This window comes from Pseudomonas sp. LG1E9 (assembly GCF_003290225.1).
GTDB lineage: Bacteria > Pseudomonadota > Gammaproteobacteria > Pseudomonadales > Pseudomonadaceae > Aquipseudomonas > Aquipseudomonas cyclaminis.
In genome coordinates this window covers 4,228,893-4,283,874 of record NZ_CP029983.1, presented here as the reverse complement: position 1 = coordinate 4,283,874, position 54,982 = coordinate 4,228,893, and the positions used below count along the sequence as shown (strand labels likewise).

At 61.7% G+C, this 54,982-nt stretch carries 60 protein-coding genes and 1 tRNA gene (2 of these 61 only partly in view); 34 read left to right on the top strand and 27 right to left on the bottom strand.

What is annotated here, in order from left to right:
* The 6 genes from DNK50_RS19490 to tusD form a co-directional block, all read right to left on the bottom strand.
* On the bottom strand, positions 1-73 hold the 5' portion of the coding sequence (locus tag DNK50_RS19490) for a glutathione S-transferase family protein (protein ID WP_112195884.1). Its footprint begins 923 nt before the window's first position; the window shows 73 of its 996 coding nt (coding positions 1-73); it begins with the start codon at positions 71-73; its stop codon lies off the left edge, out of view.
* 88 nt (positions 74-161) lie between these two features.
* The gene (locus DNK50_RS19485) at positions 162-1,163 is read right to left on the bottom strand and encodes a glycosyl transferase family protein (RefSeq protein ID WP_112195882.1); all 1,002 of its coding nucleotides are present in this window, start codon (positions 1,161-1,163) and stop codon (positions 162-164) included.
* Positions 1,160-1,495, bottom strand: a complete 336-nt coding sequence (locus tag DNK50_RS19480) for a TusE/DsrC/DsvC family sulfur relay protein (RefSeq protein WP_099586995.1) — start codon at positions 1,493-1,495, stop codon at positions 1,160-1,162. The genes DNK50_RS19485 and DNK50_RS19480 overlap by 4 nt, the downstream gene beginning before the upstream one ends.
* Entirely contained in the window at positions 1,492-1,770 is a 279-nt protein-coding gene (gene tusB / locus DNK50_RS19475) for a sulfurtransferase complex subunit TusB (protein ID WP_112195880.1), read from the bottom strand. The genes DNK50_RS19480 and tusB overlap by 4 nt, the downstream gene beginning before the upstream one ends.
* The gene (gene tusC / locus DNK50_RS19470) at positions 1,770-2,120 is read right to left on the bottom strand and encodes a sulfurtransferase complex subunit TusC (RefSeq protein ID WP_112195878.1); all 351 of its coding nucleotides are present in this window, start codon (positions 2,118-2,120) and stop codon (positions 1,770-1,772) included. Before tusC ends, tusB begins: the two co-directional genes overlap by 1 nt.
* A 1-nt stretch (position 2,121) precedes the next feature.
* Entirely contained in the window at positions 2,122-2,514 is a 393-nt protein-coding gene (gene tusD, locus DNK50_RS19465) for a sulfurtransferase complex subunit TusD (RefSeq protein WP_112195876.1), read from the bottom strand.
* A 159-nt stretch (positions 2,515-2,673) separates the two neighbouring features.
* On the opposite strand from tusD, the gene DNK50_RS19460 reads away from it, so the two are divergent.
* Positions 2,674-3,837, top strand: a complete 1,164-nt coding sequence (locus DNK50_RS19460) for a CaiB/BaiF CoA-transferase family protein (protein ID WP_112195874.1) — start codon at positions 2,674-2,676, stop codon at positions 3,835-3,837.
* A gap of 40 nt (positions 3,838-3,877) precedes the next feature.
* Here the strand turns inward: DNK50_RS19460 and DNK50_RS19455 are convergent, their stop codons facing one another.
* Together DNK50_RS19455 and DNK50_RS19450 are read right to left on the bottom strand one after the other, a co-directional pair.
* Entirely contained in the window at positions 3,878-4,372 is a 495-nt protein-coding gene (locus tag DNK50_RS19455; protein WP_032890037.1) for a SprT family zinc-dependent metalloprotease, read from the bottom strand.
* A gap of 128 nt (positions 4,373-4,500) precedes the next feature.
* A complete protein-coding gene (locus tag DNK50_RS19450; RefSeq protein ID WP_032889661.1) occupies positions 4,501-5,103 on the bottom strand; it encodes a Yip1 family protein in 603 nt (200 codons plus the stop codon).
* A gap of 266 nt (positions 5,104-5,369) precedes the next feature.
* On the opposite strand from DNK50_RS19450, the gene ttcA reads away from it, so the two are divergent.
* A complete protein-coding gene (gene ttcA, locus DNK50_RS19445) occupies positions 5,370-6,194 on the top strand; it encodes a tRNA 2-thiocytidine(32) synthetase TtcA (protein WP_112195872.1) in 825 nt (274 codons plus the stop codon).
* A 68-nt stretch (positions 6,195-6,262) separates the two neighbouring features.
* Positions 6,263-6,934: a DNA-3-methyladenine glycosylase I gene (locus tag DNK50_RS19440; protein WP_099586990.1), complete on the top strand. Its 672-nt coding sequence runs from the start codon at positions 6,263-6,265 to the stop codon at positions 6,932-6,934.
* A gap of 39 nt (positions 6,935-6,973) precedes the next feature.
* Here DNK50_RS19440 and DNK50_RS19435 read toward each other — a convergent pair whose 3' ends face one another.
* The 3 genes from DNK50_RS19435 to arsC are packed head-to-tail and all read right to left on the bottom strand — an operon-like array spanning position 6,974 to position 8,335.
* Entirely contained in the window at positions 6,974-7,387 is a 414-nt protein-coding gene (locus DNK50_RS19435) for a DUF2069 domain-containing protein (protein ID WP_112196968.1), read from the bottom strand.
* The gene (wrbA, locus tag DNK50_RS19430; protein WP_112195870.1) at positions 7,371-7,985 is read right to left on the bottom strand and encodes an NAD(P)H:quinone oxidoreductase; all 615 of its coding nucleotides are present in this window, start codon (positions 7,983-7,985) and stop codon (positions 7,371-7,373) included. Before wrbA ends, DNK50_RS19435 begins: the two co-directional genes overlap by 17 nt.
* A complete protein-coding gene (gene arsC / locus DNK50_RS19425) occupies positions 7,982-8,335 on the bottom strand; it encodes an arsenate reductase (glutaredoxin) (protein WP_112195869.1) in 354 nt (117 codons plus the stop codon). The genes wrbA and arsC overlap by 4 nt, the downstream gene beginning before the upstream one ends.
* 115 nt (positions 8,336-8,450) lie before the next feature.
* Here arsC and DNK50_RS19420 point away from each other — a divergent pair, with 115 nt between their 5' ends.
* On the top strand, positions 8,451-8,912 hold the full coding sequence (locus tag DNK50_RS19420) for a TlpA disulfide reductase family protein (protein ID WP_112195867.1): 462 nt from the start codon (positions 8,451-8,453) through the stop codon (positions 8,910-8,912).
* A 65-nt stretch (positions 8,913-8,977) separates the two neighbouring features.
* On the opposite strand, the gene DNK50_RS19415 is transcribed toward DNK50_RS19420, so the two are convergent.
* The 4 genes from DNK50_RS19415 to DNK50_RS19400 all read right to left on the bottom strand — a co-directional run bounded on the left by DNK50_RS19415 (position 8,978) and on the right by DNK50_RS19400 (position 13,683).
* A complete protein-coding gene (locus DNK50_RS19415; RefSeq protein WP_112195865.1) occupies positions 8,978-9,382 on the bottom strand; it encodes an META domain-containing protein in 405 nt (134 codons plus the stop codon).
* A complete protein-coding gene (locus DNK50_RS19410) occupies positions 9,379-9,819 on the bottom strand; it encodes a hypothetical protein (protein ID WP_099586985.1) in 441 nt (146 codons plus the stop codon). The genes DNK50_RS19415 and DNK50_RS19410 overlap by 4 nt, the downstream gene beginning before the upstream one ends.
* Before the next feature lie 71 nt (positions 9,820-9,890).
* Positions 9,891-10,880: a 2-hydroxyacid dehydrogenase gene (locus DNK50_RS19405; protein WP_112195863.1), complete on the bottom strand. Its 990-nt coding sequence runs from the start codon at positions 10,878-10,880 to the stop codon at positions 9,891-9,893.
* 49 nt (positions 10,881-10,929) lie between these two features.
* Positions 10,930-13,683, bottom strand: a complete 2,754-nt coding sequence (locus tag DNK50_RS19400; protein WP_112195861.1) for a response regulator — start codon at positions 13,681-13,683, stop codon at positions 10,930-10,932.
* Between the two features lie 205 nt (positions 13,684-13,888).
* Between DNK50_RS19400 and DNK50_RS19395 the strand changes: the two genes are divergently transcribed.
* Positions 13,889-14,617, top strand: a complete 729-nt coding sequence (locus DNK50_RS19395) for a response regulator transcription factor (RefSeq protein ID WP_099586982.1) — start codon at positions 13,889-13,891, stop codon at positions 14,615-14,617.
* Positions 14,601-15,974, top strand: coding sequence for a sensor histidine kinase (locus DNK50_RS19390; protein ID WP_112195859.1), 1,374 nt, complete (start codon positions 14,601-14,603; stop codon positions 15,972-15,974). The genes DNK50_RS19395 and DNK50_RS19390 overlap by 17 nt, the downstream gene beginning before the upstream one ends.
* Here DNK50_RS19390 and DNK50_RS19385 read toward each other — a convergent pair.
* Positions 15,971-16,492: a DUF2062 domain-containing protein gene (locus DNK50_RS19385; RefSeq protein ID WP_112195857.1), complete on the bottom strand. Its 522-nt coding sequence runs from the start codon at positions 16,490-16,492 to the stop codon at positions 15,971-15,973. The genes DNK50_RS19390 and DNK50_RS19385 overlap by 4 nt on opposite strands.
* A 135-nt stretch (positions 16,493-16,627) precedes the next feature.
* Here DNK50_RS19385 and DNK50_RS19380 point away from each other — a divergent pair, with 135 nt between their 5' ends.
* Genes DNK50_RS19380 through murB form a run of 8 tightly spaced genes read left to right on the top strand, consistent with a single transcriptional unit; the run spans position 16,628 to position 23,458 of the window.
* Positions 16,628-18,892 (top strand): DNA internalization-related competence protein ComEC/Rec2, encoded by a 2,265-nt coding sequence (locus tag DNK50_RS19380; protein ID WP_256595306.1) that lies wholly within the window; start codon positions 16,628-16,630, stop codon positions 18,890-18,892.
* A gap of 44 nt (positions 18,893-18,936) precedes the next feature.
* Complete coding sequence (locus DNK50_RS19375) at positions 18,937-19,572, top strand: MotA/TolQ/ExbB proton channel family protein (RefSeq protein ID WP_099586978.1); 636 nt, start codon at positions 18,937-18,939, stop codon at positions 19,570-19,572.
* Entirely contained in the window at positions 19,569-19,997 is a 429-nt protein-coding gene (locus DNK50_RS19370) for a biopolymer transporter ExbD (protein ID WP_099586977.1), read from the top strand. Before DNK50_RS19375 ends, DNK50_RS19370 begins: the two co-directional genes overlap by 4 nt.
* Positions 19,997-21,007, top strand: a complete 1,011-nt coding sequence (lpxK, locus tag DNK50_RS19365; protein WP_099586976.1) for a tetraacyldisaccharide 4'-kinase — start codon at positions 19,997-19,999, stop codon at positions 21,005-21,007. Before DNK50_RS19370 ends, lpxK begins: the two co-directional genes overlap by 1 nt.
* 24 nt (positions 21,008-21,031) lie before the next feature.
* The gene (locus DNK50_RS19360; protein ID WP_003174668.1) at positions 21,032-21,217 is read left to right on the top strand and encodes a Trm112 family protein; all 186 of its coding nucleotides are present in this window, start codon (positions 21,032-21,034) and stop codon (positions 21,215-21,217) included.
* Positions 21,214-21,978 (top strand): 3-deoxy-manno-octulosonate cytidylyltransferase, encoded by a 765-nt coding sequence (kdsB, locus tag DNK50_RS19355; RefSeq protein WP_099586975.1) that lies wholly within the window; start codon positions 21,214-21,216, stop codon positions 21,976-21,978. The genes DNK50_RS19360 and kdsB overlap by 4 nt, the downstream gene beginning before the upstream one ends.
* Positions 21,978-22,442, top strand: coding sequence for a low molecular weight protein-tyrosine-phosphatase (locus DNK50_RS19350; RefSeq protein ID WP_099586974.1), 465 nt, complete (start codon positions 21,978-21,980; stop codon positions 22,440-22,442). Before kdsB ends, DNK50_RS19350 begins: the two co-directional genes overlap by 1 nt.
* The gene (gene murB / locus DNK50_RS19345) at positions 22,439-23,458 is read left to right on the top strand and encodes a UDP-N-acetylmuramate dehydrogenase (RefSeq protein WP_112195853.1); all 1,020 of its coding nucleotides are present in this window, start codon (positions 22,439-22,441) and stop codon (positions 23,456-23,458) included. Before DNK50_RS19350 ends, murB begins: the two co-directional genes overlap by 4 nt.
* A 62-nt stretch (positions 23,459-23,520) precedes the next feature.
* On the opposite strand, the gene DNK50_RS19340 is transcribed toward murB, so the two are convergent.
* A complete protein-coding gene (locus DNK50_RS19340) occupies positions 23,521-24,192 on the bottom strand; it encodes a Bax inhibitor-1/YccA family protein (RefSeq protein ID WP_078048997.1) in 672 nt (223 codons plus the stop codon).
* A gap of 152 nt (positions 24,193-24,344) precedes the next feature.
* Between DNK50_RS19340 and DNK50_RS19335 the strand changes: the two genes are divergently transcribed.
* From DNK50_RS19335 to DNK50_RS19300, 8 genes are all read left to right on the top strand, one after another.
* Positions 24,345-24,435 (top strand) — tRNA-Ser (locus DNK50_RS19335).
* 477 nt (positions 24,436-24,912) lie between these two features.
* Positions 24,913-25,662, top strand: coding sequence for a hypothetical protein (locus DNK50_RS19330; protein ID WP_099586972.1), 750 nt, complete (start codon positions 24,913-24,915; stop codon positions 25,660-25,662).
* 123 nt (positions 25,663-25,785) lie between these two features.
* Complete coding sequence (locus DNK50_RS19325; RefSeq protein ID WP_112195851.1) at positions 25,786-26,055, top strand: hypothetical protein; 270 nt, start codon at positions 25,786-25,788, stop codon at positions 26,053-26,055.
* A gap of 112 nt (positions 26,056-26,167) precedes the next feature.
* The gene (locus DNK50_RS19320; RefSeq protein ID WP_099586970.1) at positions 26,168-27,481 is read left to right on the top strand and encodes a methyl-accepting chemotaxis protein; all 1,314 of its coding nucleotides are present in this window, start codon (positions 26,168-26,170) and stop codon (positions 27,479-27,481) included.
* 129 nt (positions 27,482-27,610) lie between these two features.
* On the top strand, positions 27,611-28,006 hold the full coding sequence (locus tag DNK50_RS19315; protein WP_244643483.1) for a GAF domain-containing protein: 396 nt from the start codon (positions 27,611-27,613) through the stop codon (positions 28,004-28,006).
* A 181-nt stretch (positions 28,007-28,187) separates the two neighbouring features.
* Positions 28,188-30,299: a TonB-dependent receptor domain-containing protein gene (locus DNK50_RS19310; protein WP_112195849.1), complete on the top strand. Its 2,112-nt coding sequence runs from the start codon at positions 28,188-28,190 to the stop codon at positions 30,297-30,299.
* Positions 30,300-30,414: 115 nt separating this feature from the next.
* Positions 30,415-30,957 carry a sigma-70 family RNA polymerase sigma factor gene (locus DNK50_RS19305; RefSeq protein ID WP_112195847.1) on the top strand — a complete coding sequence of 181 codons (543 nt, stop codon included), beginning with the start codon at positions 30,415-30,417 and terminating at the stop codon, positions 30,955-30,957.
* Positions 30,954-31,886: a FecR family protein gene (locus tag DNK50_RS19300; protein ID WP_112195845.1), complete on the top strand. Its 933-nt coding sequence runs from the start codon at positions 30,954-30,956 to the stop codon at positions 31,884-31,886. The genes DNK50_RS19305 and DNK50_RS19300 overlap by 4 nt, the downstream gene beginning before the upstream one ends.
* Before the next feature lie 44 nt (positions 31,887-31,930).
* Here the strand turns inward: DNK50_RS19300 and DNK50_RS19295 are convergent, their stop codons facing one another.
* The gene (locus DNK50_RS19295) at positions 31,931-33,757 is read right to left on the bottom strand and encodes a sigma-54-dependent Fis family transcriptional regulator (RefSeq protein ID WP_112195843.1); all 1,827 of its coding nucleotides are present in this window, start codon (positions 33,755-33,757) and stop codon (positions 31,931-31,933) included.
* 237 nt (positions 33,758-33,994) lie between these two features.
* Here DNK50_RS19295 and DNK50_RS19290 point away from each other — a divergent pair, with 237 nt between their 5' ends.
* The 10 genes from DNK50_RS19290 (at position 33,995) to DNK50_RS19245 (ending at position 44,974) form a co-directional block, all read left to right on the top strand.
* Positions 33,995-35,089: an ABC transporter ATP-binding protein gene (locus DNK50_RS19290; RefSeq protein ID WP_099587036.1), complete on the top strand. Its 1,095-nt coding sequence runs from the start codon at positions 33,995-33,997 to the stop codon at positions 35,087-35,089.
* Positions 35,089-36,186, top strand: a complete 1,098-nt coding sequence (locus DNK50_RS19285; RefSeq protein ID WP_112195841.1) for an ABC transporter ATP-binding protein — start codon at positions 35,089-35,091, stop codon at positions 36,184-36,186. The genes DNK50_RS19290 and DNK50_RS19285 overlap by 1 nt, the downstream gene beginning before the upstream one ends.
* Positions 36,183-37,049 (top strand): carbohydrate ABC transporter permease, encoded by an 867-nt coding sequence (locus DNK50_RS19280; RefSeq protein WP_099586963.1) that lies wholly within the window; start codon positions 36,183-36,185, stop codon positions 37,047-37,049. Before DNK50_RS19285 ends, DNK50_RS19280 begins: the two co-directional genes overlap by 4 nt.
* Positions 37,050-37,059: 10 nt before the next feature.
* A complete protein-coding gene (locus DNK50_RS19275; RefSeq protein ID WP_003232361.1) occupies positions 37,060-37,860 on the top strand; it encodes a carbohydrate ABC transporter permease in 801 nt (266 codons plus the stop codon).
* 10 nt (positions 37,861-37,870) lie between these two features.
* Positions 37,871-38,143 carry a DUF2160 domain-containing protein gene (locus DNK50_RS19270; RefSeq protein ID WP_014718862.1) on the top strand — a complete coding sequence of 91 codons (273 nt, stop codon included), beginning with the start codon at positions 37,871-37,873 and terminating at the stop codon, positions 38,141-38,143.
* Positions 38,144-38,175: 32 nt separating this feature from the next.
* Positions 38,176-39,918 (top strand): ABC transporter substrate-binding protein, encoded by a 1,743-nt coding sequence (locus DNK50_RS19265; RefSeq protein ID WP_112195839.1) that lies wholly within the window; start codon positions 38,176-38,178, stop codon positions 39,916-39,918.
* A 265-nt stretch (positions 39,919-40,183) separates the two neighbouring features.
* Positions 40,184-41,563: an iron-containing redox enzyme family protein gene (locus DNK50_RS19260; protein ID WP_112195837.1), complete on the top strand. Its 1,380-nt coding sequence runs from the start codon at positions 40,184-40,186 to the stop codon at positions 41,561-41,563.
* Positions 41,564-41,574: 11 nt separating this feature from the next.
* Positions 41,575-42,522 carry a class I SAM-dependent methyltransferase gene (locus DNK50_RS19255; RefSeq protein ID WP_112195835.1) on the top strand — a complete coding sequence of 316 codons (948 nt, stop codon included), beginning with the start codon at positions 41,575-41,577 and terminating at the stop codon, positions 42,520-42,522.
* A 5-nt stretch (positions 42,523-42,527) separates the two neighbouring features.
* Positions 42,528-43,646 carry a carboxylate-amine ligase gene (locus DNK50_RS19250; protein ID WP_099586959.1) on the top strand — a complete coding sequence of 373 codons (1,119 nt, stop codon included), beginning with the start codon at positions 42,528-42,530 and terminating at the stop codon, positions 43,644-43,646.
* A gap of 83 nt (positions 43,647-43,729) precedes the next feature.
* Positions 43,730-44,974 carry a zinc-dependent alcohol dehydrogenase gene (locus DNK50_RS19245; protein WP_112195833.1) on the top strand — a complete coding sequence of 415 codons (1,245 nt, stop codon included), beginning with the start codon at positions 43,730-43,732 and terminating at the stop codon, positions 44,972-44,974.
* 8 nt (positions 44,975-44,982) lie between these two features.
* On the opposite strand, the gene DNK50_RS19240 is transcribed toward DNK50_RS19245, so the two are convergent.
* A complete protein-coding gene (locus DNK50_RS19240) occupies positions 44,983-45,414 on the bottom strand; it encodes a hypothetical protein (protein ID WP_112195831.1) in 432 nt (143 codons plus the stop codon).
* Between the two features lie 124 nt (positions 45,415-45,538).
* Positions 45,539-46,327, bottom strand: a complete 789-nt coding sequence (locus DNK50_RS19235; RefSeq protein WP_112195829.1) for a helix-turn-helix domain-containing protein — start codon at positions 46,325-46,327, stop codon at positions 45,539-45,541.
* 85 nt (positions 46,328-46,412) lie between these two features.
* Here DNK50_RS19235 and DNK50_RS19230 point away from each other — a divergent pair, with 85 nt between their 5' ends.
* Together DNK50_RS19230 and DNK50_RS19220 are read left to right on the top strand one after the other, a co-directional pair.
* The gene (locus DNK50_RS19230; protein ID WP_112195827.1) at positions 46,413-47,411 is read left to right on the top strand and encodes a bile acid:sodium symporter family protein; all 999 of its coding nucleotides are present in this window, start codon (positions 46,413-46,415) and stop codon (positions 47,409-47,411) included.
* A 333-nt stretch (positions 47,412-47,744) separates the two neighbouring features.
* On the top strand, positions 47,745-48,929 hold the full coding sequence (locus DNK50_RS19220) for a sugar transporter (RefSeq protein WP_112195825.1): 1,185 nt from the start codon (positions 47,745-47,747) through the stop codon (positions 48,927-48,929).
* A 28-nt stretch (positions 48,930-48,957) separates the two neighbouring features.
* Here DNK50_RS19220 and DNK50_RS19215 read toward each other — a convergent pair whose 3' ends face one another.
* From DNK50_RS19215 to DNK50_RS19185, 7 genes are all read right to left on the bottom strand, one after another.
* Entirely contained in the window at positions 48,958-49,245 is a 288-nt protein-coding gene (locus tag DNK50_RS19215) for a DNA-binding transcriptional regulator (protein WP_112195823.1), read from the bottom strand.
* Positions 49,246-49,380: 135 nt separating this feature from the next.
* A complete protein-coding gene (gene tal, locus DNK50_RS19210; protein WP_112195821.1) occupies positions 49,381-50,304 on the bottom strand; it encodes a transaldolase in 924 nt (307 codons plus the stop codon).
* Positions 50,305-50,327: 23 nt separating this feature from the next.
* A complete protein-coding gene (locus DNK50_RS19205) occupies positions 50,328-51,281 on the bottom strand; it encodes a sugar-binding transcriptional regulator (protein ID WP_032889554.1) in 954 nt (317 codons plus the stop codon).
* 45 nt (positions 51,282-51,326) lie between these two features.
* Entirely contained in the window at positions 51,327-52,127 is an 801-nt protein-coding gene (locus tag DNK50_RS19200; RefSeq protein ID WP_099586946.1) for an SDR family oxidoreductase, read from the bottom strand.
* Positions 52,128-52,136: 9 nt separating this feature from the next.
* Positions 52,137-52,901 carry an SDR family oxidoreductase gene (locus DNK50_RS19195; protein WP_099586945.1) on the bottom strand — a complete coding sequence of 255 codons (765 nt, stop codon included), beginning with the start codon at positions 52,899-52,901 and terminating at the stop codon, positions 52,137-52,139.
* 146 nt (positions 52,902-53,047) lie between these two features.
* Positions 53,048-54,556 carry a sugar ABC transporter ATP-binding protein gene (locus DNK50_RS19190; RefSeq protein ID WP_112195819.1) on the bottom strand — a complete coding sequence of 503 codons (1,509 nt, stop codon included), beginning with the start codon at positions 54,554-54,556 and terminating at the stop codon, positions 53,048-53,050.
* Positions 54,557-54,571: 15 nt separating this feature from the next.
* Positions 54,572-54,982 carry the final stretch of a sugar ABC transporter substrate-binding protein gene (locus tag DNK50_RS19185; RefSeq protein WP_112195817.1) on the bottom strand. It continues 522 nt past the right edge of the window, so only the last 411 of its 933 coding nucleotides appear in the window; the start codon falls outside the window, past its right edge — the gene reads right to left on this strand; the stop codon is at positions 54,572-54,574.

Here is a 54,982-nt window from a genome sequence, read left to right as displayed (position 1 = left end):
CGCGTTGGAAAGCGCCGTCTGCGCTACTTTCGTACCACTGGTCTTTCCAGTGTCCTTCGATCAGCAAACCCATGACTGGCTCCTTGGCTAATAAGCGTTGGAGCCCAGTCTAAAGGGATGAGTTCGAACTAAAAGCGCAAAGACTGCGGGTGAATGATCGATTAAATCGATTTATCCCGCGCAGCCCAATACTGCCGGGCCAATTCGAACGCCTGCTCCCGTGGGTGGCCCAGGCCGCGCAAGGCCAGGGCCATGGTGGCGATCAGCGCCAGTTGTGGGTAGCTGTCCTCCACATCACCGCGCCACAGCGCTTTCAAATGCTCTGTCTCCAGCGTTGCCGGTTTGACATGGCGCTGGGCGGAGAGGGCGGGCCATTCTTCATCCCAGCTCTCGCCGCCGGTAGTGCCGTACAGGTGGCTGATCGTGTCGGGGTTGATCTCGATCTCGCCGCCGTCGCCTTTCACCACAATCACGTTATCGCCAAGCAGGCCGCTGGCGTCGCGGTGTACGCCCTGATAGCCCGGATGGAAAATGCTTTGCAGGCCGCAACGGGCGTTCAACGGGTTGAGCAGCCGCGCCAGGGAGTGGATCGGCGAGCGCAGGCCCAGGGTGTTGCGCAAATCGATCATGCGTTGCAGCTGCGGTGCCCAGTCGCCCAGCGGGATGAACGCCAGGTTGCCCTGGTCAAACGCCGTGCCGACCTGCTGCCAGTTGCGGCACAGGGGAATTTGCAGGGTTTGCAGCAATTGTTCGGTGTACAACCGGCCCGCCGTATGGGCGCCGCCACCGTGCATCAGGATGCGCACGCCGTTCTGTGCCAGGCATTTGGCCGCCAGCAGAAACCACGGCAGGTGGCGCTTTTTACCGGCGTAGGTCGGCCAGTCGATATCCACGTTCAGTGCCGGGGCATCCAGGCGTTCGCGCACGGCTTCGGTGAAGCCAGCAAGTTCTTCCGCGCTTTCTTCCTTGTGCCGCAGCAGCATCAGGAAGGCGCCCAGTTGGGTGTCTTCGACTTTTTCGTCGAGCAGCATGCCCATGGCTTCACGGGCTTCTTCGCGGGTGAGGTTACGCGCGCCGCGCTTGCCTTTGCCCAGGATGCGCACGAATGGCGCAAACGGGTGCTCGGCAGGGGTTTGCAGGGTCAGTGGGGCAAAGTCGGTCATAAGCAATTCGTCGGCCTGGGCAGGCCCGCCAGCTTGGCGGCGAGTTTGGCGGGAGTGCCGTTGAACAGTTGGTTGAGGTGCAGGCTATTGCCCTTCTCCGGGCCAAGTTTCAGGGCGGTGTATTTGATCAGCGGGCGCGTGGCCGGGGACAGCTGGAATTCGGCATAAAACCCGCGCAACAGTTCGAGGATTTCCCAGTGGGCCGGCGTCAGCTCCAGGTTGTCGGCGGCGGCCAGGGCATTGGCGACTTCGGTGGACCAGTCGTCCAGATCGACCAGGTAGCCGTCCTTGTCCAGTTCGAGGCGGCGCTCGCCTACGGTCAGGGTGTTCATAGCCAGGTGTTGACCTTGTCGTAGTCGATCGACAGTTGCACGAAACCGGGATAGTCCATGCTGTCAGCCCAGTCCGGTAGTGGCAGATTGCGCGCCTGCATGTCTTCGGCCAGCACAAACACCTTCACGCCTTTGGTTTGCAGGGCGGGCGTGTGCAGGCCGTAGGCGCCGTCACCACACAGCAGGATTGCGTCCCCGGCGCCACAGATGCGCAGGCAGCTGTCGAGGCGGCTGTCGGTAAACGGGGAATGAGACACCACATGTAGAGTCGACATCAGAGGGTAATCACCTGGTCGTAACGGTCAATCAGTTGGGAAATGGCTTGGCTGTCCAGCGACTGCGCGTTGGCGGGTGGCGGCAGCCCGCGTGCGGACAGGCTGTGGTCGCAGGCGAACACGTCATCAATGCCGAACAGGCCCAGGGCCTGCAGATTGGCACTCAGGTCTTTCTGTTGCACGGCTTTGGCGGCTTGGCACGGCGCCAGTTGGAACACACCGTCATCCATGAACAGCAAGCCGATGGGCAGATCAAACGCGCCGCCGGCCAGCACGATATCCAGCGCTTCCCGCGCGCTCGGCCCGGACCACGGCGCCTGGCGGCTGATCACCAATAGGGATCTGGACATCTCACGGCCCTCCAAAACAGATCAGGCGGTCGGCATCCTGGATCGCATCATGCAATTGCCCAAGGCCTGACAGCGCCCACGGCGCATCCAGGTTGACCGCGCTGCGTTGATAGCGCGTGGCTTCTTCGCTGTTGAGCACGCCACGGCGCAGGGCAGCGGCGATGCACACCACGCCGTCCAGCTGATGAGTGCTGACAAACTCACGCCATTGGCGGGCGATGTCTTGCTCATCCTGGGGCGCGACAACGTTATTGGACGCGCTGTACACGCCATCCTGATAAAAAAACAACCGCACAATCTCATGCCCGCCGGCCAGCGCGGCCTGTGCGAACAGCAGGGCGCGGCGCGAGGAGGGCGCATGGGCGGCGGAATACAGGGCAATCGCGAACTTCATGGAACACTCGGCAAGCAAACGTGGGCCAATGATAAAGCCGCCGCCGCGAAAAAGCCCGCCGTGATCAAAACGGTCACTGTCGGTGATTGTTCTGACGATTGCCGGTAGGCGTAAGGCTGCCTAGTCTGTGAGCATTCGAAGCGAAAGTGGAGCCCCCAAATGTCAGGTCCCTTGGCGTCCCTCAAAGTGCTGGATTTTTCCACCTTGCTGCCTGGCCCGTTTGCTTCGTTGATGCTGGCGGACATGGGGGCCGAGGTGCTGCGTATCGAATCGCCCACGCGCATGGACCTGCTGCGCGTGCTGCCACCCCATGACCAAGGCACCTCGGCGAGCCACGCCTACCTCAATCGCAATAAACGCAGCCTGGCGCTGGACCTCAAGCAGGCTGAGGCCCCGGACATCGTAAGGGCGCTGGTCAAGAACTACGACATCGTGCTCGAACAGTTTCGCCCCGGCGTGATGGAGCGCCTGGGCCTGGGGTATGAGGCCTTGAAAGCGCTCAACCCCCGCCTGATTTATGTGTCGATCACCGGGTATGGCCAGACCGGCCCGTATAAGGATCGCGCCGGCCACGATATCAACTACCTGGCACTGGCGGGCGTGGCCAGCTACACCGGGCGCCAGGACAGCGGGCCGCTGCCGTTGGGCGTGCAGTTGGCGGATGTGGGCGGCGGCTCGTTGCATGCCGTGGTGGGTTTGCTCGCAGCGGTCATTGCTCGCCAGCAGACGGGTGTCGGTCAATACCTGGATGTGAGCATGACCGACTGCTCATTCAGCCTGAACGCGATGGCTGGCGCGAGTTACCTGGCCTGCGGCGTGCAGCCGGAAAGGGAAACCCATGTGCTCAATGGCGGCAGTTTCTATGACTATTACCGCTCGCGTGATGGGCGCTGGATGTCGGTGGGCAGCCTGGAGCCGGCGTTTATGCAGCGACTGTGCGCGGCGTTCGGGCGGCCGGAGCTGGCGGCACTGGGCCTCGATCCTGCGCTCAAGCGGGCGCTGCAAGTCGAATTCGAAAAGCGCAGCTTTGATGAGCTGTGCGAGTTATTTGCCGGTGTGGATGCGTGTGTAGAGCCAGTGTTGAGCCTGAGCGAGGCCGTTGAACACCCGCAGTTGAAGGCGCGGGCGTTGGTCAGCCAGGTGCCGAGGGGCGATGGTTCGACCCAGGCGCAGCTGGCTTGCCCGCTGAAGTTTTCCGAGGGGTTGCCGGCGCCGAGACATATTGGTGTGGCGGTGGGGGTGCACAGTGATGAGGTGTTGGCGGAGTTGGGCCTCAGCGCTCAGCGAATAGCGGAACTGCGGCGGGCCAAGGTGGTTGGGTGACTGACCCGGCGCTATCGGGGGCGGCCCCCCGATTTGGCCCTCACTCCACCCGGGTTTCCCCGGTAAACACCAGGGTCTGCCGACACCGCCGACACAAATACCGCCGTCCCTGAGCCACCATGCCATGACGCTGCGACGAAAACGGGAAGTCGCTATCGGCACACGGGCAGCGGTAGATATAGCGGGTCACCTGGCGACGCTGCACGGCATAGGTGTGGCAGCGGTCTGGCGGCAGTTCGTAGACCCCGCGCATGATTAACTGCCATTCCTCGCCATGGGGCTGGATGCGCTCACCGAACAATTGATGGGCGATCAGGTGCGCCACTTCATGGGCCACGGTCTGCTTGAGGAAATGTTGACTGTTTTCTCGGTACAACTGTGGGTTGAAGCGCAGCAGGTTCTCGTGCAGATGCGCGACACCGGCTTTCTGGCCCCGCAGCTTGAGGCTGACCTGGGGGCGCTTGAAGCTTCGTTTGAAAAAGGATTCGGCTTGCAGGAAACAATCTTCGACGCGGGTATTGAGTTGCTCGGGCATGCTGTACCTATCTCCAGAGAGGCCCAGTATGCCGCAAAGCCGGTTGTTTCCGAATCTGTCAGGTGCCGAATGGTCATGCATAACGCACAAAGCCACCTTGCGGTGGCCTTGCCTGAGGGGTTGTGAGGTCAGTTGGTGTAGATCGGGCCAACACCCAGGCCCCAGACGATAACGGTAAACGCCATGATCGCCACCAGGACCACCAGGCCTACAGCCAGTACCGAGCTGGAAAACAGGAAGCCCTCGTCCGGGTCGATGTTCATGAACGTCGGCAGGCCTACATACAGCAAGTACACCGTGTAGCAGATTGCCGCCGTGCCCACGACCATGCCCAGCCACATATGTGGGTAAAGCGCCGCCAGCCCGCCGATAAACAGAGGTGTGGCGGTGTAGGTCGCAAAAGCCACGCAGCGCGCCATGCTGGGGTTGGCGTCGTAGGTACGGGCCATCCAGTGAATGAACGCGCCCATCACCGCCACGCCGCCGAGCATGGCGGCATAGGACATGATGGTCATCCACAACGCACTTTCCTGGGTCAGCATCACCGGCGCCCGGTTACCGATGACCCAGCCCACCTGGGTGGTGCCGATAAACGCTGATATCGCAGGGATCGCCGCGAGAATCAGCGTGTGAGTGAGGTACATGTGGCCGATGCTTTCTTCTTTATCGCCACGGATTTCCCGCCATTCCTGGTCGGGATGGGTAAAAAGCCCCACGACGTGATGGATCATGCCAGTCACTCCTGTCGTTATTGCCATCGCCCCCCATCGGAGCGCCCACGGGCCAATTGGCCTGAAAGGTCTGGATATAGATGTGCGACCTCACGTCGCAGTATAGGAAGGGATGACCTGAATAACTGTAGGGGCTTTAGAGCAAATCGCACTGTAAACAGTGGGCCTAATCGCAGATTGGAATGCTGGCCTACATTGAATGTGGGGACTCGAAATCGGTAAGATACCCGGCTTTTCGTCACACACCAGCAGCGGATCCAAGCGCCATGGGCACTCTTACGGTCAACCAGAACAAACTACAAAAACGCCTGCGTCGCCTGGCCGGTGAAGCGGTCGCCGATTTCAACATGATCGAGGACGGCGACAAGGTCATGGTCTGTCTCTCCGGCGGCAAAGACAGTTACACCCTGCTTGACGTGCTGCTGCACCTGCAAAAGGTCGCGCCAATCAAGTTCGAGATCGTCGCCGTCAACATGGACCAGAAACAACCAGGCTTCCCGGAGCACGTGCTGCCGGCCTACCTGAAAGCCCTGGGCGTCGAGTACCACATCGTCGAGAAAGACACCTACTCGGTGGTCAAGGAGTTGATCCCGGAAGGCAAGACCACCTGCTCGCTGTGCTCGCGCCTGCGCCGTGGCACGCTCTACACCTTTGCCGATGAAATCGGTGCGACCAAGATGGCCCTGGGGCACCACCGCGACGACATCGTCGAAACCTTCTTTCTCAACATGTTTTTCAATGGCTCCCTCAAGGCCATGCCGCCCAAGCTGCGCGCCGATGACGGGCGCAACGTAGTCATCCGCCCGCTGGCGTATTGCAACGAGAAGGACATCCAGGCCTACTCCGACTTCAAGCAATTCCCGATCATCCCGTGCAACCTGTGCGGCTCCCAGGAAAACCTGCAGCGCCAGGTGGTCAAGGAGATGCTGGTGGAGTGGGATCGCAAGACGCCGGGGCGCACCGAAAGTATTTTCCGCAGCTTGCAGAACGTACAGCCATCACAATTGGCCGACCGCAACCTGTTTGACTTCACCAGCCTGAAAATCGACGAGACGGCCGCCTCGCGCTTCGTCAACGTAGTGAACCTCTGACGCAACTCAACGCTCTGAAAGACGGCGCTTACGGGCGCCGTTTTCATTTTCAATCCCCAGGAGAGGGCATGCGCGATTACAAGTGGCTGCACGAATATTGTCTGAACCGCTTTGGTTCAGCGGCTCAACTGGAAGCCCACCTGCCGGTGCCCAAAACACCGGCGCAATTGCGCAAGATCAGTGATGACCGTTATCTGTCGACCCTGGCGCTGCGAGTGTTTCGCGCCGGTTTAAAGCACAGCGTGGTGGACGCCAAATGGCCGGCGTTCGAACAAGTGTTCTTCGGCTTCGACCCGGAAAAAGTCGTGCTGATGGGCGCCGAGCACCTGGAACGCCTGATGCAGGACACGCGGATCATCCGTCACCTGGGCAAGCTCAAGAGCGTGCCGCGCAACGCGCAGATGATGCTGGACATCGAGCTAGAAAAAGGCAGCTTCGGCGCGTTTATCGCCGACTGGCCGGTCACCGACATCGTCGGGCTGTGGAAGTACCTGAGCAAGCACGGCCACCAGTTGGGCGGGCTGTCGGCGCCGCGCTTCTTGCGGATGGTGGGTAAGGATACGTTTGTGCCGAGTGATGACGTGGTGGCAGCATTGAATGCGCAGAAAATCGTCGACAAGGCGCCGACCAGCCTGCGGGATCTGGCGACGGTGCAGGGCGCGTTCAACCAGTGGCATGCCGAGAGCGGGCGACCTATGTGCCAGTTGTCGATGATGCTGGCCTACACCGTCAACCACTGAGCCGACGCGATAAGTAACACCCCCCGTAGCGCTCGACAGCTACGGGTGATTGGCTGCCAACCGCCGATCCAACTGATGCCGCCACCGCACATACAACAGCGCCGTGCAAAACACCGCCAGACTCGTCAGCATCTCCAGCACCCCGAACCACTGGCGGTTCGGGTCGTACGCCGCCAGCGCGCCCTTGATGAAATACAGGTTCACCGCAAAGCACATCCACGAATGCCCCCGCGCACTGCCGCTGATCATGCCCGGCGCCAGCAACAGCAGCGGCGCCAGCTCGATCAGCAGGATCACCCACGGGCGTGCGCCGTGCAGGTCGGCGACGAACAGGTAATACCCGCACAGCAAGCCCACCAGGGCAAAAAATGCCAGCAGGCTCAATGCGCGTGCCGCCTTTACACGCGGCTCCAGCCACGCCTGGGGCGGCAGGACTTTAGGCTTTTTGGCCACGGCCATTCTCCAGCAGCGTGGCGGTGGTAGCCAGGCGCAAGCCCAATGCCCGGCACAGGGCGATTTCGTGTTGATCGAGCATGCGCTTGCCGTCCGGCCCGGCATGGTGGCTGGCGCCATAAGGCGTGCCGCCGCCCTGGGTGTCGAGCAATGCCTGTTCGCTGTAGGGCAGGCCGGTGATCAACATGCCGTGGTGCAACAGCGGCAGCAGCATCGACATCAGCGTGGTTTCCTGGCCGCCGTGCAGGCTGGCGGTGGAGGTGAACACGCCAGCAGGCTTGCCGACCAGAGCGCCGGTGAGCCACAGGTTGCTCGTGCCATCAATAAAGTACTTGAGCGGCGCGGCCATGTTGCCGAAGCGCGTCGGGCTGCCCAGGGCCAGGCCTGAGCAGTTTTTCAAATCATCGAGGCTGGCGTACAACGCGCCTTCGTCCGGAATGCTCGGCGCCACGGCTTCGCATTCGGTGGAGATCGCCGGCACGGTGCGCAAACGCGCTTCCATACCGCCTTGCTCGATCCCCCGGGCAATATGCCGGGCCATTTCGCTGACCGAGCCGTTGCGGCTGTAATACAGCACCAGCACATACGGTGTGGTCACGGCAGAATCTCCAGTACGCTTTCTGGTGGGCGGCCAATGATGGCTTTGTCGGCGGTTTCCAGGATCGGGCGTTCCATCAGCTTGGGGTGTTCGGCGATGGCTGCGATCAGTTGGGTTTCGCTGAGGGTGGCGTCGGCCAGGTTGAGACTTTTGTATTCGTCTTCGCCAGTGCGCAGCAACTGACGGGCGCTGAGGCCCAGTTTGGCCAGCAAGGCCTTGATTTGCGCCGCGTCCAGCGGGGTTTCCAGGTAGCGCACCACGGTTGGGGCAAGGCCGCGGGCTTCAAGCAGTTCGAGCGCACCGCGGGATTTCGAGCAGCGCGGGTTGTGATAAAGCGTCAGATCGGTCATGTGCGGGTCGCATCTTGCGTAAGGTGGCGGGTATTCTACCCGCGCTGCGCCCCGTCCTTAAACCGTAAGAGGCGATAGGTCGCAGCCAACGTTCATTTTTGCGAAGGATTACCCCATGACACGTCGACTGATCGGTGCATTGGCGATCATTTCAACTTTGCTGCTCAGCGGCTGCGGCAATGACTATGGCGTTGACCAGTATGGCCAGAAAGTCGCGGCCGAGCGCCTCGACAAGCAATGGCTGGTGGTCAACTACTGGGCAGAATGGTGTGGCCCATGCCGCACGGAAATCCCTGAGCTCAATGCCTTGGCCGAGCAGCTCAAAGCACAGAACGTCGGGGTATTCGGGGTCAATTTCGATAACGTGCAGGGGGAGGAACTGAAAGCCGCCAGCGACAAGCTGGGCATCAAGTTCACCGTGCTGGCACAGAATCCGGACGGGATCTTCGACATTCCGCGCAGCGAGGCCCTGCCGGTGACTTACATCATCGATGACAAGGGCAAGGTGCGTGAGCAGTTGATGGGCGAGCAGACCGCGGAAGGCGTACTGGCCAAACTCAAGGCCTTGCGCGGTTAAAGCAGCAACTCCAAACAAATGTGGGATCGGGCTTGCCCCGCCCACATTTAGTCACAGAGTCGGGATCAGCCCTCTTCGGGCCACAGGCGAATCGGCTTGCCCTCGGCCGGCCAGAAGCGCGTCTGCTCGATCGGCGAGATATCCCAGCGCTGTACGGCTTGCAGAGCCTGGAAGAAGCGGTGTTCCTGCTCCATCAGGGCCTCGGCGCAGAGCTTGCGGGTGCTGCCGAGCTTGCCGAAGCTGAGCTTGTCGCCCTCGACGGTGTATGGCGCAAACCAGTGGTTGCAACCGCCATTGCCGTAGGCGCGACCATCGGCGCCGAGGGTGACGGTCAGGTGGGCGTAGTCCATCAACGGCCGCTCACCAATCCACTCCACCACGTAACTGTGATCCTGCTTGAGCTTGACCGCATCACCGGCACAGCCGCTCAGTGCCGCGCCGACGGCGGCGAGCAGAAGCAGGCCTTTCATTGCGCAGCCTTCTGGCATTTCGGGCAGCGGTGCTTGTCGCCTTCGCTGGCCCAGCCCAGTTCCTTGATGCGCGCGTTGGCGGCAGGCTGCAGCGGCTCCTTGCTCAGCTTGGTTTCCACCGCGAATTCAAACTCCAGCACGGTGTCGCAGCTGTCGCAGTTGACCTTCCAGGTGTGAATCTCCAGCTCGCCGAATTTAGGCCCTTGGGCCATGGCGACCCATTGGCCCGCCGGGCGGATGGAGTAGCGCGCATCGCCTTCGACGGTCAGGCGCATCGACAGGGTTTTACTGCCGCGCAGGGTGACGATCAACACGTCGCCGTGCTTGATCGAACCACCGTTGCCGGTGACCTGGTAACGGCCCGGCACCAGGGCGCGGCATTCGATCAGGGTGTGTTGCGGGCTCAGCAAGCTGAAGCGGAAATCGTGTTCGGCCATGGATCCTCCAAATAGGCGCGGCATCCTATCACGGGTGCCTGCTCATCATGAGCCTGGTATGTGACCGCTGATCAACCTTCGACAAGGTTCTGCGCCCGGCCATCAGCCCATGCAGCAATGTTGGCCAGGGTGGTGCCGGCAATGGCCGCCAGGGCTTCGCGGGTGAGGAACGCCTGGTGCGCGGTGATGATCACGTTGGGGAAGGTCAGCAGGCGCGCAAGCACGTCGTCTTGCAGAGGCATATCCGAACGGTCCTCGAAAAACAGCTGGGCTTCTTCTTCGTAGACATCCAGCCCCAGATAACCGAGTTGGCCGTCCTTGAGCGCTTCGATCAATGCCGGCGTATCCACCAGACCGCCGCGACCGGTATTGATCAGCATCGCGCCGGGCTGCATCTGTGCCAGGGCACGGGCATTGATCAAGTGTTTACTGTCGGTGGTCAGCGGGCAGTGCAGGCTGATGATCTGCGCTTGCGCGAGCAACTCGGGCAGGCTCACGTACTGCGCGCCCAAGGCCTGGACCTGCGGATTGGGGAAGGGGTCGTAGGCGAGCAGCGTACATCCGAACCCGGCCATGATTCTGGCAAATGTCGCGCCGATCTGCCCGGTACCGACCACACCGACCGTCTTGCCCGCCAGGTCGAAACCGGTGAGGCCGTGCAAGCTGAAGTCACCATCGCGGGTGCGGTTGTAGGCCCGATGCAAGCGGCGGTTGAGGGCGAGGATCAGCGCGACAGCGTGCTCCGCGACCGCATGGGGCGAGTAGGCTGGCACGCGCACGATGCTCAGGCCCAGGCGCCTGGCGACGGCGAGGTCGACATGGTTGTAACCCGCCGAACGCAGGGCAATCAGCCGGGTACCGCCTTTGGCCAAGTGTTCCAGCACCGGGGCGCTGAGGTCGTCGTTGATAAAGGCGCAGACCACCTCGTGATGTTCGGCCAGGGCCACGGTGTCGAGAGTGAGCCGGGCAGGCTGGAATTGCAGCGACAGGCCCGGTGGCAGCGGCTCGCCGAGGAAGCTGTCGCGGTCGTAGGTCTGGCTGCTGAAAAGAATCACGCGCATTGAAAATGCTCCCTGCTATTTATCAATTGATCAGCGCCTTGAAATAGGGTCAGACGCTGACCCGCGCTTCACTGGCCAGCCGGGCGATGGCCATGTCCAGTTCGTCCAGGGCCGTCATGGCCTTGGCGTCGTCCTGCTTGAGCAGGGTTTCGGCACGTTGACAGGCAGCGCGCAGTTGCGGCACGCCACAGTAGCGGGTGGCGCCGTGCAGGCGGTGGACGCGCTCGATCAGCGCCAGATTGTCCTTGGCATCGCGGGCAACGTGAATGGCCTGACGGTCTGCCTCCAGCGAGGCCAGCAGCATGGCGAGCATGTCGGCGGCCAGATCGGTTTTACCCGCAGCCAGGCGCAGGCCTTCCTCATGGTCGAGCACCGGCAGCTGCACGCCTGGGCCCAGCCCTTCGGTGACGCGCTCCGGCACTTGATTACGCAAGGCGAGGCCGGTCCATTTCAACACCACCTGGGCCAATTGCCGTTCGCTGATGGGTTTGGTCAGGTAATCGTCCATGCCGCTTTGCAGCAAGGCGCGTTTTTCGTTGGCCATGGCGTGGGCGGTGAGGGCGACCACCGGCAAGGGCGTCCCATGGCCCTCGCTTTCCCATTGGCGTATCGCCTCGGTACTCTGGCGTCCATCCATGCCGGGCATTTGCACGTCCATCAGCACAAGATCGAAGGTGTCCTGTTTTACGGCGTCGACTGCGGCGTAACCGCTTTCTACCGCACGCACCTGGGCGCCCATGTCTTCCAGCAAGGTTTGCACCAACAGCAGGTTCGCCGGGTTGTCGTCGACACACAGCACACGGGGCGCACGGCTGGACAGCGGCTCGCCCGGCTCGCTGCGCGACGGGCGCGGGCTGATCAGGTCGGACAGGGCGCGGCGCAGTTTGCGGGTGCACGCCGGCTTGGCCTGCAACTGGCTGTTGGGGTTGGGCACGGACTGGTTGAACAGCATCTGTTCGGTGGTAGGGCACAGCACCAGCACTTTGCAGCCCAGGCGTTCGAGATCCCAAAGGTGCTGGTTGAGACGCTCGGGCGGAATGTCGTTGGCGGTTACGCCGAGCACCGCCAAGTCAATGGCCTGCTCGGTCTGATGGGCGCTGGTGATGCCGTTGGTCAGGCTTTCCAGGCTATTGAACGGCGTGACTTCCAGGCCGCAGTCTTCCAGTTGATGTTGCAGGGCCTGGCGCGCCAGTTCGTGGTTTTCCAGTACCGCCACGCGGTGGCCCAGCAGTGGCGCGCAGGGCAGGTCTTCAATGTCGCCGCGGGTTTTGGGAAGGTTCAGGCTGATCCAGAACTCCGAGCCTTCACCCGGCGTGCTGTCTACACCGATTTCACCGCCCATCTGCTCGATCAGGCGCTTGGAAATCACCAGGCCCAGCCCGGTGCCGCCCGGCTGGCGTGACAGCGAGTTATCGGCCTGGCTGAACGCTTGGAACAGCGCGCGCACGTCCTGGCTGGACAGGCCAATGCCGGTGTCCTGCACGCTGATGCGCAGTTGCACGCTGTCTTCCAGTTCTTCTTCAATCATCGCTCGGGCCACGATAGTGCCCTCGCGGGTGAACTTGATCGCGTTGCTGATCAGGTTGGTGAGGATCTGCTTGAGCCGCAGCGGGTCGCCCACCAGCGCCAGCGGCGTGTCGCGGTAGACCAGGCTGACCAGTTCCAACTGCTTGGCATGGGCGGCGGGAGCGAGGATGGTCAGGGTGTCTTGCAGCAAGTCCCGCAGATTGAACGGGATGCTGTCGAGTACCAGTTTGCCGGCCTCGATCTTCGAGAAGTCGAGGATCTCATTGATGATGCCCAGCAGGTTGTCGGCGGATTTTTCGATAGTGCCCAGGTAGTCCAACTGGCGCGGCGTGAGCTCGCTTTTTTGCAGCAGGTGGGTAAAGCCGAGGATGCCGTTGAGCGGCGTGCGGATTTCATGGCTCATATTGGCCAGGAACTCGGACTTGATACGGCTGGCCTCCAGCGCCTCTTTGCGCGCCAGGTCCAGCTCGATGTTTTGGATTTCGATGGTTTCCAGGTTCTGGCGCACGTCTTCGGTGGCTTGGTCGATGCTGTGCTGCAATTCTTCCTGGGCGTTTTGCAGGGTTTCGGCCATGCGGTTGACGCCTGAGGCGAGCTGGTCGAGTTCCTGGCTGCCCAAAGGCGGCAAGCGGGTTTCCAGGTTGCCGTCCTTGAGTTGGGCCACGGCTTGCTTGATCAGACCAATCGGCCCGTTGATCGTACGGCTGATGCGCAGCGCCAGGGCTGCGGTGCAGATCAGGCCGATGGCAATCAACAGCAGGCTGGCGAACAGGCTGCGATAGCCGCGCAGCAACATACCGTTGTGGGACAGTTCTACCTCGACCCACCCCAGCAGGCGGTCGGCTTCATCGGGGATCAGGTCGCCCGCCAGGTTGCGATGGCGGCCAAACACCGGCAGCAGGTAGCGCGTGGCGTCGTTCTCGGTGCGTTGCAGCAGGTGCGAACTGTTGCCGACCGGCGGCTGGTTGAGCATGGTCGGGCCGGCGTGGGCGAGGGGCGTGCGGTCCGGTGCGAGGAACGCCACGGTGCGCACGTCCAGTTGCTCCAGGGACTGAGTGGCAATGCGTTCCAGCAGGTCGGTGTTCTTGCTGCTTAACGCAGGAGCCACCAGCGGGGCCAGTTGCTCGGTGATCATTTCGCCGCGTTGCAGCAATTGGGCCTGCAATTCCGAGAGCTGCATCCAGGTAAAGTAGCCGCCCAACAACAAGGCCATCAGGCTGGTCGGTAATAAGCTCAGCAACAGTACGCGGCCTTTTATCCCCATTCTTCTAAGCACGCCACTCTCCTGCTACCACACTGATATCAATCTTCCGCGCCGGCGTCCGGCCCGCGCCACCTGCGCAGTGTAGCCATTTGCGCGGCCCGGAATCTTGCAAATTAATGACAGGGCGCAATCTTCGGCCTGTTTGGCGTCGTGTGGCGATTGCCTGCGCCGGGGTTATCTTGAATAATCAGTGATTGAGAATGACTTGCAGACGCTAATGAATCCCGCAGCAGTTGGCCTACCCAGTATCCTGACCATTGAAGATGACCCCGTGCTGGGCGCCTATGTCCACGAGCATCTGGGGCGCTGTGGCTTCCAGGTCACGTGGTGCCAGAACGGCCAGCAAGGGTTGGAGATGGCCCGCGAACAGGCGTTCGACGTGGTGTTGATGGATATCCTGCTGCCGGGGCTGGACGGCTTGTCGATTCTGACCCATCTGCGCCAGAGCCATTCGATCCCGGTGATCCTGATGTCGGCATTGGGCGCCGAGGCCGATCGCGTCAGCGGTTTTCGCCTGGGGGCCGATGACTATTTGCCTAAACCCTTCAGCATGGTGGAGTTGCGCGTGCGGATCGAAGCCATCCTGCGCAGGGTGGCCCTGGATCGGCGCCCGCTGGCGACACTTGCGCCGGAGCGTGGGGACGCCCGCACGCTGCGGTTCGACGACGAGCTGTGCGATGTGTTTCATCTGGAACACTCGGCTGGCCTGACCCGCAGCGAATACCGTCTGCTGGAAACCCTGCACCGCAATACCGAAGAAGTCCTCAGCAAAGCGTTCCTCTACCAGCATGTACTGCAACGTGGCTATGCGCCCCATGACCGCAGCCTCGACATGCACATCAGCCAGATCCGTCGCAAGCTCAAGGCCATCGGCTACAACGAGCGCGAAGTGCGCACTGTGTGGGGCAAGGGCTATGTGTTGAGTGGTCATGACGATGGGCTTTGACGGTGCGCTGAAACGGCTGCCGGGCAAGCATTCGTTATTCTGGAAGCTCGCCTGCCTGTTGATTGCCTTCTGCCTGCTGATGATCTGGCTCAGTTGGTCCTGGGGCCGCTACATGGAGCAAAAGAACGCGTACCTGTCCGACGAGGCGAGGGTTACGTTGAGTGGTTATGCGGTCAGCGCCGAGCAGGCCTGGAACCGAGGCGGTCATGCGGGTGTTGATGCATGGCTGCAGGCCATGGGCAAACAGGAACGTACCTGGATCGGTGTGATCGGCAATGACTTGCAGTCGTTGAGCAGCTACCCGCTGACCGATACAGAGAGCCAGCGCCTGACCTTCCTGCGCGGCCTGGATTGGCCGGTGAGTCGCCACGTCAAGGGCTTGCCGTGGCTCAAGATCCCGTTTGCGGTTGATCCGGGCGCCGGTTCGCTGGTCATCGAACTGCCGCAGCGTTTTATGCCGGGGCGCTATCAAGTGTTCTGGCGGGTGGTGACCAACGGGGTGATCCCCGGTTTGTTTACCTTGTTGCTGTGCGTTGGCCTGTATCGGCTGTTGATCATGCCCCTCAATCAACTGCGCGAGCAGGCCAATGCCTGGCGAGCTGATCAGTTGAATACGCGGATGTCCCACGACGCCACCAGTCGTCAGGATGAACTGGGCGAGTTGGGGCGCGCGTTTGATCATATGTCCGAGCGGTTGCAGGGCACGGTGGTGTTGCAGCAGCAACTGCTGCGGGACATGTCCCATGAACTGCGTACACCGTTGAGCCGCTTGCGCGTGGCCTGTGACAGTGAGCAAGACCTAGCGCAGTTGCGTGAGCGGTTAGGCCGAGAGATCGATGCCATGCAGCGCCTGGTGGAAGACAGCCTGCAATTGGCCTGGCTGGACACGGAGCGGGCGCCGCTGCCCAAGGAAGATCTTCAGGTGCAGGCACTGTGGGACATGCTGCGGGAGAATGCATGCTTTGAAAGCGATTGGCCCGTATCGCGATTGCCTTGCCTGCTGGCGGCTGACTGTTGGGTGCGCGGCAACCTGAACGCCCTGGCCCAGGCCCTGGAAAATATCCTGCGCAACGCCATACGTCATTCGCCGGTGGATGGAGTTGTGTGCCTGGACGGGCAGCGCGATGGCGAGTACTGGCACCTGTGGCTGGAGGATCAGGGCGGGGGGATTGACGAGGGGGATCTGGAGCGGATCTTCGCGCCGTTTACACGCCTGGACGGCTCACGGCCCGGCGATGGTGGCTTCGGCCTGGGCCTGAGCATCGCGCGCAATGCCGTGCAACGCCAGGACGGCAGCCTGTGGGCGGAAAACACCGGCCAGGGCTTACGTGTGCACCTGCGTTTGCTGGCGCGTTAGGCGTTTGCCCTGCGCTGCTTGCGTTTCTTCCATTGATGCGCAACCCACCAGCGCCAGTAGCCCATGGTCAGGCAATAGGCCAATGCGCCGAGCACCATGCCCAATACTACCGAGCCCAGCAAGAAGGGTTGCCACAGCGTACTCAACTGACCGCTGATCCATTCCCAGGTCAAGTCATCGGGCAGGCTGCGCGGTGGTACGTTCATCAACCAGGCACCGGTCATGTAGGTGCAGATAAATACCACCGGCATGGTAATCGGGTTGGTCAGCCAAACCAGGCTGATGGCGATGGGCATATTGCCGCGCACGGTAATTGCCAGCACTGCGGCCAACAGCATCTGCAACGGAATCGGGATAAATGCCGCGAACAGGCCCACCGCCATCGCACGGGCCACTGAGTGCCGATTCAGGTGCCAAAGGTTCGGGTCATGCAGCAGCGTGCCAAGAAACTGTAATGACTTGTGTTCCCTGATACTGGTGGGGTCGGGCATGTACCGTTTGAATAAGCGCCGTGGCATAAGGGGTCCAGGTCAGTTCGAGGGGCAAGTATGCGCGCATTCTATAAACAGAAAATTCAGACTTTGTGACAAAACATCATAGGCCGTTCCCGACACCCAGCTAAGACTGAGTGGATCACTTGAAAAGGATGATTCATGAAGACAGGGATGTTCGCACTCGCGCTGGGGTTGCTTGCCCTGCGTTTTCTACCGGCATTGCCGACGACTGGGTGGCTGATAGCCATGCTGGTGCTGGCATTGATGCTGCTGCCATTTCGCACGTCGCCCCTGGCGTTTTTCCTGCTGGGTTTGAGCTGGGCGTGCATCAGCGCGCAGGGGGCGCTGGATGATCGTCTGCGACCGGCGCTCGATGGCCAGACGCGATGGCTGGAGGGCCGCGTCGTTGGGCTGCCGCAGCAGACCGGCACCGGAGTGCGTTTTGAACTGGCCGACAGTCGGTCGCGCAACGCCCGCTTGCCCCAGCGTATCCGCGTGTCCTGGCACGGTGGGCCCGAGGTGCGCAGCGGGGAGCGTTGGCGCCTGGCTGTCACGCTTAAACGGCCTTCCGGGCTGCTCAATTTTCACGGTTTTGATCAGGAGGCCTGGCTGCTGGCCCAGCGGATTGGCGCGACTGGCTCAGTTAAGGACGGTGAGCGCCTGTCGCCGGCCCGGCATGCCTGGCGCGACACGGTGCGCCAACGGTTGATCGCCGTTGACGCTCAAGGTCGCGAGGCGGGCCTGGCCGCCTTGGTACTGGGAGATGGTTCCGGGCTGTCAGCCGAGGATTGGCAGGTCTTGCAGGACACGGGCACGGTGCATCTGCTGGTGATTTCCGGCCAGCATATCGGCTTGCTGGCGGGCTTGATCTACGGGTTGGTCGCGTTATTGGCACGCTACGGTTTCTGGCCCCGCACCTGGCCGTGGCTGCCGTGGGCGTGTGGTCTGGCGTTCGCTGCCGCGCTGGCATACGGCTTGTTGGCGGGGTTCGGTGTGCCGGTTCAGCGGGCCTGTGTGATGGTAGGCCTGGTACTGCTGTGGCGTTTACGCTTCCGTCATTTGGGGTTCTGGTGGCCATTGCTGCTGGCGCTTAATGGCGTACTGATTCTTGAGCCATTGGCCAGCCTGCAACCGGGGTTTTGGCTGTCTTTTGCGGCTGTTGCCGTATTGATCCTGGCATTCGGTGGGCGCTTGGGGCCGTGGAGTGCCTGGCAGGCCTGGACGCGCCCTCAATGGTTGATTGCCATTGGTCTGTTTCCCGTGTTGTTGGTGCTTGGATTGCCCATCAGCGTCAGCGCGCCGCTGGCCAATCTGGTGGCCGTACCGTGGATCAGTCTCGTGGTGTTGCCAGTGGCGTTGCTGGGGACCCTGATGCTGCCGCTGCCTTATCTGGGGGAGGGCTTGCTGTGGCTGGCGGGTGGGGCGCTGGAGGGGTTGTTCCGGGGCCTGGCGTGGCTCGCGGGGCACGTGCCCGCGTGGGTACCTGCCGAGGTGCCGGTGGGGTATTGGCTGGTCAGCCTGATGGGCGCGGTGCTGCTATTGCTGCCCAAAGGCGTGCCGTTTCGGCTGCTGGGCTGGCCCATGCTGCTGTTGGCAGTCTTTCCACCGCGCGAGCCGGTGCCCCATGGCCGGGTGGAGGTGGTGCAGTTGGATGTGGGGCAGGGGCAGTCCCTGGTGCTGCGCACGCGCCATCACACGTTGCTCTACGATGCCGGCCCGCGTTCGGGGGCGGTTGACCTGGGGGCTCGCGTGGTGCTGCCTGCGTTGAAAAAGCTCGGCGTCGGGTCGCTGGATCTGATGTTGCTCAGCCATGCTGACGCCGATCATGCCGGTGGGGCGGCGGCTGTTGCCCGTGGGTTGCCCATCAGGCGGGTCGTAGGCGGTGAAACCGAGGGGTTGCCCACGTTTCTCGGCACCCAGCCGTGTGTCAGCGGTGAGCAGTGGGAATGGGATGGTGTGTTATTCGAGCTGTGGCAGTGGCCTGATGCTTCAGAGGGCAACCCGAAGTCCTGCGTTCTGCAGGTCCAGGCCAACGGCGAGCGGCTGCTGCTCACCGGGGATATTGATCGGGCCGCCGAGCGGGCATTTCTCGCCTCACCCTTGGCCGTACGCACCGATTGGCTGCAAGCCCCTCACCACGGCAGCCGCAGTTCGTCGTCCGGGGCGTTTCTAAAGCGCCTGGCGCCCACATCGGTGCTGATTTCCCGAGGGCGCGGCAATGCGTTCGGTCATCCCCATCCGCAGGTCATTGCGCGGTACCAGGCGTTGGGCAGCCGGGTGTACGACAGCGCCGAACAGGGTGCCGTGCGCCTGCAACTGGGCGCCTTCATGCCACCCGTTGTTGCGCGCAGTCAACGGCGTTTCTGGCGTGAACGGTTACCCTGGTCCGGCGTCGGCAGCATTGCCGACAAACCCCGCCGCTGAACCTATATGGTAAAGTGGCGCACTTTTTCGAGGGGACATTCACTGTGTGGGAATTGGTCAAATCCGGCGGCTGGATGATGTTGCCGATTATCATGAGCTCCATCGCCGCACTCGGCATCGTTGCCGAACGCCTGTGGACCCTGCGTGCCAGTCGCGTTACCCCCGAGCATCTACTGGGGCAGGTCTGGGGCTGGATCAAGAACAAACAGCTGGACAAGGAAAAACTCAAGGCACTGCGCGCTGACTCGCCCCTGGGTGAAATCCTCGCGGCGGGCCTGGCCAACTCCAAGCATGGCCGCGAGATCATGAAAGAATGCATCGAAGAGGCCGCCGCGCGGGTTATCCATGAGCTGGAGCGCTATATCAATGCCCTTGGCACCATCGCTGCCATGGCGCCGCTGCTCGGTTTGCTGGGAACGGTGCTGGGCATGATCGACATTTTCAGCTCGTTCATGGGCTCGGGCATGACCACCAATGCGGCCGTGCTCGCCGGGGGTATTTCCAAGGCGTTGATCACTACGGCAGCGGGCCTGATGGTGGGTATTCCTGCGGTGTTCTTCCACCGTTTCCTGCAGCGGCGTATCGATGAGCTGGTGGTCGGTATGGAGCAGGAAGCCATCAAGCTGGTGGAAGTGGTGCAAGGCGATCGTGATGTGGACCTGGTTGGGGGCAAAGCGTGAAATTTCGCCGCAAGCAACGGGAAAATGTCGATATCAACCTCGCGTCGCTGATCGACGTGGTGTTTATCCTGCTGCTGTTCTTTGTCGTCACCACCACCTTCACCCGGCAAACCGAGCTGCGTGTCGACTTGCCGGAAGCGGTGAGTGGGTCGCCGGCCGAGGACCAGCAAGTCAAGCAACTGGACATCGCCATCAGCGCCGACGGGGTGTTTTCGGTGAATAACCAGTTGCTGGAGAAAAACGATCTCGCCAGCCTGATGGTCGCCCTGGAGAAAGAATCCGGCGGCGATACCCAGTTGCCGCTGTCCATCAGTGCCGATGGTAAAACCCAACACCAGGCCGTGATCACCGCGATGGACGCGGCCGGCAAGCTCGGGTTCAGCCATCTGCGCATGAGCACCGTCGAGGCGGCGAGTCAACCCTGATGGCCATGTCCGATCGTCTGCTCAAGGCCTGGTACGAGGGCCATCCGGCGCTCGCGTTATTGCGGCCGCTGGAGTCTTTGTATCGCCGTGTGGTGCAGCGCAAACGCGCTCGGTTTGTGGCGGGCGAGGGAGAGATCTATCAGTCGCCCGTACCCGTGGTGGTGGTCGGGAACATCACCGTGGGCGGCACCGGCAAAACGCCGTTGATCCTGTGGTTGATCGAACATTGTCGGCGCAGTGGCTTGCGTGTCGGCGTGGTCAGTCGGGGTTACGGCGCCAAGCCTCCTCAACTGCCCTGGCGCGTCGAGGCCAGCCACAGCGCCGCGGTGGCGGGTGACGAACCTTTGCTGATCGTGCAGCGCTGCGGCGTGCCCTTGGTAATCGACCCTGACCGCAGCCGTGCGGTAAAGGCACTGTTGGCCAGCGAGACTCTCGACCTGATCCTTTCCGACGATGGCCTGCAACACTATCGCCTGGCCCGTGACCTGGAGCTGGTGTTGATCGACGCCGCCCGCGGCCTCGGTAACCGCCGTTGCCTGCCTGCCGGGCCGCTGCGTGAGCCGGTCGAGCGCCTGCAGAGTGTTGATGCACTGCTCTACAACGGGGCTGAATCAGATCGCGACGACGGCTTTGCCTTCCGTCTGCAGCCTACGGCACTGGTCAACCTGCATACCGGCGAGCGCCAGTCGGTGGAGTACTTTCAAGCAGGTCAGTCGGTGCACGCGGTCGCCGGTATCGGTAACCCGCAACGTTTCTTCAACACCCTTGAAACGCTACACTGGCAGCCGATTCCCCATGCGTTTGCCGACCACGCGCCCTACAGCGCCGAGGTCTTGAATTTTACACCGTCATTGCCGCTGGTCATGACCGAGAAGGACGCGGTGAAGTGCCGCGCCTTTGCCCAGCCCGACTGGTGGTACCTTGCAGTGGATGCCGTGCCGTCGCCGGCGTTCGTCGTCTGGTTCGACACGCAGCTGATGCGCTTGTTGCCCGCCCGTCTCTTGCCTTAAAACGCTTCTTTCCAGGAAACACTCATGGACACCAAACTGCTCGACATCCTCGCTTGCCCGATCTGCAAAGGCCCGCTCAAGCTCAGCGCCGATAAAACCGAGCTGATCAGCAAAGGCGCCGGCCTGGCGTACCCGATCCGTGATGGCATCCCGGTGATGCTGGAAAGCGAAGCCCGCACCCTGACCACCGATGAGCGCCTGGATAAATGACCACCGCCTTTACCGTCGTTATTCCCTCGCGTTACGCATCGACCCGCCTGCCAGGCAAGCCGCTGCAACTGATCGGCAACAAGCCGATGATCCAACTGGTCTGGGAACAGGCCTGCAAAAGCAGCGCCGATCGGGTGGTCGTGGCCACCGACGACCCGCGCATTATCGAAGCCTGCAAAGGGTTCGGTGCCGAAGCGGTTCTGACCCGCGAAGACCATAATTCCGGCACCGACCGCCTGGCCGAAGTGGCCACGCAGCTTGGCCTGGCGCCTGACGCCATCGTGGTCAATGTGCAAGGCGACGAGCCTTTGATCCCGCCGAGTGTGATCGACCAGGTGGCCGCCAACCTGGCTGCCCATGGTGAGGCGCGGATGGCCACCCTGGCCGAGCCGATTGAGGACATCGACACTTTGTTCAATCCGAACGTGGTGAAGGTCGTCAGCGATGTGAATGGCCTGGCACTGACCTTCAGCCGTTCGACCTTGCCCTGGGCGCGTGACGCCTTCGCCAGCAATCCCGATGTGTTGCCGGAGGGCGTGCCGTACCGCCGCCATATCGGCATCTATGCCTACCGCGCCGGTTTCCTGCACGACTTCGTCAGTTGGGGGCCGTGCTGGCTGGAAAATACCGAATCCCTGGAGCAACTGCGGGCCCTGTGGCACGGCGTGCGTATCCATGTGGGCGATGCCCTTGAAGCGCCGCCTGCCGGTGTCGATACCCAGGAAGACCTTGAGCGCGTCCGTCGCCTGCTGGGGGCCTGATGGAGGTTCTGTTTGTCTGCCTGGGCAATATCTGTCGCTCGCCCACCGCTGAAGGTGTTCTGCGCCATAAATTGCGCGAGGCCGGGCTGGCCGGGCAGGTCGAGGTGGCATCTGCCGGCACTGGCGACTGGCACGTCGGCAACCCGCCGGACCAGCGCAGCCAACGTGCGGCGATGGTGCGCGGTTACGATTTGTCGGCTCAGCGCGCCCAGCAGGTCTCCCGCGCCGACTTTGCGCGTTACGACCTGATCCTCGCGATGGATGGCAGCAACCTGCGCAACCTCAAGGCGCTGCAGTCGGGGCAGGGTAAGGCCGAACTGGATTTGTTCCTGCGCCGCTACGACTCGCAAGTGGACGACGTGCCAGACCCGTATTACGAAGGCGAGCAAGGCTTCGAGCGGGTGCTGGACCTGATCGAACGGGCCTGTGATTTATTGGTGATCGAATTGAAGGGGCGGTTATGACCTTGGACGTGCTGGCGCAGGTTTCCCTCAAGCCATTCAACAGCTTTGGCATCGACGTGCGCGCCCAGCTGTATGCCGAAGCCCGAAGCGATGCCGATGTGCGAGAGGCTCTGGCTTATGCTTCGGCGCAAGCGTTGCCGTTGCTGGTGATTGGCGGTGGTAGCAATCTGCTGCTAACCCAGGATATCGCTGCGTTGGTACTGCGCATGGCCACTCAGGGCATTCGCGTGCTGCACGATGACGGCGTGCACGTAGTGGTCGAAGCCGAAGCGGGCGAGGCCTGGCACCCGTTTGTGCTCTGGACATTGGCACAGGGTTTTTGCGGCCTGGAAAACCTCAGCCTGATCCCGGGCACCGTCGGCGCTGCCCCGATGCAGAACATTGGCGCCTACGGCGTGGAGATCAAGGATGTATTCGCCGGCCTCACAGCGCTGGATCGCCGCACCGGCGAACTGCGGGACTTCAGCCTGCAAGAATGCAACTTTGCCTACCGTGACAGCCTGTTCAAGCACGAAACCGGTCGCTGGTTGATCCTGCGGGTCCGCTTTGCCCTGAGCCGCGCCAGTCACCTCAAGCTCGATTACGGCCCGGTGCAACAGCGCTTGGCCGGGCAGGGCATCACCGACGCGACGCCTAGCGACGTCAGCCGCGCAATTTGCAGCATCCGCAGCGAAAAACTGCCGGACCCGGCAGTCCTGGGCAATGCCGGCAGCTTCTTCAAGAACCCGCTGGTGACCAAGGCCTTGGCCGAAGAGCTACAAGCGCTGTATCCGGACCTGGTGGCCTACCCCCAGGCGGATGGGCACATGAAGCTTGCCGCCGGTTGGCTGATCGACAAGGCCGGCTGGAAGGGCTTCCGTGAAGGGGATGCGGGCGTGCACAAACTGCAGGCGCTGGTGCTGGTCAACTATGGCAGCGCCACAGGGCACGACATCGCGAAGCTGGCCCAGCGTATCCAAACGGATATCGCCGAGCGTTTCAAGGTCCAGCTGGAAATGGAACCCAACCAGTACTGATGCCCTGAAAACAAAAATGCCCCGCATCTTTCGATGCGGGGCATTTTTTATGCCGCTAACAATCAGTCATCGCGGCTCATGATGCCGAAGATCTGCAACAGGCTGACAAACAGGTTGTAGATCGACACATACAGGCTGACGGTAGCCATGATGTAGTTGCGCTCACCGCCGTGAATGATGGCGCTGGTCTGGAACAGGATGCATACCGAGGAGAACAGCACAAACCCCGCGCTGATCGCCAGTTGCAGCCCGCTGATCTGGAAGAACATGCCTGCAACCACTGCCGCCAGCAACACAAAGAAACCTGCGGTGATGAAGCCACCCAGGAAGCTCATGTCCTTGCGGGTGATCAGCACGTAGGCCGACAGGCCACCAAACACCAGGGCCGTCATGGCAAACGCCGAGCTGACCACTTCCGCACCACCGGCCATGCCGAGGTAACGGTTGAGGATCGGGCCGAGGATAAAGCCCATGAACCCGGTCAAGGCAAACGCCGACACCAGGCCCCAGGCCGAGTCACGCAGCTTGTTGGTCAGGAAAAACAGGCCATAGAAGCCGATCAGTACAACAAAGATATTCGGATAGCCGACGCGCATCTGCTGCGCCACGAACGCCATCACGCCGCTGAATGCGAGGGTAAGGGCGAGCAGGCCATAGGTGTTGCGCAACACGCGGCTGACTTCAAGCTGCTCAGCCTGCGCGTTACCATTCACTGCGTAATTCTGTTCGCGCATGGCGACACTCCTTCGGTTTTGAAACGTTCAGTCGCAAAGATCATAACAGACGCTCTGTAACAAGCGATGGCGAGAGTTTGACAGTGTGTTTCATTCGGGTATTATGGCGCCCGCTGAGACAGGATGGCCTACTATAATCCTGTGATGCACAAGGGAAATTGGCAGAGTGGTTGAATGCACCGGTCTTGAAAACCGGCGAACGTTAATAGCGTTCCCAGGGTTCGAATCCCTGGTTTCCCGCCAAGATTCAAACAAAAGCCCCGCGATTGCGGGGCTTTTGTGTTTCTGCGGTTTGGCAGTCCGATGGGCAATACTTCGCCGTGCCACTCCCGCAGCCAATCTTCAAGGCCGTTTCTCATCTCAATCAGCAAAAAAGCTGAGCCACCGAAAGCAGGCAGATCACTTGGGCAAACATTTGTGCTCGAATTGGATGTTTCATCGCCGTCACCTCGTTTGCAGTTGCCGGTGGTAGTGCCGTAGGCGATGTGCATACACACGCCAGGCCGCTCGAAGGTTGAAATGCCACCCTGGCTCGCCAACAACACACGCAACTGCTCCAGAAAGTATAGACCCTGAAACGAATTCGTCACGAAACGCGCTGGCATGCGGGTCTCATGACAATTTGCCGATGCCTGTCGCACTTTTTTTGATTTCTCTGCTCTATCTTTGTCCCAGCCCCGCCGATTCCCCGCGAGGGCAGAAGAACAAGATCGGGTGCCGATGGATCGCACGTTTCCTCTTTCAAACATTCGTCGCATACGCCGGCTGCTGCTGTTGGCTGCGATCTTCATATTCGGCGCGACAGGTTGCACCCAGCAACAGGGGCAGGACATTGCCAAGCAGTTCACCAATGGCAAGCCCGATGAGTTCTTTCAGACCAGTGTCGATCGCATGGCCACCCTGGGCATGCGCGACAATCTGCAAAGCCTGTATCTGCTGATGAGCAAGCTATACCTGCGTAACCCCAGCCAGTGGCGGCAATCGGGTTATCCGGATGCGGTGAGTGCCGAGCGGGAAATTCGCCAGGCAATCGAGCAGCGTCGACCGCTGCCTGCCCTGGGTGAGCGTCGAGACCTGGCCGCGTTGAGTTACTCCTTGAGTCCGGAGTTTCAGGGCGACCGGGTGGGCGCCTTTATATACGCGATCGGCAGTATGTTGGTGACCGCCCACGGCGGGCGCACTGAGTTCTACATGACCGATTCGATCAACCCGCAGTTCGTCAGCAATGCCGCGCGCAATATCGAGAAGGCTACTTGGCTGCTGAGCAAGCGTCAGGATGCGAATGGCGTGTTGCTGCTGTTTTCCAATGAGATCTCGGAGGAGGGCAGCAACCTCAGTTTTGCCGTGGAGTTCGGCAAGATTGTGGCGCGGCTTGACCTGCTGACCCAGATGCTGGATGAGCGGTATCGGCGTATCGGGCTCAACTATGCGCAAAGTTTGTTGCTGATGAATTTCCTGCCGGTGCAGTGAACGGATGGCGCGTACGGCTTTTCTCTTTTCAATGTAGGAAGTGGCCTATGTTGCGCCCCCATGCTTGAAACGCCCCGACGTCGGCAATAGCCTCGGACTTTTCCGAAAAAGTGAGGCCCTACCTTGGGTAAGCGAAAAACGGTGTGGCCGACGGACCGCGAGATACGCCTGCGCTTTATCCTCTTTGCCGTTATCGACGCCGCAAGTGTCGAGGGGGTTCCTGCCGAGTTGTTATTACCGGCGCACAAATTGCTGCGTGATTCACCCACCGAGGCGCAGTTTGTCGAGGCCCTCAGGGCAATACTGGCGGCCGACCAGATGCACGGCTTCAGGTTTGCGGTGGGCTCCGAGGCGGACGATCTGATGCAGACACTGGATAGGCCTGCCGGTTAGATCTATTTCTGTTGCGCGAGACAACTGAGTGAGCAACTAACTGTTCATCGGCCTATGCTCAAGCCGCAGGCCGCATGGCCGATGCAGTGATGACTACCTCAGGGACGCCGCCATGTTCAATCGCCGCTTGAAGAAGGATCTGCAGGACCGGGACGACGAGCTTTTCCAATTGCGACAGCTCGTTACGCAGTATGACCGCGGCATGCTCTCAATATGCCTGGATGCCGACATGCGGCTCATTGCCGTCAACGAGGATTTTGCCCGGACCCTGGGCTACTCCTGCGAGCAATTGCAGGGCCGTCTCTTGAGTGAAATTGTTCCGCCTTACGTCAGGGATTTACCTTGTTTCCGTGATTTCAATGCAGCAGTCGCCCGCTCCGAGCCGGTGAGCGACGATTACCGCTTCCTGCGCAGTGACGGCAGCCTGGCCTGGATCAACCTCACCTGGTGCCCGATCAACGCGCGTGACGGTCAGCTGTCGCAAATCCAGGGCTACGGCATCGAGGTCAGTCGCGCCATTGAGCAAGCCAAGGAAAACGAAGCGTTTATCAACGCGTTGATCCGCTCGACGGCCGTCATTCAGTTCAGATTGGATGGGACGGTGGTCACCGCCAATACCCAGTTTCTCGACGCCATGGGCTATACGCTCGATCAGATCGTCGGCAAAAAGCACAGTCTGTTTTGCACCGCGCAGGAGGCCGCTTCGAGCGGATACGCCGCGTTCTGGCAAACCCTCAATCGCGGCGAATTTGTTGCCAGCCGCTTCAAGCGTGTGGACAGCCGCGGCAACGAGGTCTGGCTCGAAGCCACCTACAACCCGGTGCACGACGCCGAGGGCAAGCTGTGCAAAGTGGTCAAGTTTGCCAGTGTGGTCACCGACCAGGTCTTGCGCGAGTCCGAGGTCAAGGCCGCCGCCGGCGTTGCCTACGAGGTTTCTTTACAAACCGACGTCACGGCCGAACGCGGCGCGGCGGTTGTGCAAGACACCGTGCAGACCATGCAAAACATTGCCCTGCAAATGCAATCCGCCACCGGCAGCATTGAGGCGCTGGGCAAACAGTCGCTGCTGATCAGCGCGATTGTGCAGACCATCGGCGGCATCGCCGCGCAAACCAATCTGCTTGCACTCAATGCCGCCATTGAGGCTGCTCGTGCAGGTGAACAGGGCCGTGGATTCGCGGTGGTGGCGGATGAAGTAAGGCAATTGGCCAGCCGTACCAGCACGGCAACCGAAGAGATCGTCAGCGTGGTCCAACAGAACCAGCGCCTCGCCGACGAAGCCATTACCGAGATGTTCAGCAGTCGCGAGCAGGCTGAGCAAGGCTTGACACTGGCCAACCAGGCTGGCGCCGTCATCACGGAGATCCAGGGTGGCGCCAAGCAGGTGGTGAACGCAGTGGGGCGTTTTGCGAACGAGCTGCAATAGCCCAGGCATAGGGCTGCTTGGTTTTGATTTGAGAATCAGGAGAGTGCTATCAAACCTTTAACCCCTGAAGAACTGGCGGTCATCGCCGAGATAGAAACAGCGTCCAATATCCTGCGCCTGACCACGCGCTTGACGGATATGCGCTTCTCGGCGATCTCGAAGATGACCGACACCCACTGGGTGGCCTGCGCGGTGTACGACGAGCTGCATTTTGGCGTGGAGGTCGGGCATGAATTGCAGCTTGAAGCCACGCTGTGCAACGGTCTGCGGGCCAATCCCAAGCCCATCATTATCGAACACGCCAGCAAGGATCCGGTGTTCTGGCAAAATCCTTTGCCCAGTAAACATGGCTTCGAAAGCTACATCTCCCTGCCGATTGTCTTCTCCGACGGCAGCGTCTTCGGCACCTTGTGCGCCTTGGACGTGTTGCCGAAAAAGCTCGAGAACCCGCAAATGGTCGAGATACTCACGATTTTCACCCGGCTGATCAGCACCACTCTGGAATTGCAGTACAGCAGGGCCTGACTTCGGGCTATCTGAGTCAGCGTTAGATCGTTTATTTCCTTGTAAATAAAATCGGTCCGACACTGTTGTGGGAAGGGGCTGGTCCGTTAATAAGGCGTGACTTGCCGGGCATCGTTGGCTTCCCATCACTGTTCGCGTGATGGCCCTGCCGTTCACGCCCCCGAATTCCAAGGACCCACCCATGCTGCTGCGCCAACCTCCATTCCTGTTTGCTGCCTTGACCTTAAGCTCGCTGGTGCACGCCGAAGACCTGCAATTGGCACCGGTCGAAGTCACCACGGCTGAAGCGAGTGCGGGCGAAGTGGCTCAGGCGCAGCTCAAGAGCGTGCCCGGCGCCACCAATTACATCGACATGGGCAGCGTGCAGCAGGGGCGGGTGAGCACCAACGAAGATGTGTTCAAGTACCAGCCGGGGGTGTACGCCAAGGCGGCGAACAACGAAGGGGTGAAACTGTCGATTCGCGGGTCGGGCCTCAACCGCAGCCCTGGCTCCCATGCGTCGGGGCTTTACGAGATGTTCGATGGCCTGCCGCTGACCGGCCCCGGCGGCACCCCTTATGAGCTCAAGGACCCGCTGTGGCAAAGCCGGGTCGAGGTGTTGCGCGGCGCCAACGGTTTTGATCAGGGCGCGTTGGCCCTCGGTGGTGCGGTCAACTACGTCACGCGAACGGGCTACGACGCTCCCAAGCTGCAAGTGCGCTATGAGGCGGGCAGCCGTGGCTATGCCCAGCGCGAGATCAGTTCGGGCCAGGTGCTGGGCGACGCCGACTACTACATCAGCCTCACCGACTCGCAATCCGACGGCTACCAGCGCCAGAGCGCGGCCACAGGCAAGGGCGTGGCCGCCAACTTCGGCTACCGCTTCAACCCCAACCTGGAAACCCGCTTCTATTTCCGTTATCGCGAAACCACTAACGACACCCCCGGCAAACTCACTCGCAGCCAGATCAGCCACGACCCACGCGCCGCCAACAGCCTCAACGCTGCGCGCGACTCCAAGCGCCTGCAACCTGGCTCCACCTGGATCGCCAACAAAACCACCCTGCAACTGGACGACAACTCCCGCCTTGAAGTGGGCCTGGCGTACCACGATTACCCGATGGACCTGCGCGAGGGCACTATCCGTATGAAAGTCGCCTACACCGACGTCAGCGGCACCCTCAACTACATCCGCCAGGACACGGTGTTCGGCCACGACAGCAAAACCACCCTCGGCCTGCGCACCACCCAGGCGATGCCCAACAATGGCGGCGCCGAATACGTGCGCATTCCCGCCGGTAACACGGCCATTTATGCCCCCGGCACCAAGACCCGCGATTACAGCTATCTGGGCTCCGACACCGTGCTGCACATCGGCAACGACCTGGAACTGGTGCCGGACCTGTGGCTGACCACCGGCCTGGCCGCCATCTACACCCGCCGCGAAACCGAGGTCACCTATCCCGAAGGCCAGGCACCGCTTAGCCAGCACGATTGGGACTACGCGCCGCGCATCGGCCTGCGTTATGACTTCAACCCGCAATTGCAGGTGTACGGCAACCTCAGTCGCTCCGTCGAGCCGCCGCATGCGTGGTCGATGATCTGGGGTTCCAACAAGTATTTTACGAGCGGTCCTGCCAAAGGCATGGCGCGTGAAGGCGTCAGCCTGAAAAACCAGACCGCCACCACCCTGGAAGTCGGCGGTCGCGGTGAGGCCTGGCTCGGCCAGTGGGACCTGGCGCTGTACCGCTCCGAAGTGCGCCACGAATTGCTCACCGTGGAAACCCAGGCCCAGACCGCAACCAGCGATGCCATCGTCGCCGAATCCAACGCCAGCCCCACCGTGCACCAAGGCGTGGAACTGGGCCTGCTCAACCCATTGTGGGACGGCGGCCGCAACGGCAAACTCGACCTGCGCCAGGCCTACACCTTCAGCGACTTCCACTACCGCGACGACGACCGTTTCGGTGGCAACACCTTGCCGGGCATCCCCAAACACTACTACCAGGCGCAACTGCGCTACAGCCACCCGACCGGTTTCTACACCAGCTTTAACACCGAGCACTCATCAAAAGTGGCGGTGGACTACGCCAACTCCTACTACGCCGCGGCCTATACGATTGTTGGCGCAACGTTCGGCTACGACGCGCCCAAGCAGGACTGGCAAGCCTGGGTCGATCTGCGCAACCTCGCCAACCGCCGTTACGCCAACACTGTCACGCCGGGTTACGACGACAAAGGCCTGGATGTTGCGCGCTCTACACCGGCAGATGGGCGTGGTATCTACACCGGCGTTTCATGGAGCTGGCGCTAAGAGGACATACCGATGGGAGGGCGCTTTTACAGGATGTGAGCCCCTTGCCCCGACATCGTTTTACTGGCATTGTTTGCGCAATTGGTAACATTTCCCATTTGAGAAATTTTTGCGCATGCATGACATTCCGGCCGCGCTGGGCAACTCAGCGCGTCAGCAGATCCTTACGGCGATGTACCGCGAGCACCACGGGTGGTTGCATGGCTGGCTGCGCAGGAAACTCGGTTGCTCCCAGCACGCCGCCGACCTGGCCCACGACGCCTTCATCCGTGTATTAATGCTGGCCGAACCGCAAGCGATCAAGGAACCCCGTGCCTTCCTGGCCACCACGGCGGGACGCTTGCTCATCGACGGTGCCCGTCGTCGTCGTATCGAAAAAGCCTACATGCAGGCGCTGGTCATCCAGTGCGAAGACGCCGGCATGCCCGACCCGGCGGCGATCCACGTTGCCCTGCAAGCGCTGGAACGCATTGCTGAAATGCTCGCCGGCTTACCGCCCAAGGCCCGCGAGGCGTTCTTGTTGAGTCGCCTCGACGGCCTGACCTACAGCGAAATCGCCGTGCGTCTGGAAGTGTCCCCCAGTACCGTTAAAAACTACATCTCCAGCGCCCTGGTGCATTGCTATCACAGCCTGCACGCGGCCGACCCACTGTCATGAACACCGAACAGATCATCCAGCAAGCAGCGAATTGGCTGACACGCCTGCACGACGAGGACGTCACAGACGCCGACCGTCAGGCCTTCAACACCTGGTGCGAGGCCGACCCGCGCCACGCCGTGGCCATCGAGCGCATGCGTGCGTTATGGGGCAGCCTCGACAGCGTGCCCGCACAACCGGCGCGCCGCGCCCTGAATCGCGCATTTGCCCCGCAACGGGCGCGCAGCGCACAGGTGCTGGGTGTGCTCGGTATCGCGCTGTGCGGTTGGCTGAGCCTGGAGCACCTGCCGGTGTGGATGGCCGACCAGCGTACTGGCGTCGGTGAACGTCGCCAGATCGCTCTCGAAGACGGCAGCCAGTTGCAGCTCAACAGCAACTCGGCGGTGGACGTGAAATTCGACGGCCACCAACGGGTGATCGAACTGCTGCAAGGCGAGCTGTGGGTAGACGTGGCCAAAGATGCGCAGCGGCCGTTCGTGGTGCGCACCGACCAAGGCACGGCGACCGCACTGGGTACGCGTTACCTGGTCAAGCGTGCGCCGGACGGCACGACAGTGGTAACGGTGATCGAGTCCAGCGTGGCGGTCAAAGGTGAGGCAGAGGAGGGCGTCAAAGTCAGCGCCGGCCAGCGTTCCGTCCTCGACCATGGGCGCGCAACGCCCGCGCAAACCGTCGGCAATGCCGATCCGGACGCCTGGACGCGTGGCCTACTCACCGTCAACGACCAGCCCCTGAGCGAAGTGTTGCAAACCCTGGCCAGCTACCGCCACGGCATGGTCCGCTTCGACCCACAGGCCCTGCGCGGCCTGCGTGTGTCCGGCGTATTCAAGCTGGACGACACGGCAGCGGCCTTGTCGACCCTGGCGGACAACCTGCCGATCCAAGTGGAGTACTTCACCGACTTGCTGGTAGTGGTCAAGCCGCGCTGAGCCTGCCGTAGCTGACGTACTGACACCCTGCGATCTGTGGGCCTCTACGGGGGGCATTCATTGCCTTGGCGCAGGCGTTTGTACAAAGTGTTGCGGCTTACCCCCAACTCCCGTGCCAAGTGGGAGATATTGCCGCCTACCGCCTTCAAGCGCTGGGTCAGGTCAATGCTGTCGTCCAGGTACTCACTGGTCGGCAGCGGCGCAGGCACGTTCAAGTCCACAAAAAAATCATCCGGCAGATGCTCCGGCCTTATCGGCTGCTCCTCGGCCATCGCCAGCGCCACCTGCAACACGCTGCTCACCTGGCGCAAATTCCCCGGCCACGGGTGCTGCTCGAACAGCGCCAGCACCTCGGCGCTCAAACCGGCCCATTGGGTGGGCTCGCGGTGTTGTTGCCACAGTTGCTGGAACAGCGCCTGCTTGTCGGTCCGCTCGCGCAAGGGCGGCAATTCCAGGGTCAGGCCGCCGATGCGGTAGTACAAATCCTCACGAAAACGCCCGGCCTGCACCTGTTCGCGCAGTGCGCGGTTGGTCGCCGAGATAATGCGCAAATCCACCGGGAACAACTCGCTGCTGCCCACCGGTTGCACGCAACGCTCCTGCAACACACGCAGCAGGCGCGCCTGGGTCGGTAGCGGCATATCGCCGATCTCATCGAGAAACAGCGTGCCCTTGTCGGCCTTGCGGATCAGGCCGATGCTGCCTTTCTGATTGGCGCCGGTGAACGCGCCTTTCTCGTAACCGAACAGCTCCGATTCCACCAGCTCAGCGGGAATCGCCGCACAGTTCACCGCGATAAATGCCTTCTGGCTGCGGGAACTGGCCTGGTGCAGGGCTTTGACGAACACCTCTTTGCCCACGCCGGTTTCACCATGAATCAGCAGCGGGATGTCTTTTTCCAGCAACCGCTCGGCCTGGCGCACGGCTTTCTCCACGCGCATATCGCCAAAATGCAGGGTCTTGAGGCCAATGGCTGCCGGCTTCGACATAACCGGCTCGCTGAACACACGCGCCTGCACCGGCATCTGCTTGGGGCGCTTCAACAGGCACTGAAACCGATTGCGCCCGGCCGCCTGCAACGAAAACGGCAAGCCCTCCGGCTGGTTGAGCAGTTCCAGCAGCGACACTTTGAACAAACTGTCGATCATTACCCGCGACAGGCTGATGCCCAGCAGGTTGTCGGCGCGACGGTTGGCCGACAGCACCTGGCCGCTGTCATCAAAGATCAGCAGGCCCGCCCACTGGCTGTCCAGGTTGCTCAGGCCGGTGTTGAAGGTCAGTTGGAAATGCTCGCCGCGAAACAGGTTGAGGATCAGCCGGTTCTCCACGGTCTGACTCATCATCTTGACCATGCCCAAGGTGTGAGAGGGCGGCAGGTAGCTGTCGCTGGACACATCCAGCACCGCGATGATTTCGCGCTGGGCATCGAAGATCGGCGCTGCCGAACCCGTCATGAAACGGTTGGCCTTGAGGAAGTGTTCGTCGTGTTCGATATGCACCGCCTGGGCACAAGCCAGCGCGGTGCCGATGGCATTGGTACCGCTGGAGCGTTCCTTCCAACTGGCACCGGCGCTGAACCCACGGGCCAGCTTGGGCTCGATAAACCGCTGGGTACCCCACGAGGTCAGCACCTGGCCCTGGTTGTCGGCCAGCATGATCAGGCAATTGGAATTACTGAGGATGTTCTCGTAGTAGGGCAGGACTTCCTGGTGGGTGGTCTGCACCAGGGAATGCTGGCTTTCCAGTAGTTGGCTGATGCCCTCGGCAGGCAGTTGATCGAAGCTGGGCGTGCTCTGGTGGTCCAGGCCAAAGGCGCGGCAACGGCGCCAGGAGTCCTGGATGATGGTGTCGTGAGCCAAGGGTTCGGCCATCGGGCGACCTTCTGTTTTTATTGTTTTTATGGGGCCCCGCAGGCGCGGGGGCCCCATTAGTGTTGTTCAGAACTGTTCATTGTCAACCCTCGAAGTGTTCAGTTGTTCAGCCCGATTGTTCACTCCCGAACATCCCATATGTCCCATTTCCTTGTGGATCAAGCACCTGCCGGTTTTGGCACGAAATTCGCTCTGACGACTGGCCAGATTCATTCCAATAATAAAAAAGGTCGTGTCATGTCATTGACCCTGGAACATGTCTCCCGCGTCGTCGAAGGCCAAACCTGGATCGACGATGCCACCCTGCGTTTCGAGCCCGGTTCCTTCAACGTGCTGCTCGGTCGCACCCTGTCCGGCAAGACCAGCCTGATGCGCCTGATGGCCGGCCTGGACAAGCCCGACAGCGGTCGCATCCTGATGAATGGCGTCGACGTCACCCACAAGCCGGTGCGCCTGCGCAACGTGTCGATGGTGTATCAGCAGTTCATCAACTACCCGACCATGACCGTGTTCGAGAACATCGCCTCGCCGTTGCGTCAGGCCGGTGTGTCCAACGAGGTGATCCAGAGCAAGGTGCTGGAAACCGCTCGGATGCTGCGCATCGAGAAGTTCCTGAAGCGTCACCCGCTGGAGCTGTCCGGTGGCCAGCAGCAGCGCACGGCCATGGCCCGCGCCCTGGTCAAGGATGCCGAACTGATCCTGTTCGACGAGCCGCTGGTGAACCTGGACTACAAACTGCGCGAAGAGCTGCGTCAGGAAATGCGCGAGCTGTTCCAGGCCCGCCACACCATTGCGATCTACGCCACTACCGAACCCAACGAAGCCCTGGCCCTCGGCGGCACTACCACCATCCTTCACGAAGGCCGGGTGATCCAGAGTGGCAAGGCTGCCGAGGTTTACCACCAGCCACACACCGTGCTCGCGGCCGAGCTGTTTTCCGAGCCACCGATCAACCTGATGCCGGGGCGTATCAGTGGCAATGAAGTGAGCTTCGCCAATTTCGTACATTTCCCACTCAATGTTGACCTGCGTCCCATCGGCGAAGGCGATTTTCGCTTCGGTGTGCGCCCCAGCCATATCAGCCTGGTGCCGAGCAACGACGACGACCTTGAGCTGGCGGTGACCGTAGAAGTCGCCGAAATCAGTGGCTCGGAAACCTTCCTGCACGTGCGCAGCGAACACTTCCTGCTGGTGCTGCATTTGCCGGGGGTGCATGAGTACGACGTTGACGCGCCGATCCGCGTGTATATCCCCACCCATAAACTGTTTGTGTTCGATGGTCAGGGCCGTTTGGTCCAGGCTCCCGGACGCCGTGTCGCGAGGGTTGCGTGATGGCCGAGATCCATTTGCAGAACCTGGCGCACAGCTATAACCCTACGCCGACCGGACCGGAAGACTACGCGATCCGGGAAATGAACCACGTGTGGGAGCAGGGCGGTGCCTACGCCTTGCTTGGTCCGTCAGGCTGCGGCAAGTCGACCCTGCTCAATATCATCTCCGGTTTGCTCAGCCCGTCTGAAGGCCAGGTGCTGTTCGACACCAAAGTAGTCAACGACCTCACGCCGGAGAAGCGCAACATCGCCCAGGTGTTCCAGTTCCCGGTGGTGTACGACACCATGACGGTGTTCGACAACCTGGCCTTCCCACTGCGCAACCAAGGCATGGCCGAGGCGAAAATTCACAGCAAGGTGCAGGAAATTGCCGAAGTCCTTGACCTGCAAACCCTGCTGAGCAAGAAAGCGCGCAACCTCACTGCCGACGAAAAACAGAAAGTCTCCATGGGCCGTGGCCTGGTGCGCGACGACGTCTCGGCGATCCTCTTCGACGAGCCGCTGACGGTGATCGACCCGCACCTCAAATGGAAACTGCGGCGCAAGCTCAAGCAGATCCACGAGCAGTTCAACATCACCATGGTCTACGTCACCCATGACCAGTTGGAGGCTTCCACCTTCGCCGACAAAATCGCGGTGATGTACGGCGGGCAGATCGTGCAGTTCGGCACGCCACGGGAGCTGTTCGAGCGGCCGAGCCACACGTTTGTCGGCTACTTTATCGGCAGCCCTGGGATGAATCTGATCGAAGTGCAGGCCGAGGCGGGCGGGGTGCGGTTTGCCGGCACCCACTTGCCATTGCCCGATGCGTTGCAACAACGCATTGCCAGCACCGACTACAAGAAGTTGCAAGTGGGTATCCGCCCGGAATTTATCCATGTGTGGGACGAGTACAACCCCGACGCCCTGCAGGCCGGCGTCACACATCTGGAAGACCTTGGCACCTACAAGATCATGACCCTCAACCTCGATGGCGCCACCTTGAAAGTGCGTTTGGCCGAAGACAAACCGGTGCCTGAAGGCACGGCGTCCATCAGCTTTCCCGCGCAATGGCTGATGCTCTACGCCGACGATTACCTGCTGGAGGTGCGGCCATGAACAAGGTGCAGAACAACAAGGCCTGGTGGCTGGTGCTGCCGGTGTTCCTGCTGGTGGCGTTCAGTGCGGTGATCCCGATGATGACGGTGGTCAATTACTCGGTGCAGGACATCTTCGACCAGTCCAGCCGCTACTTTGTCGGCGCCGACTGGTACAAGCAGGTATTGCTCGACCCGCGGCTGCACGACTCGCTGCTGCGCCAGTTCATCTATTCAGCCTGCGTGCTGTTGATCGAAATTCCCCTGGGCATCGCCATCGCCCTGACCATGCCGACCAAGGGTCGCTGGTCGTCGCTGGTGTTGATCGTGCTGGCGATTCCGTTGCTGATTCCGTGGAACGTGGTGGGCACGATCTGGCAGATCTTCGGTCGTGCCGACATCGGCCTGCTGGGGTACAGCCTCAACGCGGTAGGCATCAGCTATAACTACGCGGCCAATACGGCGGATGCCTGGGTCACTGTGCTGGTGATGGACGTGTGGCACTGGACTTCACTGGTGGCGTTGCTGTGCTATTCGGGGTTGCGGGCGATTCCGGACGTGTACTACCAGGCCGCTCGGATTGATCGTGCATCGGCCTGGGCAGTTTTCCGACATATCCAACTGCCCAAGATGAAGAGCGTGCTGCTGATCGCGGTCATGCTGCGGTTTATGGACAGCTTCATGATCTACACCGAGCCCTTCGTCCTGACGGGCGGCGGACCGGGTAACGCCACCACTTTCCTCAGTCAGACCTTGACCCAGATGGCCGTAGGCCAATTCGACCTGGGCCCGGCGGCAGCGTTTTCGCTGGTGTACTTCCTGATCATCCTGTTGGTGTCCTGGCTGTTCTACACCGCCATGACCCACTCCGACGCCAACCGCTGAGGTCGCCAACATGAGCAAACGCAAGCTAATCCCGTTGCTGATCTACATCCTGTTCCTGCTGGTGCCGATCTACTGGCTGCTGAACATGTCCTTCAAGAGCAACACCGAAATCCTCGGCGGGCTGACGTTGTTTCCTCAGGATTTCACCCTGGCCAACTACAAGGTGATCTTCACCGACCCGAGTTGGTACACCGGCTATCTCAACTCGCTGTACTACGTGAGCCTGAACACGGTGATTTCCCTGAGCGTGGCGCTGCCGGCAGCCTATGCTTTCTCGCGCTATCGTTTCCTGGGCGACAAGCACCTGTTCTTCTGGCTGCTGACCAACCGCATGGCGCCGCCGGCGGTGTTTTTGCTGCCGTTTTTCCAGCTGTATTCGTCCATCGGCCTGTTCGATACGCATATCGCTGTGGCCCTGGCCCACTGCCTGTTCAACGTGCCGTTGGCGGTGTGGATCCTTGAGGGCTTTATGTCCGGCGTGCCCAAGGAGATCGACGAAACTGCCTACATTGACGGCTACTCGTTTCCGAAGTTTTTCGTGAAAATTTTCATCCCGTTGATCGGCTCCGGCATCGGTGTCACCGCGTTTTTCTGCTTCATGTTTTCCTGGGTCGAGCTGCTGCTGGCGCGCACCCTGACCTCGGTCAACGCCAAGCCCATCGCGGCGGTGATGACGCGTACGGTGTCGGCGTCTGGCATCGATTGGGGCGTGCTGGCAGCGGCGGGGGTGTTGACCATCCTGCCGGGCATGCTGGTGATCTGGTTTGTTCGCAACCACGTGGCCAAGGGCTTTGCCCTGGGCCGGGTCTGAGGAGTCGATGATGGAATGGATGGCCTGGACCACCCCCACTGCACTGTTCTTCGGCGGTATCGCCCTGATCCTGGCGGGCATGACCACCTGGGAACTGCGCTCGCCGAGCATCCCCCGGCGGGGTTTGTTACCGATCAGCACCACCCGTGGTGATCGCTTGTTTATCGGTCTTCTCGGCAGCGCCTACCTGCATTTGCTGGTGATCGGCGTTACCGACTGGAGCATCTGGGTGGCGTCCGCGCTCTCCCTGGTATGGCTGTTGAGTGTGATGCGTTGGGGCTAGTGCCCTTATGAATAAACAACCAGGAGGTCTCTATGTTGAATAAGAACAATAAGCTGCGACATAGCATTTCATTGGCCGCCGTACTGGCCCTGAGCGGTTTGAGCGCTTCGGCCTGGGCCGATGCGTACGAAGATGCCGCGAAGAAATGGATCGGCAGCGAGTTCAAACCGTCCACCCTCACCGAAGCCCAGCAGCTCGAAGAGTTGAAATGGTTTATCAAGGCGTCGGAACCGTTCCGTGGGATGAAGATCAACGTGGTGTCGGAAACCCTCACCACCCATGAATACGAGTCCAAGGTGCTGGCCAAGGCCTTCAGTGAAATCACCGGCATCAAGCTGACCCACGACCTGCTGCAGGAAGGCGACGTGGTGGAGAAGCTGCAAACCCAGATGCAGTCCGACAAGAACATCTATGACGGCTGGGTCAACGATTCCGACTTGATCGGTACGCACTTTCGCTATGGCAAGACCGAATCGATCACCGACCTGATGGCCAACGAAGGCAAGGACTTCACCTCGCCGACCCTCGACCTCAAGGACTTTATCGGCCTGTCCTTCACCACCGCGCCGGACGGCAAGATCTACCAACTGCCCGACCAGCAATTCGCCAACCTTTATTGGTTCCGCGCCGACTGGTTCGAGCGTCCGGAACTGAAAGCCAAGTTCAAGGAAAAATACGGCTACGACCTCGGCGTACCGGTGAACTGGTCGGCCTATGAAGACATCGCCAAGTTCTTCAGCGAAGACGTCAAGGAAATCGACGGCAAGCGCATTTATGGGCACATGGACTACGGCAAGAAAGACCCGTCCCTGGGCTGGCGCTTCACCGATGCCTGGTTCTCCATGGCCGGTGGCGGCGACAAAGGCCTGCCCAACGGCTTGCCGGTGGACGAGTGGGGCATTCGCGTGGAGGACTGCCATCCGGTGGGCTCCAGCGTGACCCGTGGCGGCGACACCAACGGCCCGGCCGCGGTGTTCGCCACGCAGAAATACGTGGACTGGATGAAGGCCTACGCGCCACCGGAAGCGGCGGGCATGACTTTCTCCGAATCCGGCCCGGTACCTTCCCAAGGCAACATCGCCCAGCAGATCTTCTGGTACACCGCGTTTACCGCCGACATGGTCAAGCCTGGCCTGCCGGTGGTGAATGCCGACGGCACGCCGAAATGGCGCATGGCGCCGTCGCCTGTCGGACCTTACTGGGAAAAGGGCATGAAGAAGGGCTATCAGGACGTAGGCTCCTGGACCTTCCTCAAGTCCACGCCCGAGAAGCAGAAACTCGCGGCCTGGCTCTACGCTCAGTTCGTGACGTCCAAAACCGTCTCGCTGAAGAAAACCATCGTCGGTTTGACGCCGATTCGTGAGTCCGACATCAACTCGCAAGCCATGACCGACATGGCCCCCAAACTCGGTGGCCTGGTGGAGTTCTACCGCAGCCCGGCGCGCACCGAGTGGTCGCCAACCGGTACCAACGTGCCGGACTATCCGCGCCTGGCGCAGCTGTGGTGGAGCAACATCGCCTCGGCCGCCAGCGGCGAGAAAACCCCGCAACAGGCGCTGGACAACCTGGCCAAGGAACAGGACGCGATCATGACGCGCCTGGAACGCTCCAAAGTGCAACCGGTGTGCGGCCCGAAAATGAACCCCGAGCGTGACGCGCAATACTGGTTCGACCAACCGGGCGCGCCAAAACCGAAACTGGCGAACGAGAAGCCGAAAGGCGAGACCGTTAGCTACAACGACCTGCTCAAGTCGTGGGAGGCGGCGCGCAAGTAAAAATGTAGGGTTGGGCAGAACGGCACTCAGGTGCCGTTTTGTTTTTCTGCTGCTCCGCAATCCGCGGCGTGGACTGCCGAGGGCGTGTTCATGGCGGCACATGAGGCGTACGGCGAACGGGCGCCACTGATCAGGCATGTTCGAATCCCGATTGAATTTTCCGCCAGCCCCGATGCTCTTTCCTTCAGAAGCGCGTGATTTTGAGCGCTCTTGCGGGGCCTCTTGTTGAAGGGGCGTTGTCTCGGACTTTGCGGGAACTGCCATTATGACGCTATTAACGGCGCTGTCGGGCCAACTGGCCTCTATGCATCACTCGGGCTACGGAGAGTATCAGCGGGTTTATCAACACCTGTATGGCGAAGCGCCGAACGCCGAGAGCGTGGCGCGCGAGTTCCTGCAAACCCAATTGGCCCAGGTACAGGATGCCACCAACGAGCTGCCCGCTGAGCCGGAACAGCTCTTGGCCTGGGTTGAGCAGCGTTGTGCTGCGGTCGCTCAGGACTACGCCGATTACCTTGAGCAGCGCCAGCAAGGCCGGCCGCGTCGTTACTTCCAGAACAAAGCCCATGCACTGTACGTATTGCAACGTGTGGCGCCGACCAAACAGGTCGACGGGGCGTGGTTGTATGGACTGCTGCATTACTGGCAAGACCAGCGTTTTGACGGCCTGCTCAGCACCTATCTTGAAGAGTTGGGGGACGGCGAAGCCGCGCAGAACCATGTGGTGATCTACCGCAAGTTGCTCAGTGATCACGACGCCGACAGCGACGCGGGCGTCGAAGACGAACACTACCTGCAGGGCGCGCTGCAACTGGCCCTGGGCCTGTGTGCCGAGGAATTCCTGCCGCAGGTCATCGGCTACAACCTGGGTTACGAGCAGTTGCCGCTGCACTTGTTGATCACTTCGTATGAGCTGAGCGAGCTGGGCATCGACCCGTATTACTTCACCCTGCACGTCACCATCGACAACGCCAGCAGCGGCCACGCGTGCAAGGCGGCGCAGTCGGTGTTGAACCTGCTGCCGCTGGGCGAGGGCAGGGCGGACTTCTACCGCCGCGTGGCCGAGGGTTATCGCCTTAATGACCTTGGCCCGGGCACCACGGCCGTTATCGAGCAGTTCGACCTGCACGCTGAAGTGGTGGCGATGCTCGAACGCAAACGCACCTTCGGCCAGCACATGCATTCGGACTATTGCCGCTTCGAAGGCAAGACCGTCAACCAGTGGCTGGCGCAGCCGGGGCAGGTCGGCGCGTTCCTCCAGGCGTTGCAGGACAAGGGGTGGATCAAGCGCAATCAGGACCCGGCCGAGAGTCGCTTCTGGCAACTCATCGAGGGCGCGGGCGCGGCGATGTTCGGCGTGTTCAGCGGCTATGAAAAACAGGTGTTACATGACTGGATTGCTGGCGAGTGGATCAGCGACCAGCGCGTGGCGCCGGTGAGGCGTGGGCGCTCCAGCCGGTTTTCCCAGGAACAGCACCGCCCGGCCGACCCTGACACCCAGGCGCTCGTGGACTCGCTGTGGAAACTGCCCGACGAACAGCAGCTCAACGCGCTGATTCCCTGGCTGTCGGCGCGGCGCCATTGCACGCCCGCCGGGTTGTACGCCACTCGCCGGTTTATCCAATTGCGCGCGCGCCTGCGCTAAGGAATTTGCCCATGTCTGCACAACAACTCGCTGATCGCGCACTGCTCAACCTGGGCCGGGGCTTGAAGGAGAGCGGCTACCGCTTTATCACGCCGACGCCCATGACCCATGAACGGGTCTTCCAGCGCCTGGCGACGCCGCTGGCAATGGACCTGCGCGACGCGTTCGGTTGGTCGATGCCGTTTGACGGCGCGCTGTTGCCCGAGGCGTTCTGCGAAGAATTGCAGCAGGCCGACGTGATCGAAAAGCACGATTCGCTGTGGCGCAGCGCCGTGCGCTGGTCGAGCCTGGATGACCTGTTGTTCGTTCACTCGGCGTACCCCACGACCCAATCGGATGCGGTGTTTTTCGGGCCCGACAGTTACCGCTTCGCGCGCCTGATTGAAGCGCATCTGCAACAGCGTTTCGAGCCGATCAAGCGCGCGGTGGACATCGGTTGCGGCGCGGGCGTGGGCGCACTGGTGGTGGCTCGGGCACGGCACGACGCCGAGGTGTTGGCGGTGGACATCAACCCGCGCGCGTTGCGCCTGACCGCAGTGAATGCCGAGTTGGCAGGGCTGGCCAATGTGGTCGCGTACCACAGCGATGTATTGGGCAGCGTCGAAGGCGAGTTCGACCTTATCGTCGCCAACCCGCCCTATATGAATGACGACCGCCAGCGTGCATATCGGCATGGCGGCGGCGCACTGGGCGAGCAATTGTCGGTGCGCATTGTCGGCGAATCCATGGGGCGCCTGGCGCTGGGCGGTAGCCTGGTGTTGTACACCGGCGTGGCGATCGTTGCTGGTGGCGAGGACCCGTTCCTGGCGGCCGTCAAACCATTGCTCGGCAGCCATGCCTATGGCTGGACCTACCGCGAGCTTGACCCCGACGTGTTTGGCGAAGAGCTGGACAAGCCGGGCTACGAGCGTGTCGAGCGGATTGCCGTGGTCGCGCTCACCGTTACGCGCCTGCGTTGACGTCGATGCTCACCTTCGGCATCGAGGAGGAGTATTTCATCACCGACCTGCACACCCGGCGCATGCTGGCCGAGCCTTCGGCGGCGGTCTTGGCCGCCTGCCGGAAGGCTATTGGCGCAGGCTTTGCGGATGAAATGTTCCAAGGGCAGATCGAGGTGGCGTCGCCGGTGTTCCACACCAGCCATGAGGCGGCGGAGTACCTGGCGACGGTGCGGCATGACCTGGCCCGATCTCTCGGCGAGTTCGGCCTGGGTGTGGTGTGTGCCGGCAGCCATCCGTTGGCTGACTGGCGGGAGCAGGCGCCCACGGAGCGCGCGCATTTCCGGCAATTGTTCGACGCTATCCAGCATGTCGCGCGGCGCAGCGTGCTGTGCGGCTTGCATGTGCATGTCGCGGTGCCGACGGATGTGGACCGTATTGCGGTAATGAATCAGGTTTCGTCCTGGTTGCCATTGTTGTTGCTGCTCAGTTGCTCGTCGCCGTTCTGGGACGGTGCGCCCACAGGGTTCATGAGCTACCGCCAGGCCGTTTGTGATGAATGGCCGCGCATGGGCGTGCCGGAACACTTTGCCGATTGGGCCGCGTATCAGCGGTACCTGGCACTGCTGCAACGCATCGGCGCGATCAAGGCCGATGGCAACGGCTGGTGGGGCATTCGCCCGGCGGCGCGCTACCCGACCCTGGAACTGCGCATGACCGATGCTTGCCCCAGGATGGCCGACGCCCTGGCCCTGGCCACGTTTTACCGCGTGATGGTCACCCATGCCTGTGGCCTGCCATCGCCCGGTGTGGCCTTCACCGCCGAAAGCCGCTGGCTGCTCCAGGAAAACCGATGGCAGGCCAAGCGCTACGGCGCTGCCGGCACCTTTGCGCTGGACGATCACGGCGCAACGGGCACTGCCGAGCAGTGGTTGCAACAGGCCGAACGCACTTTCGCGGCCACCGCTGACGCCCTGGGGGAGCCGCAGCTGTTTGACACCTTGCACAGGTTGCTGGACGGCGGTAACAGCGCTGTCGAGCAACTGCACTGCCACGCCGCCGCCCAGGCTTCGGGCGCCGAAGCGTTTGCGTGCCTGCAACAGGTGGTCGACCGTCTGCTGGCCCAGAGCCGCGCTGACCATTGATCGGGTGCTGGCCCAGGCCAAGTGAACACTCGCCGTCTGTGTGGCCCTTAATAATAAATCCCTCAAGAGCAGGAGCGCAGAGCATGCGAGCGATGACTTTCCAGGGCGCCCACAAGGTGCAGGTGGACACGGTGCCCGATCCGATCATTGAGCAAGCCGACGACATTATTCTGCGGGTCACGGCCACGGCGATCTGTGGCTCGGACCTGCACCTGTACCGGGGCAAGATCCCCACGGTCGAGCACGGAGATATTTTCGGCCATGAATTCATGGGCATTGTTGAAGAGACCGGCCCGGCGGTGACGGCAGTGCAGCGTGGCGACCGGGTGGTGATCCCGTTTGTGATCGCCTGTGGCGATTGTTTCTTCTGCCAACTCCAGCAGTTTGCCGCCTGCGAAACCACCAACGATGGGCGCGGTGCGATCCTGAATAAAAAGGCGATCCCACCGGGCGCGGCACTGTTTGGCTACAGTCGTCTCTACGGCGGCATTCCCGGCGGCCAGGCCGAACTGGTGCGCGTGCCCAAGGCCAATACCGGGCCGTTCAAGGTGCCTGGCTTGCTGGCGGATGAAAAGGTGCTGTTCCTCTCCGATATCCTGCCCACGGCGTGGCAGGCGGTGACCAACGCCGAGATCGGGCAGGGCTCAAGCGTGGCGATTTATGGCGCGGGGCCGGTGGGTCTGCTCAGCGCCGCGTGCGCACAGATGCTGGGCGCCGAGCAGATTTTCATGGTCGACGACCACCCGTACCGCCTGGCCTACGCGCAGAAAATGTATGGCGTGATCCCGATCAACTTCGAGCAAGACGATGATCCCGCCGACACCATCATCCGCCAGACCGCCGGCATGCGCGGCGTCGATGGGGTGGTCGACGCGGTCGGCTTCGAGGCCAAGGGCAGTACCACCGAAACCATCCTGACCACGCTCAAGATCGAAGGCAGCAGCGGCAAGGCCTTGCGCCAGTGCATCGCCGCCGTGCGCCGCGGCGGGGTGGTCAGCGTGGCGGGGGTGTACGCCGGGTTTATCCACGGGTTCATGTTTGGCGACGCGTTCGACAAGGGCCTGACGTTCAAGATGGGCCAGACCCACGTGCAGCGTTTTCTGCCGGAGTTACTGGAGCATATTGAGTTGGGGCACCTGAACCCCGAGGCGATCGTCACGCACCGCCTGTCACTGGAGCAGGCGGCGCGAGGTTATGAGCTGTTCGACAAGGGCGAAGAGGATTGCCGCAAGGTCATCCTGCTGCCGGGGATCGACGAGCGGCCAGTGGCTGAGCCGCTGGACACGCTGACCCCAGGGTTCAACGTGGGCGCTGCCCGCCCGGCCTAGCTGGCCCGTCAGGCGGCGGCTTGTGGTTGCAGGTGCAGCTCAGTGTCCACCGCCTTGACCAACCCGCTGGCCAGAAACAGCGGTGCCAGGCGTTTGTGCAACTGCGGTTGGACAAACTCTTTCACCGTTTCCAGCGTCAGCACGCCGCTCAGCGGCAACTCGGCCTTGGTGTAAGACAACCAGGCCCTCTTCAACGCCATCAACACATCACTGCCCGCCGTGGAGGCGAAGCGACGGTGGGTGGGTTTGCCGTCGAAGGTGAACATGTGCTGGAACGCATAGCCGCTTTCGTCGCCGCCACTGGCGGTGCAGCGGATGCAGGTGCACGGGCCGTCGCCAAAGGCGCTGCGCAGGTAGGTGTTGAAGTCCACCACGGGTTTGAGTGACAGGCGCTTATCGACCTCGAACAGGTCCCCGGTCATTTTTTCGTCAGTGTTCAACGTGCATTTCCTCGCAGGTCGGTGGCCATTTTTCAAAGCGCGGCACAATAGCAGCCGGGCGAAGTGTGGAACAGCATTTCCACGCAGAGCGGGAGGGTGTCGGGGGTATTCAGGGTGTGAGGGCTCACCGAAAGAACTCACCCGGTGTGGCATCAAACTGCTGCCGAAACGCATTGATAAACGCCGACGTCGACTCATACCCGCACCCCAGCGCCACATCCGTCACCCGCTCGCCTTGCTCCAGGGCGGGCAGGGCGCTCAACAGTCGCAAGCGCTGGCGCCAGGCGCGGAAGGTCAGGCCGGTGTCTTTCAAGAACAAGCGGCTGAGGGTCTTTTCGCTGACCCCCAGTTTTTCGCTCCAATGCCCCAAGGTGGTCTGTTGCTCCGGGCGCAGGTTGAGGCTGCGGTAGATGTGGCGCAAACGCGGGTCGAGGGGCAGGGGCAGCATCAAGTCCACGTGGGGCGCGGCGGCGAGTTGGTCCAGGACTACTTGGGCCAGACGCCCATCTGGACCGTCCTCGGCATACTCCACCGGCACTTCACTGAAGCTGCGGATCAATTCGCGCAACAGGCTGCTCACCTCCAGCACATGGCAAAGCTGCGAGGCCCAGGCGGTCACGCTGCAATCCAGATACAAGCTGCGCATTTCAGTGTGGGGCGAGCTGTACACCCGGTGTGGCATGCCCGCCGGGATCCACACCGCCCGTTGCGGCGGCGCGACAAAACGGCCGGCGCTGGTCTGGATCTCCAGCACCCCGGAAATCGCGTAAGACAATTGCACCCACGGGTGACTGTGACGCCGGGTCAACGCGCGATTGGGCAAGGATTCAGTTCGCCCATATACCGGCCGTGGCAGGCTGGACAGCCCGGGGATACTGCGGCGCACGGTCTTGTCTTGTCCTTTAGGCGGCATTTACTGGCTCATTGGCGTTAGTCGGTAACAGGCCGTTACGTTATAGTCGCGGTGACGCTCTTGGCAACCCCTGGAAGATCTGCTTATGACACGCCCCCGTTTTCTGCCCGACAACTTCACCCTGACCCTGATCGCCACGGTGATCCTCGCGTCCTTGCTGCCCGCCAGCGGCCAGACCGCCGTGGCTTTCGGCTGGGTCACCAACCTGGCCATCGCGCTGCTGTTCTTCCTGCACGGCGCCAAGCTATCGCGCCAGGCCATCGTCGCCGGTGCCGGCCATTGGCGCCTGCACCTGCTGGTGTTCAGCCTGACCTTCGTGCTGTTCCCCTTATTGGGCCTGGCGCTCAAGCCGGTGCTGTCGCCGCTGATCGGCAAAGACCTGTACATGGGCATGCTTTACCTCTGTGCCTTGCCGGCCACCGTGCAATCGGCAATTGCCTTCACCTCATTGGCGCGGGGCAATATCCCCGCGGCGATTTGCAGCGCGGCGGCGTCGAGCCTGTTCGGTATCTTCCTGACGCCGTTGCTGGTGACGTTGTTGCTCAATGTGCACGGTGAAGGCAGCTCCACCGTCGACGCAATCCTGAAAATCAGCGTGCAGTTGCTGCTGCCATTTATCGCAGGGCAAATCGCGCGCCGCTGGATCGGCGAATGGGTCGGGCGCAACAAAGCCTGGCTGAAATTTGTCGATCAGGGCTCGATCCTGCTGGTGGTCTACGGCGCGTTCAGCGAGGCAGTCAATGAAGGCATCTGGCACCAGATCCCGCTGTGGGAACTGGGTGGTCTGGTGGTCGCCTGCTGTGTGCTGCTGGCCTTGGTGCTGGTGGCTTCCAGCGTGCTGGGCAAGGCGTTCGGCTTCAGTCAGGAGGACCGCATCACCATTTTGTTCTGCGGCTCGAAGAAGAGTCTCGCGACCGGCGTACCCATGGCCCAGGTGCTGTTTGCCGGGGCGAGCATGGGCGTGCTGATCCTGCCATTGATGCTGTTTCACCAGATTCAATTGATGGTCTGTGCGGCGTTGGCGCAGCGGTACGCAAACCGGCCGGAGAGCATTCCCGAGTTGATGGGACGGGTGGAGCCTTAATGGTCGGGCCTGTCTATCAGTCATTCCTTAAAGCGACAAGGCAGTCAGTTCGACGTACGGCCGGTCACCACGGTCAACGCCGCGGGCAACGTGAGGCTGGTGGCCGACAGCGGCAGCGGGCGATATTACGACCAGCGGTATCGGGTGGTAGACAGCACCGGTAAGCCCATTCAGTCCGGGAACTATGTGGTCACCGTGACCGCACCGTGACAAAACTGAAGGTATTTTGAGGGGGATGAGCGTCAACAGCCGGCCGAGAAACCTATAGAATGTCGGGCGGCGGCGCTTGTCCTGGGTGGCCGCTCGATCATCGCCAGAGTACCTCGCCCTTCAATGAGCATTTCAGCCGCAACCCCCCAAGCCAACTGGCAACCGGTCATCGCCCTCGCGCTGGCCGCGTTTGTGTTCAATACCACCGAATTCGTGCCGGTCGGCCTGCTCAGCGCCATCGGTGCGAGCTTCGACATGCCCGTGTCCAGCGTCGGCCTGATGCTCACCATCTACGCCTGGATCGTGTCCCTGACCTCGCTGCCGGTGATGCTGCTGACGCGCAACGTCGAGCGGCGCAAATTGCTGATCGTGCTGTTCGGCATGTTTATCGTCAGCCATATCCTCTCCAGCGTCGCCAACAGTTTTGGCTTGCTGATGGTCAGCCGCGTCGGCATTGCCTTGTCCCATGCGTTGTTCTGGTCGATCACCGCGTCCCTGGCGGTGCGCCTGGCGCCGGAAGGCAAGCAGGTGCAGGCCCTGGGGTTACTGGCGACCGGTACGTCATTGGCGATGGTGTTGGGGATTCCCCTGGGTCGTCTGCTCGGCGAAGCCATGGGCTGGCGCACCACCTTCCTGGTCATCGGTGTTTTCGCGGCCGGGCTGGTGTTCTGGCTGGCGCGCACCTTGCCGCCGCTGCCGAGCCAGAACTCCGGCTCCCTGCGCAGCCTGCCGCTGTTGTTCAAGCGCCCGGCGCTGGTGGCGCTGTACGTGCTGACCGCGCTCACGGTGACTGCGCAATTCACCGCCTACAGCTATATCGAACCCTTCGTCGAAGGCGTGGCCGGCATGGATGGCGGCGCCGTGACCCTGATCCTGCTGGTCTTCGGCGGCGCGGGCATCATCGGCTCGTTGCTGTTCAGCCTGGTGCACCGCTTCAACCCGCACCTGTTTGTGGTCGGCGCGGTGTTTATCCTGGCCGCGTGCCTGACGCTGATGCTGCCCCTGAGCGGTGCCGAGTCGTACCTGGTGATCCTGAGCATCTTCTGGGGCATGGCGATCATGGGCTTCGGCCTGGCCATGCAATCCAAAGTGCTGGTACTGGCGCCGGACGCCACGGATGTGGCCATGGCGATGTTCTCCGGCATCTACAACATCGGCATCGGCGGCGGCGCCCTGATGGGCAGTTGGGTCGGCAGCCACTTCGGCTTCGCCTGGATCGGCGTGGCGGGCGGGTTGCTGGCGGCGGTGGCGTTGGCGGGGTATTGCCTGGCGATTCGCAGGTTTGGGACGGGGGTGGCGGGGGCCTGATACGGTCCCGACGCCTTGTTCTGCTGGGTTACAACGCCAGGGCGTTCAACACATGCACCGGGTCATTGTGAATCGCCCTTAGTAGCGCTTTAGCCGGCCCTGTGGGTTCTCGCCGTCCTTGTTCCCAATTGCGCAGCGTGCCCAGATGGACATCTATCATCGCAGCGAACTTCGCCTGGGTCAGTCCGGTTGCCTTACGGATTTCTTTTACTTGAAGCGCGTTGACGGTGAACTCACGCGAGGGCTGACGCTCTCCTCGAATGATGTCATCCATTTCTTGCACGCTTTCCATCAGCCCATCGAAGAATTTGCTCATGGTTATCTCCAGTGTTCGATGATGGCTTTCAATGTTTTGCGCTCATCATTTGTACGCCATTGACTTACCGGTCGGCAATACTGGTGCAATCAGTGGAGACGGATCATCTATTCATATGTAAGCGGGTTTTGAGTTCTATAACGCCGCCAACACCTTCTCCAACTTCTCCTGATCCCGCGCAAACTGTCGAATGCCTTCCGCCAGCTTCTCGGTGGCCATCGCATCTTCATTCGACGCCCAACGGAACTGCGCTTCGTTCAACGGCTGACGCGCTTCGCCCGCCGCGCCCGGTTGCAGTTTGCGCTCCAGCGGGGCGTTATCTTCGGCGAGCTTTTGCAGCAGGTCCGGGCTGATGGTCAGGCGGTCGCAGCCGGCCAGTTGTTCGATCTGGCTGAGGGTGCGGAAGCTGGCGCCCATCACCACCGTCGGGATGGCGTTGGCTTTGTAGTAGTTGTAGATGCGCGTCACTGACTGCACGCCCGGGTCTTCGGCGCCGGTGTAGTCCAGGCCGGTGCTCTTGCAGTACCAGTCGTAGATGCGGCCCACGAACGGCGAGATCAAAAACACCCCGGCGTCGGCGCAGGCCTGGGCCTGGGCGAAGGAGAACAGCAGGGTGAGGTTGGTCTGGATGCCGGCTTTTTCCAGGCGCTCGGCGGTGCGGATACCTTCCCAGGTGGACGCCAGTTTGATCAGCACACGGTCGCGGCCGACACCGGACTGGTCGTACAGGGCAATCAATTGGTTGGCCTTGGCCCACAGCGCGTCTTGGTCGAAGGACAGGCGTGCGTCGACTTCGGTGGAGATACGCCCCGGAATCACCTTGAGAATGCCGCAACCCACCGACACCGCGAAACGGTCACAGGCCAGGTCGACATCGCCTTTGGACACGCTCACCGCGTTACGCAGCAACTCGGCGTATTCCGGGATGGCGGCGGCCTTGAGCAGCAGCGACGGGTTGGTGGTGGCGTCCACCGGGCGCAGGCGGCTGATGGCTTCCAGATCGCCGGTGTCGCAGACCACGGTGGTGAATTGCTTGAGTTGTTCGAGCTTGGACGTCATGAGCGGCTGTCTCCAAAAAAAGGTTATTGGTTGAGGGCCTGTGCGGTATCCAGGTCGGTGATCAGTATGTCCAGGTAGCCGCCCTTGAGCGCGCCGCGAATCGCCTGGACCTTGTTCAGCCCGCCGGCCAGGCCGAGCACGCGGTGGATGCTGCGCAACTTGGGCAGCGCCACCGACACCACGAATTCTTCATCTTCTTCCAGCACCGGTTTGCCCTGGGCATCGAAGTAACGCAGGCAGATATCACCCACCGCGCCGCGCTCGGCCAGCAGGCGCAGCATGTCTTCGGTGTAGTAGTTGCCGCTGTTGCGCAGCAATTGCGAGGGCTCCAGGTCGCCGATGCCGACAATCGCCAGGGTGATGCTGTCAAAGCGTTGCAGCACTTCCTTGACCTCTTCCATCTGCACGATGCGCTGCTTGCTCTGTACCGACTGTTCGATGCTTTGGGACGGCAGCAAATACGCCGGGCAGTTGAGCAGGGTGGCCAGGCGTTGGGTCAGCAGCGTGGCTTCGAACGCGCCTTTGTTACCGACGCCGCCCAGCAGTTGCACCACTTCCTCGGCGCCTTGCTTGCCCGACTGCGCGTGCAGGTGGCCGACCATGGCGCGGATGGTGCTGCTCCACGACGAAATACCGATATGGTCCTGGGGCGACAGGCTGGTTTCCAGGTAGTGGGCGGCGGCCGAGCCGATGGCTTGCTTGATGCTTTCGTCATTGCCGGGCTCGGTGGCTTCCACCACGATCACCCGGCGCACGCCGTAGCGGCGTTGCAGTTGGGTTTCCAGCTCCAGGTGCAGGCCTTGCAGGCGCATCACGCTGATCTTCACGACGCCTTCCTGCAGCGCCCGGCGCAGGGCACGGCTGATAAAGGACTGGGACAGGTCCAGTTGCGTGGAGATTTCGGACTGCTTGAGCCCTTCTTCGTAATAGAGGCTCGCGATCTTGGTGATCAGGCGCTGTTCTTCGATCTGGCTCATGAAGGCCTCAGTGAGTGAAACAATGTCGGTGAGGATACCAAACCCTTAAGACATGATCAGGCCGCCGTCGATATTGATCGCCTGACCGGTCAGGTACGCCGCGTCATCCGAGGCCAGGAACGCGACCAGGCCCGCCACATCCGAGGGCTTGCCGGCACGGCGCAGGGGGATGTTCTTGACCCATTCGGCCATCAACTCGCCCTTGCCGTAGCGCTTTTCGTCGGTGCTGAGGATCTCGCCCCACACGCGGTCGTTGTAGTCCCACATCTCGCTTTCGATGATGCCGGGGCAAAACGCATTGACCGTGATGTTATGCGGCGCCAGCTCCAGCGAAAGGCTCTGGGTGATGCCGATCACGCCCATCTTGCTGGCGGCGTAGTGCGGCGTGTAGATAAAGCCCTGGCGACCCTGGCCGGACGAGGTGTTGATCAACCGACCGCTGCCTTGCTTGACCATGTACTTGGCCGCTTCCCGGCAACCCAGCCACACGCCGGTGGTGTTGACTTGCAGCACCTTGTCGAAGTCGGCGCGGGGCATTTTGTCGTAGTGGTCGATGGTGATGATGCCGGCGTTCTGCACCGACACGTCAATGCTGCCGAAGCGGGCGTGGCCTTCGCGGTAGAGCTTTTCGATATCGCTTTCGTCGGTGACATCGATGCCGAGGGCGAGGGCGTTCACGCCGTATTCCCCGGCCAGTTGCTCGGCGGTGAAGGTCACGCGCTCCAGGTCGTTGGAGGCCAGCACCAGGTTGGCGCCTTCCTGGGCGAAACGCTCGGCGATCCCGGCGCCGATGCCACGGCAGGCGCCGGTGATCACTACAGTTTTACCGCTGAATCGTTGCGACATGATCAACTCCTACCAGCACACAAAACCGCCATCGACCAACAGGTCGACGCCGGTGCAGAAAGACGAGGCCTGGCTGACCAGAAAGATCGCCGGGCCGACCATTTCGTCCACGCTGGCCATGCGGCCCATGGGCGTGGTCTGTTCAAAGATCTTCACCTGGTCGGCCACTTCCGGGCGCGAGTTCATCGGCGTGGCGGTGTAGCCGGGGCTGATGCAATTCACGCGCAAGCCCTTGTCGGCCCATTCCATTGCCAGGCTTTTGCTCAGGTGAATCACCCCGGCCTTGGAGGTGTTGTAGTGCGCCTGCAGCAGGCCACGGTTGACGATACTGCCGGACATGGACGCGATATTGACGATGGCGCCTTTGCCGCGCGGCAACATCACGGCGGCCTGGGCCTGGCAACTGAGGAAGATGCCCGTGAGGTTGATGTCCAGGGTGGTCTGCCAGCGTTGCAGTTCCAGGTCCTCGGCGGCCTGGGCGTTGGCGATGCCGGCGCAGTTGACGGCCACGCTGAGTTCGCCGAGTTCTTGCTCGGTTCGCGCGACCGCTGCATCCAGCGCGGCGCGCTCGGTGACGGTGCCGCTCAGGGCGAGGGCGCGACGGCCCAGGGCCTGGATGCGCTCGACGGTGCTGGCGATGCCGGGGCTGCCGGGCAGGTCAAAACACGCCACGTCGGCACCGGCTTCGGCTAGACCAACGGCAATCGCTTGGCCGATGCCGCTGCCGGCACCGGTGACAAAGGCCACTTGGCCCTGAAGACTAAAAAGCTGCATGAATTACTCCAATCTTGAAATCACAGTGGAACCCCTGTGGGAGGGGGCTTGCCCCCGATGAGGGAGTGTCAGTTGATGCATCTGTAACTGAACCACTGCCATCGGGGGCAAGCCCCTCCCACATTTGAATCTCTGTAGGACTTTAGTTACGCGGTGGCCATTTCCATGACTGAAACCGGTGTGGCCTCGCCGCGCTCCAGGATTCCCATCTGCCGGCCTCGGCTCATCACCATCACCCGATGTGAAAGCCCCAGCACTTCATCCAGGTCGGAACTCACCACAATCACCGCCATGCCCTTGGCCGCCAGATCCGCAATCACTTCATAGATCGCCGCCCGCGCACCCACGTCGATGCCCCGTGTCGGCTCATCCAGAATGAACACCTTGGGATTGCGCGCCAGCCACTTGGCAATGATCACTTTCTGCTGGTTACCGCCGGACAAGCTGGAAATCCGCGACTGCGGCGCGCCTTTCACGCCGAGCCGCGCCACCGCGGTGCGGGCAAATTCACGCAGCGGGGCAGGGAGCACCCAGCCGCGTTTGTCCAGCAGGTCGGTGTTGCCGTAGACCAGGTTGTCTTCGATGCGATGTTCCACCACCACACCTTGCTGCTTGCGGTCTTCAGGCACCAGCACCACGCCGGCCTGGATTGCTTCAAACGGGCTGCGCAGCTGCCGGACTTCGCCGTCCAGCACCATGTGGCCCTGGATATCCAGGGCCGCACCGGCAATGGTGCGCACCAGCTCTGTACGCCCGGCGCCGACCACCCCGGCAATGCCGAACACTTCGCCGGCCCGCACGCTGAAGTCGATGCCGTGCAGGGCGAATTCGCGGCAGGTCAGGTCTTTGACCTGCAACATCACCTGCTCCTGCGGCGCCTGCAAGGCGGGGAAAATCCGTTCCAGGCTGCGCCCGACCATCTGTTCCACCAGCTCGCGCACCGGCACTTGCGCGGTGGCGTGCAGGGCGATCTGGCGCCCGTCGCGCAGCACCAGCACGCGGTCGGCGATACGCGCGATTTCTTCCAGGCGATGGCTGATATAGATAAACGACACGCCTTCGGCTTTCAGCCGTTCGACCTGCTTGAACAGCAGCTCGGTCTCTTCGGCGCCCAGCGCGGCGGTCGGTTCATCGAGAATCAGCAGGCTGGCCTTCAACGTCAGCGCCTTGGCGATTTCCACCAATTGCTGGGCCGCCACGCTCAGGCCTTCGACCTTGCGTGACGCTGGCACGTTGAGCCCCAGGCGTTCCAATTGGATCTGCGCCTGGGCCTCGATGTAATCGCGGTCGACCCGCCCATGACGCATGGGCAGGCGACCGACAAAGATGTTCTCGGCGATCGACAATTGCGGCAGCAGACGGATTTCCTGGTGGATCAGGCCGATACCCGCGCCCAGTGCCGCGCCCGGCGAGGCGGGTGCATACGGCGCGCCGAGCCAGGTCATGCTGCCCCCGACTTCGGGTTGCACGAGGCCGGCGATGATCGACGACAAGGTCGACTTGCCGGCACCGTTCTCGCCGAGCAGGGCCAGCACTTCACCGGGACGAATATCCACATTGACCTGGGACAACACCTGCACCGGGCCGTAGGCCTTGCTGATATTGCGCAGGCACAGCACCGCATCGGTGCTGCTCTCCAGAGCGGCTGCTTGCATGACGACCTCCAAGGCTTACGGGTGCTGTTGCAGGAACGGCGCGACGTTTTCTTTGGTGGTCAGCACGGTGGGCAGCAGTTGTTCCTTGGGTACGGCTTTGCCGGCCTTCAGGTCAATTGCCGAGGCCACGGCCAGGCGCCCCATTTTCTGGGTCTGCTGGGTCATGGTGGCGTTGAGCACGCCGCTTTCGACCGCCTTGAGCCCGGCCACGTCGCCGTCAAACCCGACCACTACGACCTTGTGATCGAGGTTGCCGACCTTCACCGCCTGTGCGGCACCCAGGGCCATGGCATCGGCGCGGCCGAAGAATACGGTGATATTCGGGTCACGCTGGAGCAGGTCCTGGGCCACGGCGAAGCCTTTGTCCTGGGCCCATTCGGCCGGTTGCTGGGCCACGACCTTGAGGTCCGGGAAGGCTTTGAGGCC

Excerpts from the sequence above, each read along its gene's own strand:
- DNK50_RS19245 (WP_112195833.1), top strand. The coding sequence starts at position 43,730 with ATGCGAGCGATGACTTTCCAGGGCGCCCACAAGGTGCAGGTGGACACG.
- tusD (WP_112195876.1), bottom strand. The coding sequence starts at position 2,514 with ATGAAGTTCGCGATTGCCCTGTATTCCGCCGCCCATGCGCCCTCCTCG.
- DNK50_RS19455 (WP_032890037.1), bottom strand. The coding sequence starts at position 4,372 with ATGCCCGAGCAACTCAATACCCGCGTCGAAGATTGTTTCCTGCAAGCC.
- DNK50_RS19395 (WP_099586982.1), top strand. The coding sequence starts at position 13,889 with ATGAATCCCGCAGCAGTTGGCCTACCCAGTATCCTGACCATTGAAGAT.
- DNK50_RS19260 (WP_112195837.1), top strand. The coding sequence starts at position 40,184 with ATGACGCTATTAACGGCGCTGTCGGGCCAACTGGCCTCTATGCATCAC.
- DNK50_RS19385 (WP_112195857.1), bottom strand. The coding sequence starts at position 16,492 with ATGCCACGGCGCTTATTCAAACGGTACATGCCCGACCCCACCAGTATC.
- DNK50_RS19460 (WP_112195874.1), top strand. The coding sequence starts at position 2,674 with ATGTCAGGTCCCTTGGCGTCCCTCAAAGTGCTGGATTTTTCCACCTTG.
- DNK50_RS19480 (WP_099586995.1), bottom strand. The coding sequence starts at position 1,495 with ATGAACACCCTGACCGTAGGCGAGCGCCGCCTCGAACTGGACAAGGAC.
- DNK50_RS19230 (WP_112195827.1), top strand. The coding sequence starts at position 46,413 with ATGACACGCCCCCGTTTTCTGCCCGACAACTTCACCCTGACCCTGATC.
- DNK50_RS19410 (WP_099586985.1), bottom strand. The coding sequence starts at position 9,819 with ATGGCCGAACACGATTTCCGCTTCAGCTTGCTGAGCCCGCAACACACC.
- DNK50_RS19290 (WP_099587036.1), top strand. The coding sequence starts at position 33,995 with ATGTCATTGACCCTGGAACATGTCTCCCGCGTCGTCGAAGGCCAAACC.
- arsC (WP_112195869.1), bottom strand. The coding sequence starts at position 8,335 with ATGACCGATCTGACGCTTTATCACAACCCGCGCTGCTCGAAATCCCGC.
- DNK50_RS19265 (WP_112195839.1), top strand. The coding sequence starts at position 38,176 with ATGTTGAATAAGAACAATAAGCTGCGACATAGCATTTCATTGGCCGCC.
- DNK50_RS19285 (WP_112195841.1), top strand. The coding sequence starts at position 35,089 with ATGGCCGAGATCCATTTGCAGAACCTGGCGCACAGCTATAACCCTACG.
- DNK50_RS19350 (WP_099586974.1), top strand. The coding sequence starts at position 21,978 with ATGGAGGTTCTGTTTGTCTGCCTGGGCAATATCTGTCGCTCGCCCACC.
- DNK50_RS19275 (WP_003232361.1), top strand. The coding sequence starts at position 37,060 with ATGAGCAAACGCAAGCTAATCCCGTTGCTGATCTACATCCTGTTCCTG.
- kdsB (WP_099586975.1), top strand. The coding sequence starts at position 21,214 with ATGACCACCGCCTTTACCGTCGTTATTCCCTCGCGTTACGCATCGACC.
- DNK50_RS19330 (WP_099586972.1), top strand. The coding sequence starts at position 24,913 with ATGGATCGCACGTTTCCTCTTTCAAACATTCGTCGCATACGCCGGCTG.
- lpxK (WP_099586976.1), top strand. The coding sequence starts at position 19,997 with ATGGCCATGTCCGATCGTCTGCTCAAGGCCTGGTACGAGGGCCATCCG.
- DNK50_RS19380 (WP_256595306.1), top strand. The coding sequence starts at position 16,628 with ATGAAGACAGGGATGTTCGCACTCGCGCTGGGGTTGCTTGCCCTGCGT.
- DNK50_RS19215 (WP_112195823.1), bottom strand. The coding sequence starts at position 49,245 with ATGAGCAAATTCTTCGATGGGCTGATGGAAAGCGTGCAAGAAATGGAT.
- DNK50_RS19360 (WP_003174668.1), top strand. The coding sequence starts at position 21,032 with ATGGACACCAAACTGCTCGACATCCTCGCTTGCCCGATCTGCAAAGGC.
- DNK50_RS19405 (WP_112195863.1), bottom strand. The coding sequence starts at position 10,880 with ATGCGCGTGATTCTTTTCAGCAGCCAGACCTACGACCGCGACAGCTTC.
- DNK50_RS19340 (WP_078048997.1), bottom strand. The coding sequence starts at position 24,192 with ATGCGCGAACAGAATTACGCAGTGAATGGTAACGCGCAGGCTGAGCAG.
- DNK50_RS19270 (WP_014718862.1), top strand. The coding sequence starts at position 37,871 with ATGGAATGGATGGCCTGGACCACCCCCACTGCACTGTTCTTCGGCGGT.
- DNK50_RS19390 (WP_112195859.1), top strand. The coding sequence starts at position 14,601 with ATGACGATGGGCTTTGACGGTGCGCTGAAACGGCTGCCGGGCAAGCAT.
- DNK50_RS19190 (WP_112195819.1), bottom strand. The coding sequence starts at position 54,556 with ATGCAAGCAGCCGCTCTGGAGAGCAGCACCGATGCGGTGCTGTGCCTG.
- murB (WP_112195853.1), top strand. The coding sequence starts at position 22,439 with ATGACCTTGGACGTGCTGGCGCAGGTTTCCCTCAAGCCATTCAACAGC.
- DNK50_RS19420 (WP_112195867.1), top strand. The coding sequence starts at position 8,451 with ATGACACGTCGACTGATCGGTGCATTGGCGATCATTTCAACTTTGCTG.
- DNK50_RS19195 (WP_099586945.1), bottom strand. The coding sequence starts at position 52,901 with ATGCAGCTTTTTAGTCTTCAGGGCCAAGTGGCCTTTGTCACCGGTGCC.
- DNK50_RS19320 (WP_099586970.1), top strand. The coding sequence starts at position 26,168 with ATGTTCAATCGCCGCTTGAAGAAGGATCTGCAGGACCGGGACGACGAG.
- DNK50_RS19305 (WP_112195847.1), top strand. The coding sequence starts at position 30,415 with ATGCATGACATTCCGGCCGCGCTGGGCAACTCAGCGCGTCAGCAGATC.
- DNK50_RS19300 (WP_112195845.1), top strand. The coding sequence starts at position 30,954 with ATGAACACCGAACAGATCATCCAGCAAGCAGCGAATTGGCTGACACGC.
- DNK50_RS19450 (WP_032889661.1), bottom strand. The coding sequence starts at position 5,103 with ATGATCCATCACGTCGTGGGGCTTTTTACCCATCCCGACCAGGAATGG.
- DNK50_RS19415 (WP_112195865.1), bottom strand. The coding sequence starts at position 9,382 with ATGAAAGGCCTGCTTCTGCTCGCCGCCGTCGGCGCGGCACTGAGCGGC.
- DNK50_RS19250 (WP_099586959.1), top strand. The coding sequence starts at position 42,528 with ATGCTCACCTTCGGCATCGAGGAGGAGTATTTCATCACCGACCTGCAC.
- tusB (WP_112195880.1), bottom strand. The coding sequence starts at position 1,770 with ATGTCGACTCTACATGTGGTGTCTCATTCCCCGTTTACCGACAGCCGC.
- DNK50_RS19205 (WP_032889554.1), bottom strand. The coding sequence starts at position 51,281 with ATGAGCCAGATCGAAGAACAGCGCCTGATCACCAAGATCGCGAGCCTC.
- tusC (WP_112195878.1), bottom strand. The coding sequence starts at position 2,120 with ATGTCCAGATCCCTATTGGTGATCAGCCGCCAGGCGCCGTGGTCCGGG.
- DNK50_RS19440 (WP_099586990.1), top strand. The coding sequence starts at position 6,263 with ATGCGCGATTACAAGTGGCTGCACGAATATTGTCTGAACCGCTTTGGT.
- ttcA (WP_112195872.1), top strand. The coding sequence starts at position 5,370 with ATGGGCACTCTTACGGTCAACCAGAACAAACTACAAAAACGCCTGCGT.
- DNK50_RS19295 (WP_112195843.1), bottom strand. The coding sequence starts at position 33,757 with ATGGCCGAACCCTTGGCTCACGACACCATCATCCAGGACTCCTGGCGC.
- DNK50_RS19220 (WP_112195825.1), top strand. The coding sequence starts at position 47,745 with ATGAGCATTTCAGCCGCAACCCCCCAAGCCAACTGGCAACCGGTCATC.
- DNK50_RS19235 (WP_112195829.1), bottom strand. The coding sequence starts at position 46,327 with ATGCCGCCTAAAGGACAAGACAAGACCGTGCGCCGCAGTATCCCCGGG.
- tal (WP_112195821.1), bottom strand. The coding sequence starts at position 50,304 with ATGACGTCCAAGCTCGAACAACTCAAGCAATTCACCACCGTGGTCTGC.
- DNK50_RS19200 (WP_099586946.1), bottom strand. The coding sequence starts at position 52,127 with ATGTCGCAACGATTCAGCGGTAAAACTGTAGTGATCACCGGCGCCTGC.
- DNK50_RS19310 (WP_112195849.1), top strand. The coding sequence starts at position 28,188 with ATGCTGCTGCGCCAACCTCCATTCCTGTTTGCTGCCTTGACCTTAAGC.
- DNK50_RS19485 (WP_112195882.1), bottom strand. The coding sequence starts at position 1,163 with ATGACCGACTTTGCCCCACTGACCCTGCAAACCCCTGCCGAGCACCCG.
- DNK50_RS19255 (WP_112195835.1), top strand. The coding sequence starts at position 41,575 with ATGTCTGCACAACAACTCGCTGATCGCGCACTGCTCAACCTGGGCCGG.
- DNK50_RS19280 (WP_099586963.1), top strand. The coding sequence starts at position 36,183 with ATGAACAAGGTGCAGAACAACAAGGCCTGGTGGCTGGTGCTGCCGGTG.